Origin of the sequence: Bacteroides sp. MSK.20.12 (assembly GCF_019052435.1) — a bacterium.
Classification (GTDB): Bacteria; Bacteroidota; Bacteroidia; order Bacteroidales; family Bacteroidaceae; genus Bacteroides; species Bacteroides xylanisolvens.
Window position 1 is genome coordinate 1 of sequence record NZ_JAHQVH010000008.1, and the last position, 57,671, is coordinate 57,671.

General features: G+C 40.2%; 37 protein-coding genes, 2 pseudogenes and 1 riboswitch (1 of these 40 running past the window's edge). Of the genes and pseudogenes, 16 read left to right on the forward strand and 23 right to left on the reverse strand.

Annotated features, from left to right (window positions below; all coding sequences use genetic code 11):
* The coding region (locus KTR06_RS06145) for a hypothetical protein (protein WP_254306398.1) at positions 1 to 360 on the forward strand (360 nt) is incomplete at its 5' end.
* A gap of 36 nt (positions 361 to 396) precedes the next feature.
* On the opposite strand, the gene KTR06_RS06150 is transcribed toward KTR06_RS06145, so the two are convergent.
* The 16 genes and pseudogenes from KTR06_RS06150 to KTR06_RS06220 all read right to left on the reverse strand — a co-directional run bounded on the left by KTR06_RS06150 (position 397) and on the right by KTR06_RS06220 (position 30,596).
* Positions 397 to 1,506, reverse strand: a complete 1,110-nt coding sequence (locus tag KTR06_RS06150; RefSeq protein ID WP_008641054.1) for a glycoside hydrolase family 105 protein — start codon at positions 1,504 to 1,506, stop codon at positions 397 to 399.
* 22 nt (positions 1,507 to 1,528) lie between these two features.
* Entirely contained in the window at positions 1,529 to 2,752 is a 1,224-nt protein-coding gene (locus KTR06_RS06155) for a DUF2264 domain-containing protein (protein WP_217290068.1), read from the reverse strand.
* 9 nt (positions 2,753 to 2,761) lie between these two features.
* On the reverse strand, positions 2,762 to 3,940 hold the full coding sequence (locus KTR06_RS24720) for a DUF2264 domain-containing protein (protein ID WP_009038800.1): 1,179 nt from the start codon (positions 3,938 to 3,940) through the stop codon (positions 2,762 to 2,764).
* Positions 3,941 to 3,970: 30 nt separating this feature from the next.
* Positions 3,971 to 5,323 (reverse strand): annotated as a pseudogene (locus tag KTR06_RS24725) (sulfatase); the annotation flags it as partial.
* A 6-nt stretch (positions 5,324 to 5,329) separates the two neighbouring features.
* A complete protein-coding gene (locus KTR06_RS06165) occupies positions 5,330 to 7,132 on the reverse strand; it encodes a family 43 glycosylhydrolase (RefSeq protein ID WP_217290070.1) in 1,803 nt (600 codons plus the stop codon).
* Between the two features lie 19 nt (positions 7,133 to 7,151).
* Entirely contained in the window at positions 7,152 to 9,536 is a 2,385-nt protein-coding gene (locus tag KTR06_RS06170; RefSeq protein ID WP_117809946.1) for a DUF2264 domain-containing protein, read from the reverse strand.
* 44 nt (positions 9,537 to 9,580) lie between these two features.
* Entirely contained in the window at positions 9,581 to 11,128 is a 1,548-nt protein-coding gene (locus KTR06_RS06175; protein ID WP_004313499.1) for a hypothetical protein, read from the reverse strand.
* 21 nt (positions 11,129 to 11,149) lie between these two features.
* Complete coding sequence (locus KTR06_RS06180) at positions 11,150 to 12,976, reverse strand: BACON domain-containing protein (RefSeq protein WP_217290071.1); 1,827 nt, start codon at positions 12,974 to 12,976, stop codon at positions 11,150 to 11,152.
* A gap of 44 nt (positions 12,977 to 13,020) precedes the next feature.
* Entirely contained in the window at positions 13,021 to 14,634 is a 1,614-nt protein-coding gene (locus KTR06_RS06185) for a RagB/SusD family nutrient uptake outer membrane protein (RefSeq protein ID WP_217290072.1), read from the reverse strand.
* Between the two features lie 16 nt (positions 14,635 to 14,650).
* Positions 14,651 to 17,710, reverse strand: a complete 3,060-nt coding sequence (locus tag KTR06_RS06190; RefSeq protein WP_117809952.1) for a TonB-dependent receptor — start codon at positions 17,708 to 17,710, stop codon at positions 14,651 to 14,653.
* 114 nt (positions 17,711 to 17,824) lie between these two features.
* Positions 17,825 to 20,845, reverse strand: coding sequence for a DNRLRE domain-containing protein (locus tag KTR06_RS06195; protein WP_117809954.1), 3,021 nt, complete (start codon positions 20,843 to 20,845; stop codon positions 17,825 to 17,827).
* Between the two features lie 49 nt (positions 20,846 to 20,894).
* Positions 20,895 to 22,466, reverse strand: coding sequence for a sialate O-acetylesterase (locus KTR06_RS06200; protein ID WP_217290073.1), 1,572 nt, complete (start codon positions 22,464 to 22,466; stop codon positions 20,895 to 20,897).
* Between the two features lie 95 nt (positions 22,467 to 22,561).
* The gene (locus KTR06_RS06205; protein WP_217290074.1) at positions 22,562 to 25,429 is read right to left on the reverse strand and encodes a glycoside hydrolase family 2 TIM barrel-domain containing protein; all 2,868 of its coding nucleotides are present in this window, start codon (positions 25,427 to 25,429) and stop codon (positions 22,562 to 22,564) included.
* A gap of 33 nt (positions 25,430 to 25,462) precedes the next feature.
* The gene (locus KTR06_RS06210; protein WP_117809960.1) at positions 25,463 to 29,464 is read right to left on the reverse strand and encodes a two-component regulator propeller domain-containing protein; all 4,002 of its coding nucleotides are present in this window, start codon (positions 29,462 to 29,464) and stop codon (positions 25,463 to 25,465) included.
* Between the two features lie 264 nt (positions 29,465 to 29,728).
* A complete protein-coding gene (locus KTR06_RS06215) occupies positions 29,729 to 29,974 on the reverse strand; it encodes a DUF4248 domain-containing protein (protein ID WP_004313513.1) in 246 nt (81 codons plus the stop codon).
* A 142-nt stretch (positions 29,975 to 30,116) separates the two neighbouring features.
* Complete coding sequence (locus KTR06_RS06220; RefSeq protein ID WP_004313515.1) at positions 30,117 to 30,596, reverse strand: HU family DNA-binding protein; 480 nt, start codon at positions 30,594 to 30,596, stop codon at positions 30,117 to 30,119.
* A gap of 330 nt (positions 30,597 to 30,926) precedes the next feature.
* Between KTR06_RS06220 and KTR06_RS06225 the strand changes: the two genes are divergently transcribed.
* The 3 genes from KTR06_RS06225 to KTR06_RS06235 are packed head-to-tail and all read left to right on the forward strand — an operon-like array spanning position 30,927 to position 31,894.
* The gene (locus tag KTR06_RS06225) at positions 30,927 to 31,193 is read left to right on the forward strand and encodes a DUF3791 domain-containing protein (RefSeq protein ID WP_217290075.1); all 267 of its coding nucleotides are present in this window, start codon (positions 30,927 to 30,929) and stop codon (positions 31,191 to 31,193) included.
* Positions 31,190 to 31,681 (forward strand): DUF3990 domain-containing protein, encoded by a 492-nt coding sequence (locus KTR06_RS06230; protein WP_115484963.1) that lies wholly within the window; start codon positions 31,190 to 31,192, stop codon positions 31,679 to 31,681. The genes KTR06_RS06225 and KTR06_RS06230 overlap by 4 nt, the downstream gene beginning before the upstream one ends.
* A gap of 9 nt (positions 31,682 to 31,690) precedes the next feature.
* Positions 31,691 to 31,894 (forward strand): DUF3791 domain-containing protein, encoded by a 204-nt coding sequence (locus tag KTR06_RS06235; protein ID WP_049702082.1) that lies wholly within the window; start codon positions 31,691 to 31,693, stop codon positions 31,892 to 31,894.
* 37 nt (positions 31,895 to 31,931) lie between these two features.
* Here the strand turns inward: KTR06_RS06235 and KTR06_RS06240 are convergent, their stop codons facing one another.
* On the reverse strand, positions 31,932 to 32,531 hold the full coding sequence (locus KTR06_RS06240; protein ID WP_015531404.1) for a DsbA family protein: 600 nt from the start codon (positions 32,529 to 32,531) through the stop codon (positions 31,932 to 31,934).
* A 595-nt stretch (positions 32,532 to 33,126) separates the two neighbouring features.
* Between KTR06_RS06240 and KTR06_RS24465 the strand changes: the two are divergent.
* Positions 33,127 to 33,918 (forward strand): annotated as a pseudogene (locus tag KTR06_RS24465) (hypothetical protein).
* Positions 33,919 to 34,034: 116 nt separating this feature from the next.
* Here the strand turns inward: KTR06_RS24465 and KTR06_RS06250 are convergent.
* A complete protein-coding gene (locus KTR06_RS06250) occupies positions 34,035 to 34,763 on the reverse strand; it encodes a GntR family transcriptional regulator (RefSeq protein ID WP_008024915.1) in 729 nt (242 codons plus the stop codon).
* 142 nt (positions 34,764 to 34,905) lie between these two features.
* On the opposite strand from KTR06_RS06250, the gene KTR06_RS06255 reads away from it, so the two are divergent.
* The 8 genes from KTR06_RS06255 to KTR06_RS06290 are packed head-to-tail and all read left to right on the forward strand — an operon-like array spanning position 34,906 to position 48,357.
* Positions 34,906 to 36,636 (forward strand): class I mannose-6-phosphate isomerase, encoded by a 1,731-nt coding sequence (locus KTR06_RS06255; protein ID WP_120069519.1) that lies wholly within the window; start codon positions 34,906 to 34,908, stop codon positions 36,634 to 36,636.
* A gap of 30 nt (positions 36,637 to 36,666) precedes the next feature.
* Positions 36,667 to 37,767, forward strand: a complete 1,101-nt coding sequence (locus tag KTR06_RS06260; protein WP_120069489.1) for an ROK family protein — start codon at positions 36,667 to 36,669, stop codon at positions 37,765 to 37,767.
* Between the two features lie 21 nt (positions 37,768 to 37,788).
* Complete coding sequence (locus KTR06_RS06265; RefSeq protein ID WP_120069492.1) at positions 37,789 to 38,661, forward strand: hypothetical protein; 873 nt, start codon at positions 37,789 to 37,791, stop codon at positions 38,659 to 38,661.
* Positions 38,662 to 38,685: 24 nt separating this feature from the next.
* The gene (locus KTR06_RS06270) at positions 38,686 to 41,787 is read left to right on the forward strand and encodes a TonB-dependent receptor (RefSeq protein WP_151921425.1); all 3,102 of its coding nucleotides are present in this window, start codon (positions 38,686 to 38,688) and stop codon (positions 41,785 to 41,787) included.
* A 13-nt stretch (positions 41,788 to 41,800) separates the two neighbouring features.
* On the forward strand, positions 41,801 to 43,294 hold the full coding sequence (locus KTR06_RS06275; protein WP_120069499.1) for a RagB/SusD family nutrient uptake outer membrane protein: 1,494 nt from the start codon (positions 41,801 to 41,803) through the stop codon (positions 43,292 to 43,294).
* A gap of 16 nt (positions 43,295 to 43,310) precedes the next feature.
* On the forward strand, positions 43,311 to 44,414 hold the full coding sequence (locus KTR06_RS06280) for a DUF4185 domain-containing protein (protein ID WP_120069522.1): 1,104 nt from the start codon (positions 43,311 to 43,313) through the stop codon (positions 44,412 to 44,414).
* A gap of 5 nt (positions 44,415 to 44,419) precedes the next feature.
* Positions 44,420 to 45,601 (forward strand): sugar MFS transporter, encoded by a 1,182-nt coding sequence (locus KTR06_RS06285; RefSeq protein ID WP_120069502.1) that lies wholly within the window; start codon positions 44,420 to 44,422, stop codon positions 45,599 to 45,601.
* Between the two features lie 17 nt (positions 45,602 to 45,618).
* Positions 45,619 to 48,357 carry a GH92 family glycosyl hydrolase gene (locus KTR06_RS06290; protein WP_120069525.1) on the forward strand — a complete coding sequence of 913 codons (2,739 nt, stop codon included), beginning with the start codon at positions 45,619 to 45,621 and terminating at the stop codon, positions 48,355 to 48,357.
* A gap of 182 nt (positions 48,358 to 48,539) precedes the next feature.
* Here KTR06_RS06290 and KTR06_RS06295 read toward each other — a convergent pair whose 3' ends face one another.
* The 5 genes from KTR06_RS06295 to KTR06_RS06315 form a co-directional block, all read right to left on the reverse strand.
* On the reverse strand, positions 48,540 to 49,118 hold the full coding sequence (locus KTR06_RS06295; protein ID WP_120069505.1) for a Crp/Fnr family transcriptional regulator: 579 nt from the start codon (positions 49,116 to 49,118) through the stop codon (positions 48,540 to 48,542).
* 19 nt (positions 49,119 to 49,137) lie between these two features.
* Entirely contained in the window at positions 49,138 to 50,487 is a 1,350-nt protein-coding gene (locus KTR06_RS06300; protein ID WP_217290076.1) for an MATE family efflux transporter, read from the reverse strand.
* Positions 50,488 to 50,691: 204 nt separating this feature from the next.
* Positions 50,692 to 51,447: an ABC transporter ATP-binding protein gene (locus KTR06_RS06305; protein ID WP_004313546.1), complete on the reverse strand. Its 756-nt coding sequence runs from the start codon at positions 51,445 to 51,447 to the stop codon at positions 50,692 to 50,694.
* The gene (locus tag KTR06_RS06310; RefSeq protein WP_120069511.1) at positions 51,444 to 52,460 is read right to left on the reverse strand and encodes an iron ABC transporter permease; all 1,017 of its coding nucleotides are present in this window, start codon (positions 52,458 to 52,460) and stop codon (positions 51,444 to 51,446) included. Before KTR06_RS06310 ends, KTR06_RS06305 begins: the two co-directional genes overlap by 4 nt.
* Complete coding sequence (locus KTR06_RS06315; RefSeq protein WP_178287198.1) at positions 52,457 to 53,590, reverse strand: ABC transporter substrate-binding protein; 1,134 nt, start codon at positions 53,588 to 53,590, stop codon at positions 52,457 to 52,459. The genes KTR06_RS06310 and KTR06_RS06315 overlap by 4 nt, the downstream gene beginning before the upstream one ends.
* Positions 53,591 to 53,715: 125 nt before the next feature.
* Positions 53,716 to 53,927: riboswitch (cobalamin riboswitch) on the forward strand.
* Positions 53,928 to 54,137: 210 nt separating this feature from the next.
* On the opposite strand from KTR06_RS06315, the gene KTR06_RS06320 reads away from it, so the two are divergent.
* The 3 genes in view from KTR06_RS06320 to KTR06_RS06330 are tightly spaced (at most 20 nt apart) and all read left to right on the forward strand, a layout consistent with a single transcriptional unit that may run on beyond the window.
* Positions 54,138 to 56,144, forward strand: a complete 2,007-nt coding sequence (locus KTR06_RS06320; protein ID WP_120068987.1) for a TonB-dependent receptor — start codon at positions 54,138 to 54,140, stop codon at positions 56,142 to 56,144.
* Positions 56,141 to 57,301 (forward strand): DUF5074 domain-containing protein, encoded by a 1,161-nt coding sequence (locus KTR06_RS06325; RefSeq protein WP_120068983.1) that lies wholly within the window; start codon positions 56,141 to 56,143, stop codon positions 57,299 to 57,301. The genes KTR06_RS06320 and KTR06_RS06325 overlap by 4 nt, the downstream gene beginning before the upstream one ends.
* Positions 57,302 to 57,321: 20 nt before the next feature.
* Positions 57,322 to 57,671: the start of a PKD-like domain-containing protein gene (locus KTR06_RS06330; RefSeq protein WP_120068980.1), read on the forward strand. Its footprint extends 967 nt past the window's final position; 350 of the gene's 1,317 nt are visible here — the first part of the coding sequence; the start codon lies at positions 57,322 to 57,324; the stop codon falls past the right edge of the window.

Below are 57,671 nucleotides of genomic sequence, written 5' to 3' on the forward strand. Positions count from 1 at the left end.
TTGAAGAAAGATATATTGGCTACTTATCGAAAGCGTGCTATCGATGCTCGTTTTTTATCCTTGGCAGACAATAATAAGAATATAAATGTTGGGCAGGAAGAGTGGATACTTCAATTGCCTGTTTGTAAAGTAGCTGATACTCGGCTGGCTAATGTCTTGTATAATCAAGATGTTCGAACGGTAAAGGACTTATTGGAAATCGTATCGGGAAGAGGTTGGAAAAGTCTGTTGAGAATAGAAGGAGTAGGAAAAACTTCCTACTATCATTTATTATCCAAACTTCAGATGATAGGTGTTGTGGATGAAAGTCTGGACAGGATTCTTGCCGGACATTCTGTTGGTCAGTTTGATAATAAATGACGGTAGGACATAATGATAAAGGGAGATGATATCACATCAATGGTAAGTACATGACAATTTATATAATTCGCTTCCTGCCAATAAGAAAGCGCCTACGCCATATACATCTGTTGCATCGAATCCGGCAGCTTTGGGTGCGGCACCAACAGGTTGTATATATCCCAACTTTCCATCAGAATGAACAGCTTTTACTAATGATTGCCAACCTTTTTCAAGAACCGGCTTGTAAGTTCGTTGAGGCAGGTAACCATTGCGAATTCCCCAAGCAATACCAAAACACATAAAGGCGGAACAACTATTCTCTGGCATTTTGTATGAATCAGGATCTAGTAAGCTGGTACGCCAATCCCCGTCTTTGCATTGAGTCTTGCGAACTGCTTCTGCCATTTCTGTAAATAACCGGATATAGTAGTTACGTGAAGGGCAGTTGAGAGGTAGATTATCGATAATGAGAGGAAGGCCGGCAAATACCCAACCATTGCCTCTTCCCCAGAATTGTTTACTACCATTTTTTTCACGGAGAGGAATTCGTTTATTGTCTCTATAAAAGAGATGATCTTCTTTGTCGTATAGTGAATCTACACATTCTTTATATTCACTGTCCATATAATTTAGATAGATTTTATCTCCGGTTATTGTATATAGAGCCGCATAAACCGGAGGTGCCATAAACAAGGCATCCGACCATGACCAGCGTTCCGTTGTTCCTATAGCATCCGTTTTTTGTAATGTAGCTTTTGAAGGATGGGAAGCTACGTAATAAGCCCGTTCCATTACAGGTTGTAGCATACGTTTGTCATCAAATCTGCGGTACATCTCGATGAATGCTTGCCCCACACAAATATCATCGGCATGATATACACGGTCCCACATATTCCACTTATGCTTTTCGCCGATAGTACGGACAAAGTCATAGCAAGATTGATTTCCCGAGACTTTTCCCCATTCTGTCATTCCACGATACAGAGCGCCGTTTGTCCAGTCCAGTGGATTATGTTTTACTTCGTTGTGATGGGTAATTTGCCACTCGGATACGGCATTACAAACTTTGGTAATATCTTCTTTCTCCATCTTTGATGAAAAAAGTTGTTGAGCATTCAGGCTACAACTTATTGATACTAAAAATAAGGAGAGAATCTTTTTCATATATAATCTGTTTTAGAGGGTTTTATAGTTTTATGGCCTTGTCCAGTTTTACATTGGGATTACCTGACCATATTTTTTTTCCTGTCCATTCCTCATAAGGGGCACTCCAGAATTCATCGGTGACCGGAAGCCCTAATGCTGTGAATACAGTAGAGCATAAATACAGGCTGCCGGTAGAAATGTATCTTTCAGCTATTTGTGGTTGATGTCCTGCAAACCCTAAAGTCAGCCATCCATGTTCGTCGAAATTCCCTTTTATAGCCATGTGCCTTTTTATAACAGCAGTTAGGCCGCATCGGACTTGTGACTTGGTAATGGTAGTTGGTAGCAAATCTTTTAGAGCTGCTGTTGAAAGTACATGGAACGTTCCAAAACGGTATGCTATAGAACGGCCGATTACAGGGTATGCTCCATCCGGAGAAATCATTCTTTCTTGTTGTTCGGCATATCTGGAGAAACGTAGCTGTTCTTTTTTATAAAAGTCGGTTTCGCCTTTGTTATGTTTCTGCATGATTTCCAGAATATCCAGGAGCATTGGATGAATGACAAAACTGTTATAATAATCCATATGTAAGTTTATTCCGTCACCATACCAACTATCGCCTTTATACCACTCTTTGAACCGCATAATGGCATACTCTATGGGATGCATATTACATTTACCAGTCAATTCCAGCAGGGTAGCTTCAACCATAGCAGAAAAGAGTAACCAGTTACTTTCTACCGGCTTAATCTTACTTACTTGTTGTAAAGCGTTCAGGATATTCTTTTGGGTTTCAGCTGATAGTTTACTCCATATTTGTTTCGGGGAACGCAGCAGTCCTTGGCAAAAGAACGCAGTATCTACCAGAGGTTGCCGGGTGACTGTAAAATTCAGATAATCCGGAGATTGGGGATTGAATCCGTGATTGATGGACTCAATCATCAGGCGGATGTATTTCTCACGTATTTGTCCTTCTTGTGTATTGTCCGGGCCGAGTTCCAGCCAAGGAGCTATTCCTACAAACAAGCGTCCTAAAGCTTCCAGATGAGTGGTACGTGCATTGGATGGATTAGGCACACCGGAGATCGTTTCTACAGGCATGTTCTTCTTTAGTTCTCCCTTACTCATGCTATTCAATAATGGGTCGGCAATTTGAGATAATATGTTGACCCAATATATCCTGTCTTCCTGCCCTGAAGTTGTTTGTGAATAACCTGTGAGATTAAACATCAGAAAGGCAACAATTAAAATACTATATCTCATGATTTTATTTTATGGTTTAATAAACTTGTCTATTGGGAAATCTATACCGCCAAATGCTTTTATACTTGTCCATGGTTCAACTGGATTACACCAAAAAGGGTCATTGGCAGGGAGTCCTAAGGGCAGGAAGCCTAATGAGCACAGATAAACGCAAGGAGTAGACAGATAAATATCTCCTAGTTCCGGTTGTTCACCACAAACTCCGATCGTCAGCCAACCTTCTTTATCGAAAGTCCCCGGCTGTTCAAAAAGACGCTTAAGCATGGCTGTCATGGCTCCACGTACTTGTCCGGGCTTCAATGATTCCGGAAGTTTTCCGAATAAGGCGCATGCTCCCAAAACTTGGAATGCTGCTGAACGGTAACTGACAGAACGGCCTAGTACCGGATAGCTGCCATCGGGAGCTATCATGCGCTCTTGAATTTCGGCATAACGAATAAATCGTATCCATTCTTCATTCAGAAATGACTGGAAGGACGGCCTCTGTTTTACTGTCACTTTCAGGATTTGCAGTAACATAGGATGGATAACATAGCTATTATAATAATCTAAATGAAAATCTGCCCCATCTCCATAAACGCCATCTCCTTTATACCATTCTCTATGAGAAGTCAAGGCTCTTTCTACTGTCGGAAAATTCCATTCTCCGGAAAATTCTTTTAATCCGCACTCCACCATGGCAGAAAATAACAACCAATTGTTATTTCCCGGTTTCATCGTACGGGTCGATTTCCACTGTTCAATGAGTCTTTTGCGGGTGGTGTCATCCAGATTTCCCCATAACTGTGTAGGTGCTTGCAATAATCCTTGTATTAAGAATGCACTGTTTACTAATATCTGACGGGTAGCTGTGCTGTTGAAATAATCATTAGATTCCGGGTTTACAGAGTTTGCCAGAGCCTTGCACGTCATTTTAATATATTTTTCACGTAGCTTGCCTTCCGGAGTATTGTCTGGTCCGAGTTCCAACCACGGTGCTATTCCTGCGATGGTTCTGCCTACAGCCTCCATGTGAGTGATAAACTCCCGACTGCTGGCTAAAGCTGATGACGAACGCCCGACAGGAATATTTTTTTTCAGTTGGTCTTTGCTAAGATTGCTTATCACCGGATCAGCTATTTTTACGAGTGTCTGAATCCAATATTGTCTGTCATTATTAAGAGTATCACGTATTTGTGAATATGGCATAGTAGAAGTTGATTGATACTTCTTCATCACTTCCTGCAGCTCTTTTACTTTGTTCGGATATTGTAGATGAAGGTTATTCGATTCTCCGATATCTTGTTTTAGATTAAACAATTCGGGGACATCTCCTTTTTTGAACTTACTATTACCTGTTTTAGGCAAATAGACCCAATCACCTTTGCGTATACCGTGAACTTCACCACCTTTTACATAAACATATTCGTCACGTAACCGTAGAGAAGGATTTTTGAGAAAGGATGAAATATTTATACCGTCAATCTTTTGTTTGAAAGATTGGCAACCTGCATAGTGCATGATTGTAGGGAAAAGGTCGATGCTGGCAACTATTGCGTCACTAGTTACACCGGCAGGTATACTCCCTTTCCAACGGATGATACAAGGAACTCTGACGCCTCCTTCATAATAAGAGAACTTACCGCCTCGTAATGGCTCAGCGGAACCTCCGTCTTCTTTGAAAGACAACCACGGTCCGTTATCCGATGCGAAAATAACTAAAGTGTTTTCTGCTAATTTCTTTTTGTCAAGGTAATCGAGTAAACGGCCTACATTCCAATCAATTTCTTCTACAACATCACCGTAGAGTCCTCGTTTGCTTTTACCTTTAAATTGCTCGGAGGCAAATAACGGTACATGAGGCATTGATGGGGTGATATAGACGAAGAAAGGTTGCTCCGGATTATTTTCTATAAAATCTATGGCATGATCAAAATAACGTCGGGTGGTAGTAGACTGGTCGCAGGGATACTCAATAATTTTATCTCCTTCAAATAGTGGAGAAGCGTTGTTCAACCTTTTTTTTATATCTGCTCTACTGGAAGTTCTCACAAATTCCTGGTCTTCTTTCGCTTTTGACAAATTATATCCTTCTCTGAAGGTTACATTGGAAGCAAATTGCTGGGAAGGGCCGATATACATATCATTACTGTATGGTATCCCATAGTAGTAGTCAAATCCTTGATCTGTGGGTAAATGTCCCTTTAAATCACCTAAATGCCATTTGCCAAAGCAACCGGTTGTGTAACCTTGCTCTTTCAATGCTTCGGCTAAAGTGATTTCTTCCGAAGGCATGCCTTCAGATTCGGGAAAAAATACCCCCTTTACTCCATTCCGTGTATTTAATCTGCCGGTCAGAAGTCCTGCACGTGAAGCGCTTGATACGGAAGATGATACGTAAAAGTCTGTCAACTTTATGCCTTCCTTTGCCATGCGGTCAATAAAGGGTGTCTGTATCAATGGCGAACCATAACAACCAAGATCCTGGTAACCCTGATCGTCTGTGAAGATAATCACAACATTAGGTTTCTGCCGGGCTTGCAATAGCCCGGCAGAAAAGAGTAGGGGATAAATAAGCAGTTTCTTGTCCATATCTTTTTATTCAGAGATAACGATGCCTTCTGTAATTCCACTGTCATTATAGCTGTCAACTCGGTAATGATACTGTACGCCTTTGGTAAGAATGTGGAGCTGTAAATCGGTCGTTTCTTTATCTTTGACCTGGATACATTGATTAAGAAAATCGGGCTGATAACCAAAGCGAACAAGATAACCATCAGCATCGGATACTTTATTCCAGCTAAGCGAAGCATATCTTTCGTCGTCTTTGTTTCTTTTTACTGAAAGTTCTTTAACTATTTCCGGTTTGTCCGAATAGCCGAAACCGAACACACGCAAATCCAATAAAGCAAACTTGCCTTCTTTGGGAGTATGGACATTCTCTATTTTAACAAAGGAAGTTTCTATCGGCTTAGGGAATTCAACATATTCATGTGGTATGGCAACCATGTTCTTTGATTTATCCACTATTAGTTTCCAATCTCTTCCATTGTCGGATACGTACAGCTTATAAGCGTGATAATCTGTTTCTTTGGGAGCATCAGGGTTTATGTCTTGTTCAGCAAAGTTTATCTGAACGGAATTCATACGAATCTTCTTGCCTAAGTCCATTATGAAATATTCACCTGCTTTGCCACTTGTAGCCGACCACCAGGTACGAACATTTTCATCCACTGCCTTTTCCGGTTCGAAACCCGGTAATGAAGAAGACGCCGTACTCTTTTTATGATAGGATTGGAGCATCCAGCCAAAAGCGGAAATATCTTGAGGATTGAATTTCTTTTGAGGTAGTGACATGGGATAATCCCCTAAAACAGTATGGGTTCTCATTCTTCCTTTATCATCAAAAGAAACAGGGAATAAACCTATTCTTCTTTCAAATTCGTCATGATTACCTACCCACATGGAGGTGACTTGCCACCAATTTTCGTATTTGTCTTTAAATACACAACTATGTCCGGCTCCTCCGATAAAACCACCGACTTTTAGAGATACGGGATTATAAGGTTGTTCTACAAAACCACCATTTACACTATCACTTTCCAGAACCACATCACAATACCAATTGCAGATAGTACCTGGAGTGGCATATTGCAGGTAGTATTTATTTTTGTTCTTCACAATCCATGCACCTTCAGGACATGGTACTTTGGAAAATTTTCCCAGCCAGGCAGAGGCGTCAATTTCATCATACAACTCTCTACGTCCAAAATGATAGCCCGATTTGCACTGATTGATATCTGTTACATATTCTCTCAAGACCTTTTTTGAGCCTTCTATCTCTTTGAATGTGGTGGGATCTACTTCGAAGAAAGTAGTAGATTGAGTTCCACCTAAACCATAATAGAAAAAGAAGCGTCCATTGTCAATAAATAAACAAGGATCGGCCATCCGTCTTACTTCACCACATTTTTCCCATTTCCCATTTTCTGGATCGGATGAGCGAATGACATCTACCGTTTTCTTGGTACGGTCTCTGGTGAAATTAACGAAGTATACATAGTTTTCGTCGGCTGCCACGGCTGGTGCTACATAATGATCGACATCAAGAGCGGACGTCTTTACCTCCGGATTAAAGTATATATTCTTCCATGTGATTAAATCGTCAGATACGCGATAGCCACCAATATCCATCGTGGTAAACAAGTAGTATTTGTTTTTAAACAATACGATAACAGGATCGGCTGCGGAACGGGCTTTCTTTTCTCTTGTCTGAAAGTTTCCCCAACCATAATCCAGATTCATCGGATTACAGAAGGTAGTTTGTTTTTTTACTGATTTATTTTCTGAGCAGGAAAACAAAACTACTGCAACAAATAAAATAGATAATATATTTTTCATGAATTTCCTTCTTTTTATCCTATTTTTTCAAGGCTTTGTCTACATTTAAATCAACACCGGCCCAGCCTTTTTTACAGGTCCAATCTGCAGAAGGAGAAGACCAAAACTCGTCAGACTCCGGTAAACCAAGAGCGATAAATACGGCTGTACATAGATACAGACTGCCTGTCGATATGTATGTCTCACCGATATGGGGTTGATATCCGGCAAAACCTACTCGTAGCCAGCCTTCAGGATTAAATGTTCCGGGTGCATTAACCTGACGATTGATGATAGCGGATAAAGCGGATCTTACTTGAGCCGGCTTTACCCTTTCAGGAAGCAGTTTTCTGTAGGCAACATCAGACAATGCATGAAAAGCACCGAATCGATAAGCCAATGAACGACCTACTATTGGAAATGTACCTTCGGGTGATATCAGTCTTTCTTGTTGTTCGGCATAGCGTGCATAACGTTCGAGTTCAAGGTCATAAGGTATAGAGCTTTCTATACCGTTTTTTTTCATTATTTCCAAAACTTCGACCATCATGGGATGTATGACGAAGCTATTGTAATAATCCAGGTGAAAATCAGCGCCATCACCATACCAACCGTCCCCTTTATACCATTGTGCAAAACGATCGCAAGCGTATTTTACACGCTCATATTCCCATTCACCGGTAAATTCTTTCAAGGCAGCCTCCACCATTGCTGAGAAAAATAACCAATTGGTTTCAGAAGGCTTTATCACTCTCGATGATTTAAGTTCCTTAATGACTCGTTCTTGAGTCGTTTTATCAAGTTTGTCCCATAATTGCGTGCGTGCTCTTAGCAAGCCGTGAGCAAGAAATGCAGCATCGACTAATGGTTGGCGTCCGTTATTGAAGTTCAGATAATCAGGAGATTGTGGATTTACTCCATTAGAAATGGATTTCAAGGCTAAATCAATATATTCAGCACGTAGTTTGCCTTCTATTGTATTGTCTGGTCCTAATTCCAGCCATGTTGAGATCCCGGTAATTAATCTTCCTAAAGCCTCCAAATGCGTAACTTCTTTTCTTTTTTGCATATCAGCAGCGATAGATTCCACCGGCATATTCTTCCGAAGTTCCCCTTTTGCCATATTCGTTAACAGCGGGTAAGAAATGCGATGGAGTGAACTTAACCAGAGAGAACGGTCCGAATTCTCCGAAAAAGCTGTTATTGTTTCAACTACCGGACGATTTTCCAGTAGTTTTTTATATCTGATTAATGCCTCTATAAAATAATAGTCTGCATAAGTCAGAGGGGCATCAATTTCATATTGTTTAGCCATGAAGCCCGTACAATGTTTGATAATATAATGGTTATTATCACCTACTTTTTTTGCGCGATAAGCAGGGGAAGCTAACGATTTTATCTGTTGTTCGGCTATTGTGAGGAACTGTTTGCTTAGTTCCCCTTCTACATAAGTGCTCAATTCTACATAGGCTGATGCCATGATGGCACCAGCAGAGGCATCACGGTCTTCTTTGGGAATATTGGGAGCATCGAAATCCCAATAAGGAATCTTATCCTTAGGCAGACGCGGATGATTCATAATGAACTTACCAATCTTAATAGCGTGATCCAAATACTCCTTTTTACCAGTCTGCCGATACATCATTGTAAAGCCATATAATCCCCATGCTTGTCCACGTGACCAAGAAGATTGATCGTTTACTCCTTGGTGTGTCACCTGATTCAGAACTTTTCCCGTAATCGTGTCATAGCTTACCACGTGGTATGAACTTCCATCAGGACGGAAATGATTAATCATTGTCCGGTCTGCATGCGATTTGGCCATATTATAATAGGTGTTGTCTCCGGTTAGGGAAGAAGCTACGTTGAGTAGTTCCAAATTCATCATATTATCAATGATAACAGAGAATTGCCATTTTTTACTATTCCAGGAACGGGTGCATCCTGTTACCGGATGAAAACGGGTCGACAATGATTTTGCAGCAGTCTCTATTACTTTCCTATATGTTTCATTGTGCGTGAGACGATATCCATTTCCAAAGCTGCAATTGATGATAAAACCAACATCATGGTTACTGGTTGTATATTTCTGTTTTTCTACACGTGAAGTCATCTCTTCTGCGGCAGCCCTTATCTGCGGGTCATTACTATATTCGTAACAATACCAAAGGGTACCCGGATAAAAGCCACTTGTCCACCAGGCAGATTCGCATGTAATCATCTTGCCATTTTCCGCTGTTCTCGGAAGTATGCCTTTTTGATCTTTCATCTCATAGAACATGGACATTGATTGTTTGACAGAAAAATCAAGAGCGTCATCAATGACTTTCTTCATGCCCTTTGTCACTGTCTCTGCCGCACAGGTAAAACTGGCTAGCAGAGTCAGACTTATAATTAATATTTTCTTTCTATTTTTCATTACCATCACTTTAAAGGATTTATACTTGTTCCTTTTATTATAAACTTATTCTATTTGTCGAAATACTCAATTAGATTATAGACATTGTAATTCACTTCCTGCATAAACTTGCCCAAGTAAGGATACATCTCATAATGATTGTCATACACTCCTTTATTAGCCGGTTTTCCGCTGTTATCTGTACCGTCGTCATCCTGATACTTAAACCAATGCCATCCCACGCAATTTTTTGCTTCAAGCAATCCCAGCGTAAAATGTTGATAAGCATATGCGCGATCGTTCTGAGTCGGAACCGTGAATCCGGCTCCTGATAGATTATTCAAATCGGAATCTTGTCCTTTTGTATAAAATTCGGTAACTAGGAATGGGGCATCTGTCCATTCTCCCCAATTTTTAACATATGAGTCCAGTTCCGGGCTCCAACGACTGTAGTAATTGATGGATATGATGTCACAGTATTTACCTGCGGCGGCCACTACATCTTTCATATATTTGGGAGTACCGTGCAGGCGTGTACCTAGATACATCATGTCCGGGTCAGCTTCCTTAATGGCATCCTTTACTCCTTTATAGTAAATTTCGGCTAACCGACCTGCAAATTCACTGTTCAGGTTATCAGTCACCCCCGTTGCCCCTTTCTCATCCATAAATTTCTTTGCTGCTAGATAGGCTACGTCAGTTTTATCTGTAAGTGCCAGAAAACGGTCTAAAATTCTGGAATTTTGTGATGAGAAGTTGATCTCATTGTCCGAGAAGAAACCCAATACGTTGGCATCATGCAAGTAAGGAGCTAAAGACGTATTTACATATTTCTTACAAAAATCTGCCCAGTCATCATAAAGCACCAGTCCCAATTCATTATCCGAAGTGTTGCCTGGATAAGTATGACCATTTTGCGATCTGAATTGTCCTAAAAATCCGAATGAAGGAGTCAACGTTAACGGAGAATTAGGAATGGAAGAATTATGAGTTTGAATCTTTCCATATGTATTCGTGCAAAAGGCTCCTGTACCGTGAAAACCGATACTAGCCAATTCGGCTTGTGATGTTGCTATCCATTTGGCGTCAGTGCCAAAACGTTTGTTCCATGCTTCCTTATTGCGTGCCGAAGAACCGTAACGCATGGAAGTGACACTTCTCTCATAATGTGGATAACCTTCAGGGTCGATAATCCACCAACGACCGTTCACCTTTTTTACATAAAAACGCCCTGTGGCCTGTTGTTTGGTTCCTGAAATGAAACTGCCATACTTATTTGTAATGGCTTTGTAGTCACTTTCAGATTTAATGGTAGGTTTGTATTCTCCCATGTATGCGACAATACGGGTATTACTCTCCGTCCATTTAGTCACTGGTGGAAATTCATTGGAATACTTAACTTTTATAGGACGATAAGGTTTGCCTAAGAGTGAAGGACTGTAAGGCTGCATTTCTCCGGGAGTCGGTAATCCTTCAATGATATCATTGTTACCTGTGTCGTCATTAATAACAACATCCGGTGGCATAAAATTAGGATCTTTCACTACATAATCTGTACATGAAGCGAGTATGGCATGGCAAACTAACAATGCTTTGATATAGAATGAATAAACTTTCATAATTGTCTTCTTTAAGGGATTTTACTTGGAAATTTTTCGAATACAACGTACATATCGTGCAGGAGATTTGGCATATTTGGCACCAGTCAAACCGGGATTCCACTGTCCGAAACGTACATAGAATACTTTTGAAGCATCATCCGCTTCCGTACTGGTGAAATAGCTGTCACCAGCGGTATTGTCAGCCTTTACATTCATAACATCACCTCCATTATCAGTGAGGATTTTATCCCAGGCTGCCCGAGCATCTTTTTCTTCCTGTTTGATAGCATCAGGCTTCAGCCCGCTACTTTGTGAAGGCCCGCCGTTATATGCATTAAATACCGCTTCCATTTCATTTCTTGCAGGTAGATACCAACCGTCTTTACAATATTCCAGAATCGGAATATTAGCAGCTATGCCACTCTCTCTCATCTTTTGAGTATTAGCTTCACCATCTTCCTGATCTGTTAAACCTAATGCGTCTGTAAATCCTTCGTTAGCCCAATTTATGGCAGTGGCGCTACGCTTTAAAGACAGAATTTTAGCATTGTTACCCTCTACCCAAAATACGATACCGCCTTCAGCTAGTTCTGTACCACCATCCATTTTTACAAAATCTCCTATTTGAAAAGCAGCAACTTCCGTCTGTTCTTTTTGTTGTCTTATGGTTACTGTCGCTGTAGCTTGAGCATCACCATTGCCGGCTGTTATTGTTACGATGGCTGTACGAGCCTCGTCACTGTTGTTCTTAGACAAAGCTGTAAATTTAATTTTATCTCCATTCTGTTCTGCAGAAAGCCATGTATTGCCGTTACCTTCAATGACGTATGCAAACGACGGTTTGTTTGTACTAACTGTGACATCTGCTGTAGCCCCTTCTTCACTTGTCAGTTCTACCTGCATTGGTGAAACAGATAAGGTCGCTGGTTCTTCGGGGAATTTATAGTCACCGATTATTTTCATGGCACGTACAAAACGGCTTGTACCTGTCTTGGCACCATAATCCATTCCATATTTTCCAAAACGTACATAGCGTGCTTTCTGTCCGTCTTCGTTTTCCGTACTCGACCAGTAACTTTCTCCGTTACCGTTTTCAGCGGCTGCGTTTATTACTGCTCCTCCAAGGTCGGTTAAATTTTTATCGAATGTAGCACGGGAAGCCTTTTCTGCATCACTGATTTGATTTGGGGTAGCATTTGTAAATCCATTGTCGCGTGCTATTCCGTTATAGATATCAAACAAATGTCCTAATTCTTCAGATGCAGGCAGATACCATCCCTCTCCCAGATTTGTGCATAGAGCAGCTGCGTCATTGTTGCCGGCATCAGTATACAGAGCTGTATTTTCGATACCATTTACCATGGAGAAAGCATTGTGCAATTTAATGGATGCTTCAAACGGATTACCGCCCCAACGTTCTAGTGAAATGGCTTTCCCTGCTTCTTGATTATCCGGATCAACCCAGAATATCATTCCAAGGCCATCTTCCGTTAATTGTCCGACTTTTAATGTCTTCACTTCCGACTCGTCTTTCGCTAACTGGTTTACCGTCACCTCCATAGAGAATTCTCCGGTATTTAACTTGACGGTGGTAGAACGCACTTCACCGGTTTCGTTAGTCGTAAGGGCTGTATAGATGATACGTTGTTTATTGGCATCTACCGAGAGCCAGCTGGCATTGTAGTCAGCTGTCACTTCATTTGCTGTAGTGGATATTACTACTGTTTTTGAGGAACCTTCATTTTTGTAGAGTTCAACCTCTGTTCCGCTATTATTAAATTCAGGCATGATTCTTACTTCACCATACTCTTTACAAGAGGTTAATATCATACTCAGAATCAATGAAATCAATGTTAGTCTTTTCATACTACGATTCTTTTACAGATTTATAAATTAAAATCAGTTTCTTTTTATTTCCAAGGATCACTTTGCGGAAAGACATTAGTTCCCATCAAGTCAATCTGCGTTTGTGGAATAGGCCATGTTTCATGCTTGCCTAATACAAAGTTCTGACGACATTCGGCATAGTCTTTATCCAGATATGGGTCTTCCAGCATAAGGTCACCTCCATGTTGACGAACACGTTCGCCCAAAATACCAAGACGTTTTAACAATGACCAGCGTACTCCTTCGAAGTGTAGTTCGCGGGCATATTCATCTAGGAGCATATTGAGGGTTAATGGACCGTTTTCATGAGTATTACCTGCTCTTTCCCAAGTTTTGTTGTAGTATTCTATAGCTTTGGGACTGTCGCCACCATCACGATGGAAATAGGCTTCACTACACATCAAATAAGTTTCGGCTAAGCGATAAACAATCAGGTCTTTGAAACTGCTGGTGCGGTCTGGTTGTGTCGCATTGGTCCATTGGTCAAAGTGTTTCTTTGACATCGGGTGCAGTCTTTCCATATAACCTGCCGCCTTACCATATAAATCTTTAGGGATTTCCTGTCCATAATTAGGTTTACTTTGGTCATTATAGTAAAAAGTATGGATGAAAAGATCTTTATAACGATTGTCTTTTTCTTTATCATACAGACTGAACAAATAGGTGTTTGGATAAACACGTCCCCATCCATATCCTCCTTGGGCAGCTTCAAATGTACAATCCGGATTAGCTTGGGAACGGGTAGTAGTAATAATTGCGGCGCGGTGTCCCATCAATGGGGTACCGGTTCCGCCTCCACCCATATTTTCAGAGAACTGATAAGACCATAAAACTTCGGCGGAACGCATGTCCGCACTGTTGAATACATCCCCTGTTTTGGACATCATAGAGTACATTGTTCCATCTCTGAATATATCCTCGCACTCTTCAATTGCCTTATCATAGTCTTTTTCCCACATGGCCACCTGTGCTCTCACGTGTTTGGCTGTAGCTTTGGTAACACGACCATAGTCATTATTGGGTATTCCCCATTCGAGTGCATTGACAGCATCATCCAAATCTGTCTTGATCTGAGTAAATATCTGTTCTGTGGAAACCGGATGAAAATCACGTTCCAAATTATCTACTGTAGTAGGAATTGTATTCAAATAGAGACGTTCAAAACGTTTCCATAGTTCAAAATATGCACGTCCACGGAAGAATTTAGCTTCACCCCATGCTCGGGTAGTCACAGGATCGTCAAATCCTAGTTGTTCGGCTCCGGTGATAATCTCATTGGCTTTGCCAATGATGAAATAATAGTGTTGCCAGAATGATTCTACATCACTGTTATTGGGCATGAAATTTTGTAGTTTTGCGATCGCGGTACTTGTTCCTGCACGAAAAGCCATAATATCAGTGCTGTAATCACACATCGTTACTATGTAGAGGTTGCTACCACCGCTTCCGTCTCCTTTGGCTAATTCTCTGTCCAAGCTATACAATCCTATCGCTGCGCGATACAGTCCGTCAGGGGAGGTGGTCAGATAATCAGTAGTAATATCTGTTTTTGATTTGAGGTTCAGGAAATCTTCACAAGAAGACAATAGCGTAATGGAAGATACTGCCAAAGCTGCTATATATAATTTATTTTTCATATTCTGCGGGATTTTATTAGAATGAAACATTAATTCCAAATACATACTGTTTTGATTCAGGATATGCACCCGGTGTCAACTCCGGACTATAAGACAAAAAGTCTGTAAATGTCAGAAGATTAGTTGCTGTAGCATATACTCTTAATTTCTGTAGCTGGAGTTTCTTTATCCAGGTTGTCGGGAAAGTATATCCCAGTTGCAAGGTTCGTAAGCGGATATAAGAAGCATCCTGAATTGCCAGGGAACCATGATAAGTGACATTTGTGTTATGACTAGGTCGTGGAAATTCGTTTGAAGGGTTGAATGGAGTCCAGTAATTTACCTTCACGCCGTTTAGTTTTCCCTGTAAAGAACCACCACTATTGGATTCGGAGAGATAGCCATTTCTGATTTTACGACCGGACACACCATACCAATCCATATAGAAATCAAAACCTTTCCATTTGAGAGTTGTATTTAGGGAGAGTGTGAAGTCCGGATCTCTGGAGATAGGTGTACGGTCATCTGCATTTATTTTTCCATCGCCATTTACATCTTTTATCTTTACAGATCCCGGAACAACATTATCTTCGCGTGTCAAGGCTTTATCAGCTATACCATCGCCATCGGTATCAATTGTCGGTTTCAATGTATATTCCAATTTGCCATAAGCATTTCGTTTGATATCGAAATCTTCATACTGATAGATACCGTCCGGTAAATAGTCATAATAAACATGTATAGGTTTACCTACAAACCAACTATTACCCGGTTGGCTCAACGGTTTACCGTTTTCATCGACCTGATTGTCAATCTTTACTATTTCATTAGCATACTGACTGAAATTAGCTCCTAAACTCCATGTGAAATTCTTTGTACGGAAGACGTCGCCGTTGATACTGATATCAATACCATGTGATTTGGTTTCTCCCAAATTATCAAGCATCTGTTCATATCCTAAGACGGAGTTTATTTCACGCTTAACGATCAAGTCTGTCGTTCGGGTATTATAGTATTCAATTGTACCTGACAAACGATTGTTGAAGAAGCCAAAATCAAGACCTATATTGGCTGTGCGTGATTGTTCCCACTTTAAATTAGGGTTTGAAAGCTCTTTTCCGGGAAGATAACCCATGTATGAGTTGTCACCGAATTCATAGCGTTCTTGATCAGTTAACCCAAGTGTTGTATAGTTGCCAATTCCATTTTGGTTACCTACAATACCATAACTCAAACGAAGTTTTAAATTATCGATCCATGACACATTACGCAGGAAACTTTCTTCGTTTGCACGCCATGCCAGGGCGACAGAAGGGAATGTACCCCATTTGTTGTTCTTGCCGAAACGGCTTGATCCATCTCGTCTGATAGCTACATTCATAATGTATCTATCCATAAAGATGTAAGAAGCACGTCCCATGAAAGATACCAAGTTATTTTCAGAGAATGTTCTCGTAGGTGTGCCGGAAAATTGGCCGTTGGATATAAAATCCCAATCCATGTCTACAGGTAAGTCACTGGTGGCATATCCCAGTCCTTTCGTTTGAGAATGGTCTACTGACTGTACGGCAGTAAGCGTCAGTTTATGCTGTTGTTTTTTTATCGGAACCTCATAAGTGAAGATGTTTTCTATCAGATAATTTCTCTGTTCGTTATTGGTTAGTTTGGCAGTTGCTCCTCCACCGGGATAATTGACACCTTTCACTTCTCCATCTTCCTGCTGTCTGTTATAGAAAGAAGTATTTAAACGATAATTAAATCCTTTGAAAGGTTTCAATTCCAGGAAGATATTGACACGGTAGCTGTTATTCGTTATTTCGCGTGCATAATTCTGTGCTCTGTAAAGTGGGTTAACATCGTTGGCAGTGTCGATATATTTAGTATAACTACCATCTGCATTATATACTTTAGCCAGCGGAGTACGGGTAATGAACTCCGTAAAATTTCCATCTTCACGTTCACTTTTGGATAATGCGTAGGAAGTATTCACTCCGAAACTAGCCCATTTGTTCACTTTATAGTCTACATTTAGGCGGAAAGCAGCTTTTTTATATCCCGAGCCGGTCGTTACCATACCGTCTTGATCAAAGTAATTGAGGCCGGCTGAAACACGGAGTTTGTCAGTTCCGCCACGTACGGTTAAATCATGGTTCTGGTAAAGAGCATTCTTCAACATCAGATCTTCCCAGTTGACAAACTCTCCGTTCGCCCAGACTTCACTCATTATTTCGTCGCTCAAAGCCTCTGCAACAGAGATTTCGCGGGCGTCAATTATGCCTTTATCGTTTGCCATTGCTTCTCTTCGAAGCATCATATATTCTTGTGGAGAATAAAAATCGAAGTTCCGCCATAAAGACTGAATACCTACATAACCGTTATAATTCACTTCCATTTTACCTTGCATACCACGTTTGGTTGTTACAAGAATTACACCGTCGCTGGCCCGTGCACCATAAATGGCTTGAGAAGCTGCATCTTTCAGAATTTCGATAGACTCAATGCTTTCCGCACTTAAGGTACTGAATTCTTCACTACTTGATACTGAACCGTCAATAACATACAATGGCGTGTTTTGTGCACTGATAGAACGGTTTCCACGGATGGTGATGGTAGGAGCAGATCCGGGTCTGCCTGATGAACTTGTTACATTAACTCCCGCCACACGTCCACGGAGCATATCTCCCACATTCCCTGCCGGGAAACTTTTCATCTCATCGGTCTTGACGGAAGCAACGGAAGTAGCGATATCGCTTTTCTTTTGATAACCGTAACCCACTACCACGATTTCTTCCAGTAATTTAGAGTCTTCGGACATGGTTACATCGATAACTTTCCGGTTACCTACTTTATGCTCTTGATCTGCATAACCTATATAGGAGAATACAAGTGTGGCATTAGAAGGTACCTCAATAGAATATTTTCCATTCATATCGGTAATCACACCGGTGGTACCTCCTTTCACATGGACATTCACTCCAATCAATGGGCTTTGTGCGTCAGACACAACACCTGTCACTCGTACATTTTGCGCATGTATGCCTACCATAATCATTAGGAAAATAGCCGGCAAGATTAGTTTTAATTGATTGTTTTTCATTTATACATAAGATTTAATTATTGAATAAGCTGAACAAAAGTCTTCAAAAAAAGAAATATAATATAAGAGGATTGTACGAAAAGAGAGTAAAATCATACGGTTACCTGGTTTATGTTACCAAATCGATAATATCGGCTTGTGATTAGATTCTTTCGTATCCAAATAGCAACTTTTACCATTGTCCGAATCATCGCCCAATTGCCGGAGCTCTCTTATCAGTACGAAAGTGATCTCTTTCTGCTTACACTTACGTATCAGTTTAGTAACATCGAGCTGATGATATGAAGCATTTTTATCGACTACGATTTCTCCTGCTACATGTGCGGTGTTCCCTACTTGGGTTATACGCATCTGTTCCCTATCCAGATTAGGAGCGTTATTCCAATTTAAGGACACTTCATTCCAATCGCAGTTGTCTAAGGCATAGACATGGAAACGATATGAATACTTGTCCGACGAATTACCATAAATTTGCAGTAGTGCCGCATTTATATTATCTATTTTGGACAAGTCGAATTTGATGTAGCTGACCTGATTGTGATTAATCTGTGAAGCGTTCATTTCTACACTCATCTTTTTTATTTTGCCAAAGTTCTTTTCGCTATTACTGCCACTTTTTATAGTAGCATCTGCTGTAGCAGTCAAAGTGTAGGGTGTACTTTGGCAAGCGGGGATAGTAAGAAGCATCACACTTTGAGCCGGTAGTTCGAACGATAGTTGTCCGTTTTCAGAAATTTCTTTTGACCACACCACTTCGCCATAGACATCCGCACTTACTTCTTCGGCAAATACCTTTGTACCGGTGGGGAGGTTTAATGATTTTAAATCCAAAGTCAGTGTGTTTGGCGAGAGTTTACGTTGTACAAGCCATATATAATATCGCATTTCTTTCGGGTTGTAAGAGGTTAATGCATCTACCTCATTATCGGGGACTGATTTCACTGTTTCCAATAGTGGTCGTTCGTCCTTAAAACCTTTTGCAAAAAGCCGGACTACCTGGCCCGTCCGCTGAATACCACTTATATCATAAGATTCCGGGATGTTTTTTACTGATTCTTCATCGAACAATTTTATCTCCCTCACCTTGATACTGCCCTTATCGGTAGCAATAAAACGAATTCTTGAACTTGTCACAGGAGTCTTAAATAGAAAGAAAGATTGCGTATAGCGAGCATTGCTTTCAATAGTTTCTTCAATATCTTTCCAACCGGTGCCCTCCCAATATTGCAACCGGAAATTCTTCACGCGGTCCGGACCTGTGTAGACTCCGTATTCCGAGCCGGTATAAACCACGGCCGCACCCAAAGAATAACTCTTTCCCAAGTCTATTTCGAGACATTTCTTTTCGTCTGTATTCACAGATGTCCACATGGAGGCATCAGTCTTGTTGCCGTCGGTGATCACTTTCACTTGTGCAGGATGTGAAGAAGTCAAATCAATGACTTTCTTCCCCAATGCTACGTTGTTGTAAGCATCTTCTACGATTCTCTTGCCTTGCCAAATAAAATGATGTCCCGATTTAATGCCACGCGGATAGGTGTTGCTGGTTGTGTTGGCAAATTTGAAGGCCCACATACCATACCCCTGATTAAGAGTATTGTTGGTGTATTCACCTGCCCATTCGGTAAATAGGGAAGGGGAGTCCATCGTCTCGTATTTGTCAATGAGATAGGCATTCATCCAACGCCCGGTTTCAGTATACACTATCGGAAGAGAGCGTTTTAAAGGATGATTATCTACTATGATCTTCCGTATGTCTGAAACCTTGGATACATATCCTGCTGCCGGAAGATTATAAGAGTGTGTTGAGAATATGTCCAGCAAGTCTCTGTCAGAAGGTAATCCCCGATAATCGATGCGCAGGCTTTTCACAACTTCCGCCCACCAGTTAGCGTTGGAGCCTGCCGTGACAGGACTTACAAAACGTGATTTCAGATGCTTTCCATAGAGTTTGTTTACATCCTGTATTGCACAATATATAGCATCTGACACAATTTTCATGGCATCTACATATTGCGTGATTTTCATCGGACCGGAATGTCGGTGATTAGGTTCGTTTTGCATGGCGAACATTGTCACGTCACCCGTTTTGGCTGCATAAAATGCCAAGGCATAAAAGCGTTGCCATTGTTTCCATTTATTGCTCCATGTATGGTCAAAATCTGTTGAATTCATCTGTAGGACTACATCTATGTTCAAGCGTTTCAATTCAAGTAAAGCATATTCAAATACCATTGAATTGGTAGAGAATTGTTGCTTACGGCATCTTTCTAAAATCAGTTTCCATTTGATGAAATTATTTTTTTCCGGACTACTTCGTAATTCATGTTTGTACGCTTCAAACTCTTCTAGTGTATTCAAGTTCTTCTGATAATTTACTGCCTCTTCGGGTACGTAATCATTCATGGATGTCCATACGCGTAAACTGTTTACATTAGAATATTCAAGCCAGCCTGAGATGTTGCTGCCGGGCATATAATATCCTTGATTGTAAGCTACGTATTTCATGGTATTGCCTATCACATCTTTATTGACCGTTACAAGCATGTCTTTAGGAAATTCTTTATGAACTTTATCTGGCAATTCATTCTGTATAACAGGAACAATCATATTTTTCTTTTCTTTGCCATATACTTCAAACTCATTGATGGTAACAGGTTCCCCATCAGTAGAGATTAGTCGAAGCTGGAAAGTAGTAAGCTGTGGAGTAAATGTAAATTCGATTTTATCTAATCGGTTCTCCGTACATTCCGTATTAGGCAAGTCTGTCCAGTTAGCATCGTCCCAATACTGAATTTTGAAGTTCTTCATCGCCCAGAAGCCGGGAGCTTGTCCTTTCTCTTGTTCCGTCTTTTCCGGTTCAGGAATTCCCGTGTAGATAACTATCCTGTCGATATCATAATATTTTTGCAAATTAAGATCCAGAATATGCGGGGTACGAGCGCCTTTGGCACTTGTCCAGGAAGATTTGCGCGAAATAACTCCGTCAGTTACATTGGATGCAGGAAATTCTTTTTGTTGTGAAGAAGCTATTACTGGTTTGTGCAATGCCACATTCACATTATCAGCAGATATACCCACGAAAGGTATAACCATGGCTCCATAAACTAAAACCAAACATTTTCTTAGGTACATAAATCTTTTGTATTTTATGGTATGTATTTATTCTTCAGAGTAACAAGCCTTATAAGCTGCTTCTGCATATTTTCGGTTCCGGATTAACATATACGCCTTCTGTTACTAACCGATACTTGTCTGTACGGAAAGGAACTGCCGGAAAGCCTTCTTTATTAAATAAGTTCATATCGCCACTATTCACCCAGAGATAACGGACATCTACGGGATTTGTCACCAGATTATTTTTCACCTTTACTTGATTTTTGCCTACGATGATTGCTTCAGCGGGATAGAATTTACCATCTTTACCCGCAACAGCAAAACCTGAAAGTGTTGCTGCATTGTCTTTGCTAACGAGCCCTGTACCGGCATTGGCAAAATCAAGTAACAAAGATCCATCGGCAGTTTTCGTCATCTTCTTGAACTCCGGCCCCTGGCAAACAACTTTTTTACCATAAACTTTTCCTAATGCTAATTGAGACAACCGCCAGCCTACTGTGTCTTTCACTATGGGATGAATGTCTTTCGGATTACCCTGATCGAAAGCGACAACCATTGCTGTATTTTTTACATGGTGTGAGGTGAGGTATTGCGCTTCACGTAGCTCATACCAATAACGTGTTTTCGTTTCGAATCTGGGTAACTGAATAAAGAGAAAAGGAATATCTCCCTGCCCCCAAGCAGTTCTCCATTCATTTATCATGGCAGGAAACAATTTGCGGTATTGCGCTCCGCGGGCTGTGTTCGATTCTCCCTGATAAAAGAGGAAACCTTTCAATGTGTAAGGAATAACAGTGTTTAGCATTGTCTCGGATAATCCTATCGGTCTATGGAAATTCTTTCTTCCCATAGGTTCCACCGGTTTGTCTATATACTTCTTTTGTTCCGCGTTCAACTGGTTATACTCTGCCAGACTTGAAACATAACGGTTGTATAGTTTTTCGTACCCGTCCGACCCGTAAGAATTCACTATACTGTCATAATGCTGTACTATCGGTCGGAAGTCTTTGTCCGACATCAGCAGTGTCCTGCTTGTCCAAGCCTCTACCGTGGTTCCTCCTACCGGAGTTTGGATGATACCGATAGGAATATTCAACTCTTTATGTATGTTTCTGGAAAAATAATAAGCGATAGCAGAAAACTCCGGTGCTGTCTGCGGCGAACATACCCTCCATGATGCTTTGGACACTTCATGTTCCGGGTAGAATTTTCTCGGCACTTTATAATAACGTATTTGTGGATAGTCGGCCGAACTAATCTCTTTTTGAGCATCTTTTACTCTGCGCAAAGCGAATTCCATGTTCGACTGACCACCCGCCAACCATACGTCACCTATTAAAACATCTTGAAAACTAACCTTATTATTACCGTTTATAATATCTAATTTATAGGGCCCTCCGGCTTTTCCAGTCTTCAATGTCACTTGCCATTTTCCCTGAATGGCTTTTACTTTCCGAAGCTGCCCTGCAAACCGGACCTCAACCAGTGAACCGTTTTGGGCTTTTCCCCATATCTTTATTATGGCATTTCGCTGCAATACCATGTGGTCCGTAAAGACATCTGCTACCGTAAATCCGTCAGTTGCAAAGGATAGTATTGTTATCAGTGATAAAAAGGAAGAAAATAATATGCGTTTCATAGTTTGCCTGATTATAAATTCATTGGCAAATATCCTGCTTTTGTATATGATAAGATATAAAAATCGTTCTTTTAAGAAGCAACATTGTACGGAAGTTACTTTTGTTTTTTCTTTATTATAGTCTTTAATAATATGGTACGTCTGTCTCCTTTCAGCGTCACTTTCATCTTGTTTTTCAGATGAGAGATATTCGTTCTGATAATCAACTGTTGTTTGGGGTGGATGATATACTTTTCCCATGTTCCATCCGTGACCGAAAGACTGATGTTAAGAGGCTCGTCTACCGGATTCTCCAATACAGTAACCATCGTCTTTGCCTTTCGGGGAAGTGCCAGATAAAAGTAACCTTCGCCAACGGTTGAAGATGTATCGACAATGGGGCTACCTCCACGTGAGAAAGTAAATGGAGCCATCGGACGTCTGCCGTATGTGACATATTGCACTCCCGGTTTCGAATTCCAGCCTCCATAGGATCCTGCATATTGATATCCATATTCATCAACCTGCACTTTATACTTCGGCAGTTCTTCCTGTCCTTTTGGAATGATAGGAATCGTATTCACCATCAAACCGTTACATGGAGCATTAACTATCCCTTGTTCAGAGGCATAGTCTCCCCAAATAATGGAATCGTTTACGGCTACATACTGTTCATGCTTCTTATTGACAGCCATATACTGAATTATGTTGGAAAGAAGTTTGTCGGCTACAGGATCTACTTCGCAATGGTCTATCAAGTCAAATCCGGATAAAAGGATAGAACCTTTCCCCACAAACAACTCGGATAAAGCCGTGCCAGCCAGGGCACGGCTATAGTTGGCGAGAATTGCCACATCCTCTATTGAGGACGATTGCAGCTCATAACCCGTATTTACAGGATAGATGGCTGGGAAGCCATTCTTCGATTCATCATAAGAAGTATAGTCAGCCCATAGCCTGAACATACGTGGATTCAATCCACTGAAAATCGGATGATAAGGACGTTCCAGATTGATATTCATGCCATCTTTGTATGCCAGAGACGGTGACAGATAAACCGGATCGTTATTACTATGTTCCAGAAATTTTACTTTTACGGGCAACCAGGATGAGTTGAAAGTGGTTTGATTCTGTTCAAGGCAAATAATGTGACCGCCTTTATTAACATACGCTTTCAATTCTTCGGTTTGTCTGTCAAGGTTATCATCCCACGAATCTTTACCAATGACAAATGTGGAGTGCATAGGGAGTTTTGTCAATGAGGATGATGTTTTCACGGAATATCCCTTTCTTTGTAAACAGTTTAATGTTTGTTGTTCCGGGGTAGTGTCATATACAAAAACTGTTGTTTCTGTATCAGCCGGGTTGTTCCAATCCTTTCCGGCAATAAATAATTCGCTTTCGTTATATGACACCTTTTTGTCTTTGGAATAAATCTCTCCTTTTAATAGATAATCTCCCGTGGGTAGATTCTGTGGGATATTGATAGTGAGAGGTAATTTATCGGTTCCATAATAAGGGACAAACGGGAATTCATTTTCTCCCGATATTACTTTCTTGCCTTCATGCTCAATCCACCAATGCAGGCGGGCATTGCTCAATCCATTACCGTAATCATCGTCATTCACTACGTGTGCCACTACCGATAGCTTCTTTCCTGCATATACTTGTGATTGCCAGTTTTCCCAACTCAATAATATAGGCTGATAGCTAAGCTGATACTGCCTGGCGACCGGTTTGGGCTTCATCTCGGCAAAAGAACTTACTCCGTCCCAATGGTGAAATACAATGGTGAAAGGCATGGTGCCAGCCAGACAATCATTCTGGCTTCTCAAGCGGCGGAATAACTCCGTCGCATTTTTCAGAACAAATGCCTGATAGGCCATGGCGGCTTCTGCTTGTTCCGCATCAGGCAAATGTCCTGTCCAGCACTTTTGAGAACCGGGTTGCTTGGTTCTCGAACAAAGGTTAAAGCGTCCGTCTATACCAGTATAGTTACCCACACATTCTGTGAAGGTAATGGGCTGTACTTTTCCCGGATTTTGCCACATAGCCTTGTCGCGCATATTCAGGTAGGTGAGGAAAGAGTTATAGTACCATCCCCAATACCTGTGTACATCATAGATATCTGCTGATTTCCCTAGACCATAGCCGGCATTACAAATATACAAACGGGTACTATCCCATTTTTTAAGTTCTTGATACATTCGAGTAAGAAAATCCCTGTATAAATCACCTACCTTTCCTTCGTAGGGCATTTCATTGGATAAAATATAAATTACGACAGAAGGATGGGAGGTAAACGGACCTAAATCTATTTCCTTATAGGTTTTAAGTGATAATTCAAAATCTGTTGGAGGAGCTGTTTTTGTTGCGTGTTTAGGACGTCCGTACCGACCGGCGAATATCATCATTCCTTCTTCGTCGCATACATCCATCCAGTTTTGGTTGTCGGGGATACGAATGATATTGATATGAAGGCTTTTCATATATCGAACATAGTCACGGGCAAAGTCTTTACTTTGCTCCAGTTGTTCCGGTATGCCACGTTCCGGTGGGTTTATGGCGTTGCCTCGCAGGTAGATTGGTTTGTCGTTTAAATAGAACACACCGTTATGCATCTCAAATTTTCTGAATCCTATTCTCTTCTGAAAAGTCTGCTTTCCTGCTTTTAGTGTAAGGTCATAAAGTACAGGCGAAACCGGACTCCATAACTTCGGAGTTAATTGATCTGTAGCCAGTATAACTGTCGTATCGGTTTTATGATTAAAGAGATATTCTTTTGAAAAGTTGCATAGTTTCTCTTTATTCTGTGAGCCGATAATGGTGGCATCAAGCAATAAATGTTCACCCGCTTCTGCCGATAAAGTCACTTCTATTTTGACACTATTGTCAGAAGTAATAGGAGTTATTCTTTGAATATCGGCAGCAACCGATAATAATGGGAATAACAGACAAAAAGCACCTAATAGTTTTGTTCTCATAGTATTATTATTGTATTAAAATAGATTATAAATTTATTCCGTGATTCCCTTTTGGAACTGTGCCGGTGTTATCCCGAACAGTTCTCTGAATCGTTTAATGAAATAACTTGGAGAGTTGAAACCTACTTCATAAGCTATTTCCGAAATCGTCTTAGTATCTGACTGAATAAGCAGCATTTGTGCTTTTTTCAACCTGACGTTTAAAATAAAATCATTCGGCGTCTGTCCTGTTATTCCTTTTAGTTTCAGGAATAACTTGGTACGTCCGATGTTTAAAGCCTGCGCGAACATGTTCACATCAAAATTAGGATTATCGATGTTCTGTTCAATACAGCTCACACATTGTTCCATAAATTGCTGGTCTGCACCATTGGTTGCCAAAATATCTACATTGTTATCCATTTGTTTAGCATATTTTTTCTGTAACAGCTTTCTGCCGTTCACCAGGTTATTACAACGCATAAACAAATGTTTCACATTAAAAGGTTTAGTGATATAGTCATCCGCACCCATTTTTAACCCTTGTATAGTAAATTCTTCCGCAGTCTGTGCTGTGAGCAGTATGACAGGTATGTGTGAAGTTTCAAAATTACTTTTTATCATCCGGCACATTTCTATTCCGGACATCTTGGGCATCATGATGTCACTAAGCACAATATCAGGTTGCACTTCTTTGGTTTTTTCAAAACCTTCTTCACCGTCTTGGGCTTCATAAACCGAGTATACTTTGGAGAATAAACGTACTAACAGCTCTCGTAATTCTTCGTTATCTTCGACAATCAGTATTTTACTCGAAGGTTCTTCTGTCCTGTCAGAATTTTCATCCTCCGGTATCTCTTCCGTTATTTTTTCATCATCCATCTTCAGTAATGAAATGCAGTATGAATCAATATCAGGAGTCTCCACTTTTTGTGAAACCGAAATATGGCTGTCTCCCAAAGGTAGCTCAACGACAAATGTCGTCCCTTTCCCTTCCCGGCTTCGGGCACCGATTTTTCCTTTATGCGCTTCAATAATACTTTTTGCAAGCGCCAGGCCAATGCCTGTGCCTTTCTGGTTGTCCAGACTGTCTACTTGATAGAAACGGTCGAATATCTTATTCAGATTTTCTTCGGCAATGCCTATTCCCGTATCTGAAATAAGTATCATAACGCTGTTTTCATACTCTTGTACCGATAATGAAACCGTACCTCCCAAAGGTGTATATTTAAAAGCGTTCGACAACAAGTTATAAATAACCTTTTCCAGTTGCACTACATCAAACCATACATCCAGCGAACGATCTTTATTAAAGTATTCGAAAATAATCTGTTTGCCTCTGGCGTATTCTTTGAAGGACAAATAGATTTCATCCAGAAACGAATAAATATCCTGCTTGCTGTATTTAAACTTCTCGAATCCCTGTTCTTGTTTTCTAAAATCAAGAAGTTCGGTAATTAAACGTTTCATACGTAGTGTATTTCTATGTATGCCTACTAATTTGCCGTATACTAACGGTTGAATATCATTCCGTTCCATTAGCATTTCCAACTGACTTACAATCAGAGTAAGCGGAGTACGGAATTCATGTGATATATTGGTAAAAAAGCGGAGCTTTGACTGGTTCAGTTCTTCTATCTGCTTTTTTTCTTTCTTCTCATATTCGAGCGAGGCCCTCAATTTTAGTTTGGAAGAATAGAAACTTACTATTATGTATATAGAAATAATTATTATAATGCCATAAAGGCAGTACGCCCATGTCGATTTATAGAAAGGTGGTTTTATCACAATATCTATCTCCTTACAAATACTTTCCCTTCCGGAGTATTCTTCAGAGCTTTTTATTATTAGCTTGTATTTACCCGGATTCAGGTTTGTGTAAGTGATTCCTTTGCGATAACCGGCACTCATCCATTCTTTATCAAACCCTTCCAGTTTATAGTAAATCCGATTTCTTAATACTGATACATAGTTTGATAACGAAAAATTAACTGTGATGATGGAGTGATTATGGTTCAGGGTGATTTGCGGTTGATATAAGATTGACTCGGAAAGGATGCCGGAGCCGTCATTGGGTAGTATGAGTTTATTGTTAACTTCCAATGAAGTAAAGTTCAGCTGATAAGGTTTAACATAAGAATTCAGTTCTTTTTCGAAGAAAGAGATCATCATCTTAGGTCCGGATAGGAATATTTCATTATCATGGGCGACAAACAATCCGTAAGGATTCAATGCTGTCATCGGAAAACCATTTTGTTTGTTATAGTTATAAAACCGTTCGTTTTCCATGTCAAACCGTGAAAAGCCCTGATTGCTTGCTATCAAAAGATAACCGGAAAGAGATTCGTTTATATCCAGAATATAATCGTTAATCAAATCTGAGTTTTGTGAGTTGAACGATTTGAATGTATTCGTTTCAGGTTGGTATAGAAATATCCCGTCTCCGGAAGAACCAGCCCATATATTCCCTTTTTTATCCTCGAAAAGTACGTTTATAAGGTTGCTTCCTATAACTTTTTCGGAAGTGTTGGGAACAAAATATTCATCCCGTTTATGAGTTGCTATATTATACTTTACCAGTCCCAAATAATAGGAAAACCACAAATTGTTATGCTTGTCGAGATGCATATCAATGATTTGCCTGTTGTTGAGTTTGCTATCCGTTAATAGTTTGGTACATTCTCCGGTTTCCGGATTAAATAAACCGATGCCGTTGTGGGTAGCCAGCAGCAAGTTCCCTTTATATGGAATAATTTTCCGGATTATATCATTAATCAATGTATTCTTTTGGCCGGGAACATGTCTGTAGTTGGTAAACTTTTGTGTTTTCAAGTTTAACTTATCCAATCCTCCTTTTAACGTTCCTATCCATAGTATCTGATTCTTTTCGTCCAGATATAAAGCTTGAATTGTATTGGATGCAAGTGAATTACTTTGATTACTGTGTTTATATTCGATAAAGCTCTTGGTCTTTCTATCGAGATAATTCACTCCTCCGCCTTCTGTTGCAATCCAAATACCACCTTTGGAGTCCTCTTTCATTCTTCCGGCAAAAGGGGATGTCAATTTACCTTTTTGTGATTCATCGGGATAATAGTAGGTATAGATTTCATAATCGGGATTGAATAGATTGATTCCACCGTAGTAGGTACCTATCCAGAAAGTGCCCTGTTGATCTTTCATCATACAAATGATGGAAGAATTGCTTAGGCTATAAGGCTTGTTGTCTTCGCTGTAATGAGTAATATTGTTGGTGGTATCCAGTTTGTCCAAACCTTTAAAAGTGCCTATCCAATAATTGCCCTGGTTGTCTTCAACAATACAACGGATATAATTGCTGGAAAGTCTGTTTTTATAAGGTCCGTCCTTATAGTTGATTTGTACGCCATTTCTGTCCAGGCGGAAAAGTCCGTCATCCTTAGTTCCTACCCAAATATTCTTTTTGGAATCTTCATAAATACAGGTTATATCTTTCTCGGGAAGATAATTAAGCCATTTCTTATTACTATCTATTATGTACAAGCCTTTATTCATCGTTCCTACATACAGGTTGCCTTCATGATCTTCAGTGATGCATGATATGCGTACACTGTCCAGGTGGTAATAATACTCTAGTTTATCTTCTTTTCGGTTGTATGTAAACAATGAATCTCTCGTACAAACCCATAGCCGGGAGTTGCCGTAGTCAATGGCCTGGATATTGTTGTTACGGATAGTATGGAAAATGTTTTTCCTGATATCATATTCTACTACAGCATACTTGCAACGGATATAAATATGACCGTTTTTATCGCCACAGATAGTGCCTATGTTATTATTGTACAAGCTGTTTTTATCATTCTCAATCGGGCGGAATATATGGAAATCAGTACCGTTGTATCGATTCAGACCATCTTTGGTTCCTATCCAGATAATACCGAATTCATCTTGATAAATAGACGTGACTGTGGGTTGTGAAATACCATTTTCTACTCCGATCGCTTGGAAGTGTATATTTTGTCCAAACGAAAGAGTAGAAATTAATAATAAAAGAAATGGAATATACTTCTTATACATACAATGGACTCCTTTAATACAAAACAAACTTATGAATTATTTTCGGAGTATACCAAGTAAAACAGCTTGTTTAACTAATGCAATCTTCCTGAAATAATCGGTTGGTAACAAAGGTAGTGTTGGGTAGTCGTTTTTAATATAAGAATAGGACGATTATATATCAATATTGTACGCAATCGGCGAATAATCCTTTTCTATTGATTATGTGGCTTATTTAAAAGCGGCAGGACAGCTGTAATGATAAAACCAGTATTCTGGACATCCTTATGGAATGTCCAGAATACTGGTGATGATTTGTACCTGCCGGGGAGTAAACGTTCGTGTACGCGGATGATAACCTGTGGCAGTTAATAACTGAAGCAGTTCTTTATTTATTTTAATCCATTTGGTGAATATGCGTATGGCGCAACGGGGTGTAATGTTCGGATTGTACATACAAGCCAATTCCTTTTTCTTATAAGTTTTAATGCGAAACGGAATTTCTTCCTCTTCTGATGGCAATTCTTTCATGTTGATATTTTAATGTTTTAAGATGTGGTAAAGATACAAAATAAAAAAGGCGTTGTCAAGTCTTTTGCAGGAATACTTTGGGAAACAGTATCCGCCCGTGGGCGGGTACTGTTTCCCTGCTTTTAAAGGCTGATGATTAATCTTATGCTGCCGGGTCCGGTGCTTCTCCTTTGCCGTCATCCGGGTTTGGATTCGGGTTGGGGTCCGGTTGTTCTGGGCTGATGGAACCATCATCGGAAGCTACCGCTTTTTGAACACTGACTTTACTTAGCATCTCTTTGAATTTGTAGCCCGGAGTGAAAATGATTTTCACTCTGCGTATCGTATCGCTATCTACCTCTTTTTCAGTATCCTGACTTTCGCAATTCATACCAGGACGGAAGCATCCGAAATCTCCTAATTGAACAGAGATGCCTTTTCTAAGGTTGAGATTTAATGTATCGATCAAAGCATCGAGTACAAATTTTACCGCTCCACTGGGGACCATTCCGACTTTGGTGATTTCCTCGCACAAATCTCTGAAATCCACCGTATTGGTGATTACATTTTGTGCTACATACTTTTCAGCTTTAGTTTTATCAAAGCCGAATGTTCTTTTTTTAATGACGTATCTAAGTGCCATAGTTTTTTGTTTTTTAAATTAGTTACTTTATTTATCAATTCTCTTTGTGATCACGATGCAAAGATACTATGGGCACTTTCCGGGGAGGTGCTTTAACGGTCCTAGATGTACGTACTTTGATTCACTTTTATTTATTTTGTTTGTATGCCTCTGATTTATAGATTCTTATGTCTTCTACTTTAATAGCCATTTCCAAATAGGGAGTATTTCAATCAGTTTCACGATACTCAAATGTTCTTGATAATCATAAAATATGCCGAAAAACGATGAACGTTGCAAGAATAAACACTATATTTGTACATATTACACTAAGATAATAGAGGTATAGCTATGCTACATTCAAGCCAATCAGCCCCCGTTGTTGATGGCAAAGTCATGGAGTTTGTGATTTTTGCCATTGAGAGTGCCGCCCAGAAGTTGGGTATTCCGGCTCCTACTCTCTATAACCGTTTGGAAAAACTGAATCTTATCCGTCAATACCTGATAAGTGGATATGACATGCTTCACACCCAGAGTCGTGAGTACATAGCCGATACGTTGATAGAAGCTCTTGAAAACTGGGAAGCCTACTATAAAGAAAAAGGAGAATTTGTATGAAAGTCTATCATGGTAGTACGCAGGCCGTAGAATATCCTTTGGTCGGTGTCGGACGCGAAAACCTCGACTTTGGTAAAGGATTCTATGTAACAGATATCTATGCCCAGGCTGAACGTTGGGGAGCTGTCATGGCATTACGCCATCCTGGTAGCACATCTGTAGTAAACATATACGAGCTTGATGTTGAAAAGATAAATTCATCCGGATACAAATGGCTTCACTTTGACGGGTATAACAATGATTGGTTGGAATTTATTGTCAGTAGCCGTTTAGGAAAACAGCCATGGTTGGAGTACGACATTGTGGAAGGCGGTATTGCTAATGATCGGGTTTTCGACACAATAGAAAATTTTATGGAAAACCAGATTACTAAAGAAGTAGCTTTAGGACGTTTGCGTTTTGAGCAGCCCAACAATCAGTTATGCATTCTCAATCAACGTCTTATTGACGAGTGTCTCTCTTTCAAAGAATATATAACAATAAAATAAACTACGTTTATGATAGATGTATTAGTATGGAATAAATACACTCGTGTGGTGATGCAATTAGCGGAGCGTTTGAATATTTCTCCCGAAAAAGCATTGTACTTGTTCTATAACAGTAAGGTATACGCATTGCTTCTTAATAAACAATACCCGCTTATAACATTGAGTGATGCCTACATCACTGATGAAATCATACTTGAGTTACAACAGCAATAATCCTGTTGTAACTCTTAATTCTACTTGTTCCAAGAGTTTATACCTTTATATATACAGTCAACTTTCCAACCCCTTCTTTCCGTATTATTCCGTCAGTGATAAAGGAATTTAATTCTTCAATAGCCACTTTTTTATTTCGTCCTGTCAGATGGCTATAATCTGTCCGGCTGATGAATAGGTGATTTTCCAAGTATGTGTTGAGGCGGTCGCGACACGTCTCACGGGAGATACTATTTTTCTTAGGGCGTGTGATAGATTCTCCTCGTTGCAGCCTCATTTTGTCGCCTACTTCTTTCTTGAATGGACGACTTGCGCGGAAATTAATATTTTTCATTTGGACAGACGCTGCCCGAATTTCTTTTTTATCTTTAACCGGCGGACATTGCAACGATGTAGAGAAGAATCCGAAGTTTCCCATTTCTACATTCCAACCGTCGGCTAGTAAATCCCGTGCTTCATTGGCAAAGGCTTCCATGGCTCCTGCCAATAAACTTCTGCTGATACCGGTAAATTTGTGGACACGATCCAGAAACTCTTCTTTATCTACGGTTCCTTTGGAGACAATACGGGCATGTAGCGGTTGTTTCTCTTCTTTGTTTGGACTAGGAGTCTCAAATAAGTCATATATTGCACTCATATACTAATGTTTAGTGGTTTTATAGTTACTGTTAAATCGTTCTACAGCTGTTGACTTTTAGTTCCACAGTTGTTTCCCTTTAGTTCCACATCTGTTATTGTTTCGTTCCATATTTGTGGAACGAATTGATGTGTGCTACAAAAGTAGCTAGTTTATACAAGAGAGAGGTGCTTTAATTGTAGAGTGGTTTCTTATTTGAATAAGATAACTAATTGAAGCCTGTCTATTTATATACATACGCTTTAATTATACAATCATCATTCTAAACATTTATGCCTCTCTCTTGTTATTTTCCGAAAAGTATTTGTACCTTTGTCATTGGAACGTAGCATGCCTTTGTGGTATGCGATTGTGCGTTTCCTCGGTGAACAGGAAATCGTAGCGGATTTTTTTTCAGACACCGGGAGACGCCTGTACTTCTATGACTTCTCATAGGGTACGGGCTGTCTGCCCGTGTCTGAAAGGTAGCCGCTACTACCTCCTGTTTGCGGGATTGTGGCAGCTCCGTACTCTTTTATAATAAAAGGTACGGAACTAGTTGATATTATTAATCTAGTTCCGTTTTTTTATGTCAAATTGGCTCACAACAAAACAGATGTCTGAAAGACGCGACATTCAAGAAGCTATTCTAAAGAATTGGGCAAATCTTGGATACATTACGAGTTCCCGAATCAACGATCAGTTGTTTTTGGATGATGAGAGTTTGGATGCTTATCTGGAAGCTCATAAAAGACTTGGTTTAGAAGCAGGTTACCTTTCTAAAATCGTAGAAGAAAAGAAACTGGAACGGGACTTTATCATTTCAAAATACGATGATCTACTATATGTATTGAGAACACAGAAGACTTGTAAACCTCTATATGAAATAATCATTCGTGAACTGGCAGCATTGATTCTTCACCCTGTTACCCGCGATATCTTCTATTCAATTTCTACAGGAGAATCAGTAGCGAAAGTGGCTGATCGGCATCGAATTACCTATGGGAAGACATTGCAAATGTATAACTCTATACTTAAAGGGTTGAATTTGAAGAAAGATATATTGGCTACTTATCGAAAGCGTGCTATCGATGCTCGTTTTTTATCTTTGGCAGACAATAATAAGAATATAAATGTTGGGCAGGAGGAGTGGATACTTCAATTGCCTGTTTGTAAAGTAGCTGATACCCGGTTGGCTAATATCTTGTATAATCAAGATGTTCGAACGGTAAAGGACTTATTGGAAATCGTATCGGGAAGAGGTTGAAAAAGTCTGTTGAGAATAGAAGGAGTAGGAAAAACTTCCTACTATCATTTATTATCCAAACTTCAGATGATAGGTGTTGTGGATGAAAGTCTGGATCGGATTCTTGCCGGATGCTCTAATGGTAAGTTCGATAATAAATGACGGGTAGGACATAATTATGGAAAGAGAGATGATATAAAGAGGTTATTTTAAAGGAAAGATAGAGATTTCAACTTCTAAAATAGCCTCCTTATATTGTATATGTATGAACATAAGGTTTATCTTTCTGCCTCTATTGTATAAGTAAAGCTGTCCGCCCGGTAATATCCGACGTTGTATTCAATAGGTACTCCGTTCACATCATAAACAAATCTTTTCCTTATTAATATAGGGTCATTGGATTTTATCTCCAGTTTCTCTGCAATAAATTCTCCTGCAAGTCTGGCTGAAATCTCCTCCTTGCTGGTTTTTACTACTATATTATATTGGGTTTCCAGCATTTCGTATAAGGGGCGTGTATAATCTTCCTCTCCGGTCAGTGGAATATTGGGGTTGAAATAAGAGATGAAGTAAACAAACGGATATTCTTTTTTTCCTCTGACGCGCTCCATCACTACACAGCGAGTGTCGGGACTGGAACCTAAATCAAAGAACGTACCGATTTCTTCGGTTGGACGCTTTAAACTGATATGCAGCTCGAAATTGCGAATCTCTATACCTAACATCTTCATTTCCTGTGAGAAACTAAGCCAGTTTTTTACTCCGCCTACGATACCTTTCTTTACTACCTTCGTTCCGTAGCCTTTCTTGCGTACCAAAAGCCCCTCAAACACGAGCTTGTTGATAGCTTGTCTCAATGTGTTCCTTGAAATATGCAATTGTTCAGACAATTCGACCTCGTTGGGAAATAGCTTCCCGTTTTTGTACTCTTCAGATTCTATGAGTCTTCTTAGTATCTCTTCTGCCTGAATATGAAGCGGTTTATCACTATTATGATCTAATTTCATATCTATCCTGATTGGTTTATTTTCAGCAAATATAAGATTTATCAAAAAATAATCCAAGTTTTGTTTGGAATAAAAATAAAATCTATATATTTGCACAATTGAAAGTATGTATGAACATATAAAATTTAAAAACGCTATAAACATGAGAAAAGCTAATTATGATAAATTTCCTTCTACGAAGCTGACGGGGATGCTTGTTCAGGGTTGGGATATTATCATTTCTATGTTAAAAGAGAAAATGGATGCAAGAAAAGTGCTGGCTGTGGATTTATATACAGGAGTATATGAAGAAGAAGTGCTGGATGCTTTTTCAAAAGAATTCTCCGGAAGAGTGATGAATGTACGTGATTTGATGAAGCCGGAAAAAGAAATTCAAACGTTGACAGAACGCTTCATGACTGAAGATGTATTATTCGGCTATGTCACCAATTTGAAGCTGGAAGATTATTTGGATGCGGATAAGGTGGCTGCTGCACGGAAACAAATCAGTGAAGCAAAAGACGCCATTGTAATCATAGGTACGGGTGCTTCTGTTGTTGCTCCGCAGGATGCGATGGTGGTTTATGCGGATATGGCACGTTGGGAAATCCAACAACGTTTCCGTCGGCATGAGGTAAAAGCTTTAGGTATAGACAATCGGAACGATGCCGTTTCTTTGCAATACAAGAGAGGGTATTTCAACGATTGGAGAGTATGTGATAGGTATAAGGAAAGATTGTTTGGCAGGGTAGAATTCTGGATTGACACCCATGTGGCCGGGACACCGAAGATGATTGATAAGGATACTTTCTTTAAAGGGGTAGAGGCAACGGTGAACACACCGTTCCGGGTAGTTCCTTTCTTCGATCCGGCTCCCTGGGGTGGTCAATGGATGAAAGAGGTTTGCGACCTGGATCGTGAACGCGAAAATTTCGGCTGGTGCTTTGACTGTGTACCTGAAGAGAACAGCCTTTATTTTGAAGTGAATGGAGTGCGCTTTGAACTGCCTTCGGTTGATTTGGTTTTACTGAAAAGTAAAGAGTTGCTTGGTGAACCGGTGGAGGCACGCTTTGGAAAAGACTTCCCTATTCGTTTCGACTTTTTGGATACGATGGGCGGAGGTAATTTGAGTTTGCAGGTGCATCCTACTACTCAATTTATCCGTGACAGCTTCGGTATGTACTACACGCAGGATGAAAGTTACTACATGGTAGACGCGGAAGAAGATGCCGTAGTTTATCTGGGAGTGAAGACAGGAGTGGACAAAGAAGCGATGATCGGCGATTTGCGTAAAGCACAAAAAGGTGAACTGGTGTTTGACGCAGAAAAGTACGTAAATAAGATTCCGACAAAGAAACACGATCACTTCCTGATTCCGGGAGGAACTGTTCATTGTTCCGGTGCCAACAGTATGGTGCTTGAAATCAGCTCGACTCCGAACCTCTTTACTTTCAAACTATGGGACTGGCAACGCTTGGGACTGGATGGAAAACCGCGTCCGATCAATGTGGAACGTGGTAAATGCGTTATCAACTGGAATCGCGATACGGAATATGTGAATGAACACCTTCGCAATCAGTTTAAGGAAGTTGCTTCCGGAGAAGGTTGGGTGGAAGAACGTACCGGACTGCATCCGAATGAATTTATCGAAACTCGTCGCCACCGTTTCTCATCACCGGTGTTGCATCACACAAACGATAGTGTAAATGTACTGAATCTGTTGGAGGGAGAAGAGGCCGTAGTTGAGAGTCCTACTCATGCTTTTGAACCTTTCGTGGTGCATTATGCTGAAACATTTATCATTCCTGCTTCTGTGGGTGAATATACAATAAAACCTTATGGAAAGTCCTGTAATAAGGAATGTGTCACTATCAAGGCGTATGTCAGATTTTAGTAGTTGAACTTTTTAAGCCTAAAATAGTATATGTATGAATATGATAAACGGGTCGTTTTGACCCTGGATGCAGGAGGAACAAATTTTGTGTTTTCTGCCATTCAAGGAAATAATGAAATGATAAGCCCAATAAGTCTTCCGGCGGTTTCTGATAATTTAGACGAATGTTTGGAAGTATTGGTAAAGGGGTTTGATAGAGTAATAGCTGCTATATCAGTTCCTCCGGTAGCAATAAGTTTTGCTTTTCCGGGTCCTGCTGATTATAAGAATGGAATTATTGGCGATTTGCCCAATTTTCCTTCATTCAGAGGAGGTGTTGCATTAGGTCCTTTTTTAAAGCATAAATACAGAATTCCGGTTTTTATAGAAAATGACGGAAATCTGTTTGCTTACGGTGAAGCCTTATCGGGTGCATTACCTATGATAAACAGAGAGTTATCTTTAGCTGGTTGCAGCAGGGAATATAAAAATTTGATTGGTATAACATTGGGAACGGGATTCGGCGCAGGAGTTGTTATAGATAAAGTCTTATTGACCGGAGATAATGGTTGTGGAGGGGATATCTGGCTTATGAGAAATAAGAAATATCCAGATATGCTTGCCGAAGAAAGTGTTAGTATACGCGCTGTGAAAAGAGTGTATGGCGACTTGTCCGGACAAAACTCTGCCTCATTGAGTCCAAAGGATATTTATGACATTGCTGAAGGTATAAAGGAAGGCAACCGTCATGCAGCAATCACAAGTTTTAATGAACTTGGCATGATGGCAGGTGCTGCTGTCGCTTCGATGCTGAATGTTGTGGATGGCCTGGTGGTTATAGGTGGTGGGGTTGCAGGCGCATCAAAGTATATATTGCCTGCTCTGATAACAGAACTTAGAACACAACTGACTACTTTTTCGGGAAATAAGTTTCCATGTGTTTCCATGGAGGTATATAATGGAGAAGATGAATCGGAAAGAGCTCGCTTTTTGAGTTTATCTGATAGTCAGGTTGTCATTCCAGGTACTCGTTTGACTACTACCTATCATCAATTAAAACAGACCTTGGTACTGTGTAGTAAAGAAGGTGCCAGCCGCTCTATTATGCGAGGTGCTTATGCCTATGCGCTACAAAAAATAGACTTAACGTAATATTCGTAAACTAAATATCATATGAAAACACTTAAAAAAATCATTTTCATTTCTATTGTGTTAGGAATGATATCATCATTAATTATTTCGTGTAAAAATGATGATAAGGGACAGACAGGGTTACTGACCTTAAGTACTTTGGAGGGGAAAATTAAGATTGGGGATTATGTTTCTGTAGAACTGTCACTGCCTCATCCTGATTTGATTTCGAAAATTGTGGTTAAAAAAAGTATCGAAGGAAAAGAAGTCAGTTCCTATTTAAAGGAATTGAATGTGAGGGAATTGAGCTTTCCATATACATTTACTGAGGAGATTATTGCCGGTGATGAAAATGGAATATTAGTGTACTCTTTTTATGGAATGGATGAGAATAACAGTGTGGTGGATGCCGCAGATCTGGTTTTAACAGTGGAGCTGGCGCAGATTCCGTTATTGCTAAAATATGACTGGGTATTGGCATCACAAACTATTAAAGGAGAAGATACAGCTACTCCTGACTTGAAAGATGATATACACCGGTTTAATTCAGACTTGACTTGGCAGGTTGATTGGGGATTCATATTCTCAAGTGCCGCTTTGGAAACGTTAAATTCCTATTGTGCATGGAAGGTTACTATGGACGGAGCTACTGTCAAGACTTTATCTACCATTCACTATAATGTGTTTTCACCGTCCCAAGCTTTGATGACTCATTATAATGTATTGCAGTTGTCAGATCGTAAAATGATATTGGAAAGTTATCAAGACCTTTCAGGACTGGGGGGTGACTATTCTTCAAATGAAAGAGTGCTGGAAGTCTATACGCCAGTATCCAAAACCGAAGATTTTACTCCTTATCGGGGACAGAATCCAGATAATTATATTGTAGCGTCTTGTAATCCGGGATCTTATTAATAAACAATCTAATCATAAGAACACATGAATAATTTATTAAGGAGCATAACTTTATTGTTGTTGATGTTTATTCTGGGAAGTGTTAGTGCACAGAATACAAGTTTGAACATCAAAGGTATTGTTCGTGATGCAATGGGTGACCCCATTGTCGGAGCTACTATTTTGCAGCAAGGTTCAACGCATGGAACCATTTCTAATAAGGATGGAGAGTTTTCATTATCTGTTCCGGACAAATCAATGCTTGAGATTTCTTTCATAGGGTATCAAACAAAGATAGTTAAAGTTACCGCGCAAAAGAGAGAATTTAACATCGTGCTGGAAGATGATACACAAGTATTGGCTGATGTGGTAGTGGTAGGATATGGTGTGCAGAAAAAAAGTGATCTGACTTCGTCAATTTCCACTATCAAGTCAGAACAATTATCTTCTACTTCGATAACCTCTTTAGACCAGGGTATTCAGGGAAGAGCAGCCGGTGTAGCTGTTTTGAACACTTCGGGGCAGCCTGGTGCCGGAACTTCTATTCGCATCAGAGGTACCAGTTCTATTAATGGAAATAATGAACCTTTGTATGTGATTGATGGTGTCCCTGTGATTAGTGACGCAAGCACATTCAGTACCGGGACTTTAAAGAATCCTGCTCTTAATCCTTTGACTAATATCAATCCCAATGATATTGAATCCATTGAAATATTGAAAGATGCTTCTGCAACTTCCATATATGGTGCTCGTGGGGCGAATGGTGTTGTACTGGTCACTACCAAACAAGGTAAAAATGGAAAGCCTAAAGTCTCTATCGGAGCTAAATACACATTGCAGCAGGTAACTAAAAAAATGGATATGTTGAATGCAGTTCAATTGGCCGAACTGGGAAATGAAGCAACGGACAATGCAGGTGAAGAAAGAAATCCCGTTTTTGCAGGGTTGAATAATCTGTCTAAACTGAATACGAATTGGCAAGATGAGATATTCCGCACAGCACCTATGCAGAACTATGATATTTCAATATCAGGTGGTAATGATAAAACGACTTATTTTGTTTCCGGTAATTTACTGTTGCAGGATGGTATAATTATTGGTTCAGATTTCGGAAAAGGAAGTTTCCGCATTAATTTGGGGCAGCAAATAAATAAATGGCTAAAGACTGGCGTTTCTGTGAACCTGAGTTATAGCCGTTCAAATGGTGTAGTAACGAACTCGGAAGGAGGATTTGCTTCTTCGATCACTTCTTGGGCATTGGAAATGAATCCGGCTCTTCCCGTGAGAAATGAATCCGGTGATTACATTTATGAAAACAATCTCACTACAACTAACAATGTGGGTAATCCTGTACAAGATGCCTATGAAGCGAAAAATAGAAATACTTCATTTCGGACATTGGCTAATGCTTATTTAGAATGGGTTCCAGTTAAAAATCTAACTTTTAAAACGAGTATCGGTGTCGACTATTTCTATATAAAGGATCAGGCTTTCGCTCCTGGGGAGATAAAACGTGCAGAATCGAATGGTGGTTATGCCAGCGTAGGAAATCGTGACGGTTACAACTGGGTGTGGGAGAATACCGTCAACTATACAAACACTTTTGAGAAGCATACGATTAGCGCTTTGGCTGGTATGACGGCGCAAGCTTTTGTTTCGGAAAATTCGGCGGTTGCAACAGCTGATTTTACAGACGGATTTTTAGGATTCAACTCCATACAGTCAGGAGCATTGCGTCAAGCCGCAAGTTCGGGCATCTCCGAATGGCAGATGTTATCTTATTTGGCTCGCGTGAATTATAATTATGGCGGTCGTTATTTAATGAGCCTGACGGGGCGTATTGATGGATCTTCAAAATTTGGAAAGGGGAATAAATATGGCTTTTTCCCTTCAGTTTCGGGTGCTTGGAGAATTTCAGAAGAGAATTTCATGAAGCAGTTGCAAGCCATTTCGAATATGAAGTTGAGAGTAAGTTACGGTATTGTGGGTAATGAAGGAATTCCTCCTTATAGTTCGCAAGGGTTAATGTACAACACAGAAGCTTATTTTGGCAATAGTGAAGTGGCAACCGGGGTGGTGCCTTATACACTGAGTAATCAGGACCTGAAGTGGGAAACGACTTCTCAGGTAAATCTTGGTTTTGATTTGGGCTTATTCAATAATCGTCTTACCTTAACTGCGGACTATTATCGCAAAAATACGCGCGATTTGCTGCTTGCTATGCCTGTGTCATTTAATACCGGTTATGATACAGCCGTAAAGAATGTTGGCAGTCTGCGTAATGAGGGTTTTGAATTTGCTTTGGGAGTAGTGCCTTTTGCCGGTAAATTCGGCTGGGATATGAATTTTACTCTCGGTTACAATAAGAATGAAATTACAGATTTAGCTGGAAGCCAGGAGAATCTTTCGGGGGCATCTATTTTGGGAGTAACCTATTGGACTAAAATAAATGAGGGTAAACCTATCGGTACAATTTATGGATATAAAACTGATGGTATAGCACAACTGAGCGAAGACTTGTCTAAAATTCCATATTTCTCTGGAAAAACCTTGAAGCATGGCGATCGTAAATATGTCAATAAGAATGGTGATAATGTGATTAATGAGGACGATTTATTTGAATTGGGAAATGCCAATCCGGATTTTACTTTCGGATTCAATAATACCTTTACTTATAACCTGCGCGATCATTCATCCATTGGGCTGACAGTCTATTTGCAAGGTGCGGTAGGTAATGAGATTGTGAACTTCAATAAGTTTTCATTGGAAAGCTTTGACGGACATAAAAACAACTCTGTGGCAGCATTGGAAAGATGGACTCCAGAGAATCCTACTAATAAATATCCTCGTGCCACGACCAAATCATCAGGTACTATTTTATCCGATCATTATGTGGAAGACGGTTCATATCTCAGAGTGAAAGATATCACGTTAAGTTATACTTTCCCCAAAAGCATCCTTCAGAAATTTTATTGTGAGGGACTTACAATCTTTGCCGGATTAAAGAATATTTATACGTTCACCAATTATTCCGGATATGATCCCGAGGTAAGTCGTTTTTCTAACGATAATCTTTCAATGGGAGCTGATTATGGTTCTTATCCGATGTCTAAATCGTATGAGTTTGGTTTAAGAATGAATTTTTAAAAAAGAATAGATTATGAAAAAATACATATTAAGCGTTTTATTGGGTGGAGCATTTATGTTCACTGCTTGTTCGGATTTCCTGGACGAAGAGCCTAAAGGGGATATTACAAGTGAAGGATATTATAAAACTGCTCAACATGCTATATCCGCTACCAATGCTATTTATGATTATTTGATTATCGGATATGCTCCCAATGGATTATGGGATAAAAACTATGGTGGCACTTTCTACAATGATTATTGGGTTCTTCAGGATATGTTTGCTGATAATTCGGAAACAAATCAAACCAGCATTGACTATCAGTCGGTAGAAAATATGCAGATAGACCAATATAATCAGCCTGTAGAATTGTTGTGGAGAGATTTTTATCAAACGATAAAATGTTGTAATGTTGTGATTGATAAAGTTCCATCCATTGATATGGATGTGACTTTAAGAAATCAGTTGGTGGCCGAAGCAAAATTCTTTAGAGCAATGATGTATTTTGATTTGATCCGTATGTTTGGCGATGTTCCTTTACGCGAACATAATGTTGAGAGTGCTGCGGAAGATGTAACTAGCCGAACCTCCAAAGAGACAATTTATGAACTGATCTTTTCGGATCTTAAGACTGCTGAAACCGATTTGAAGTACGCTGAACGTTTTGGCGGGGGAAGACCTTACCCTGCATCTGCATCAGCTTTGTTAGCCAGGGTTTATGTTACTTATGCAGCAGAACATCAGAGTAAGGAGCATTACCAACTTGCTGTAGACAAGGCTAAATCTGTCATCAAGAGTTTCCCTATGCTTAAAAACTACGGTGATTTATTTAAGGTGACCAATCGTTTTAATACGGAAATAATCTGGGGAGTAAACTTTAGTGCGGCGTTGAGTGAAGGTTGGAAAGGTGGACAGTTTTTGGTACGTTTATTGCCTGCCCTTGACGGAGTCAGCAATGCTCAGGGATGGGAAAATGCAACCGAAGATTTGTGGAACAGCTTTGATCAGCAGAATGACCAACGCTTGGATGTTACTTTGAAAAGAAGTTTTACTTATAGTGATGGTAGCGTCGAGGATTTTGATAAGCCTTATGTTTTTAAGTATTGGGATAGCCAGGCTGAACCTAAAGGGAATAATACCGAGGCCATATTTCCGGCAATTCGTACTGCTGAGATGTATTTGATTATAGCCGAAGCTTTGAATGAAATAAATCAAGGAGCTAATGAGGAGGCGGTGATTGCAATTAATGCTGTAAGGAACCGTGCCGGGCTGACCACAGCTGTACCTACCGACTATAAGGGATTTAAAAATGCTGTATTGAACGAGTACCGCCATGAATTTGTGATGGAAGGACATCGTTGGTTTGATTTGACCAGAATGTGTACGCCGCAAGAATTTGTGTCTATCATAAAGGCTGCCAAACCGGAATCTACTCCTAAAGAATACCATGTGAAATTTCCTATTCCTCAAAGAGAAATAGACTTGTCACAAAACACGATTACTCAGAATGAAGGCTATGGACAATAACCAAAATGATAGGATTATGAATAAGTTTATCTATTTGTTGGCCTGTACATTATTTGTATCTTGCCAAAACAATAATAAGTCATCTGTGACAAAGATGGAGGTCGAACTCGATTCGATGTGGTGTACACGGCTAATGCCCGGGCTTGGCGGTGGAGTGACAGGAGGTGACGGTGCTATATCTATAGATTTGAAGGATGGAAGAAGTCTTTTTATGTGGGGAGACTCATTTTTTGGAGATGTTGTTGATGATAAAAGGAGCAAAGACTCTAAATTTGTGATGGGTAACACTTTTACGATTATTAATGAGAAAGGAGAACTGGAGACTTTGTATAGTGGTGATTTGAAGAATCCTTCCGCATATATACCGGCAGAGCAGGACGGAGATTCGCCCCGTTGGTATTGGCCTGGAGATGGATTTGTGAAAGATGGTATTCTTCATTTGTTTATGTCCAAGTTCAGGAAAGTGGGTGAGGGATCTTTTGGTTTTGAATATATGTGTTGTGACTATTTCCGTCTGGATGTGAAAACCATGAAGATCATTGATAAGGTGAATATTCCTGCTGCCAATCAGAATGGTGTACACTATGGACATGCAGTGATGCCTTATCAAAATGCAATCTACGTCTATGGAACAAAGTCGGATTCAACAGGAGCAAAGGCAGTTGTTCATGTGGCGAAAGCTGAATTGGTTGATAATAAGTTGACGAACTTTGTGTATTGGGATGGCGCTGGCTGGCAGTCGGACGCTACTAAAACGGCGAAACTTGAAGGACTTCAGAAAAATATCTCTGAACAATTTAATGTATTTAGTCTAAAAGAAAAGATAGTGTTGGTTTCCCAAAATCGTTCGGGAAATGCCAAAGAGATTTATTCTTATATTGCCGACAGTCCTGAAGGTGCATTTAGTCATGAGAAATTGCTCTATACGGTGGATGAACCTAATTTTGAAAAAGACAATATGATGACATATAATACGATGGTACATCCTCAATACATGAAAAATGATAAAATATTGATGTGTTATAATGTTAATACTTATGATTTGAAGAAGGTATTTGAGAAGGCATCGTTGTATCAGCCTCGTTTCTTTTGGGTACCCGTAGATCATATATTAAAGTGATAGTTATGGTAAAGAATAACTCTTATTTGAAAGCCATTCCCGTGCTAGCCGCTTTTTTTGTTATGGGATTCTGTGATATAGTCGGTATTTCATCCGACTATATGCAGAAGAACTTTAATTGGTCTCCAACCATGACGGGGTTTGTTCCTTCAATGGTATTCATCTGGTTTTTATTTTTAGGGATTCCTGTTGGTAACAGAATGAGTAAATACGGGCGGAAAAATACAGTACTCGCCAGTATGGCGGTGACAGTGGTTGGGATGTTTTTGCCATTGTTGGTCTACAGTAGTGTAACCTGTATTATTGCGTACGTTTTGTTAGGCGTAGGAAATGCTATATTACAGATCTCTTTAAATCCGTTATTGAATAATGTTATTTCTAGCCCTCGGTTATTGACCAGTAGTCTGACGGCCGGACAGGTTATCAAGGCTGTTTCTTCTTTGGTCGGTCCTGAAATTGTATTGTTTGCCACCCTGCATTTTGGTGATGATAAATGGTATTATTGCTTCCCCATTTTAGGCACTATTACATTATTTTTTGCTTTATGGCTGACGTTTACTCCCATTTGGAGAGAGCAGGTGGAAGAGAGTAAAGTATCTTTCTCTGATTCTTTCAACCTACTGAAGAATAGAACTATACTCATTCTTTTTTGGGGAATATTCTTTATTGTAGGTGTGGATGTCGCTACAAACTATGTCAGTTCAAAACTGATGAGTATCCGGTATGACTGGACTGCAGAACAAGTGAAGTTTGCTCCACAAGTATATTTCTTTAGTAGGACGGTTGGCGCTCTTCTCGGTGCTTTCTTACTGACCCGCATTGCAGGTGTACGTTATTTCAAAGTCAATATTCTGGCGTGTATCCTGATGCTTGTATTATTGATCGGTATTCAGAATCCCGCTGTTAGTCTATTGTGTATTGGCGGAGTCGGCTTTTTTGCTTCGTCTGTATTTTCTATCATTTATTCGATGGCATTTCAAGAGTGTCCTACAAAAATGAATCAGATTTCTGGATTAATGCTGACGGCTGTAGCCGGAGGAGGAGTGGTAACCCCTGTTATTGGGTTTGCAATAGACAATGCCGGAATTACAGCTGGGGTTATTGTCATTTTGCTTTGTGTATTGTATCTCACCTACTGTGCTTTTGCGGTAAGAGAACGCAAGAGTGGGGAGCAGACAGCTTTATAATAAATTAAAATATAATGATGAATCAGAACTTAATAAAAGGATTAGCAGTAGCTGCTATATGGTGTAGCAGTACTCTTGTACTTCAGGCAGCACAAGATAATATAGCTCCACGGGCGCACGTCACGGTATCTAATGTGTTGAATGAAAATTATGCTGCCAACAACTTGGTTGACGGTAAAATAATGTATGGTGATAAGGGCGAATGGGCTTGCAAGGGGAGCGTTACATCGTGGGGAGTCATGTATACTCCGTGGGCACAGTTGGAATGGGATGAAGAAGTGTGTGTGGATCGAGTGGTATTATATGACCGTGTGTCTCTTGCTGAACATCTTGCCGGTGGAACTCTTCAGTTTAGTGATGGATCTCAGCTTAGTGTAACAGCTATTCCCAATGATGGAAGTCCGAAAAGTATCTCTTTTCCTAAGAAAAAGGTGAAATGGATTCGTTTTGAAGCAACAGACGGTAATGGAAAGAATTTGGGGTTGTCTGAAATCGAAGTTTTTGCCGCACATGGTGATCAAACTGACTATGTGGAGTGGGTTGACCCTTATATTGAAACTACCCGGGGACGATGGTTCTTCTGTACTCCGGGAGGACGTCCCTTTGGTATGGTGGCTGCTCATGCTTTTACCCGCAATAAAAATCAGGGAGGTGGCGGATACAATTATAATTTTCCGGATATCTTGGGATTCTCTCAAATAAATGAGTGGATGATTTCCGGTCCGAACATAATGCCGGTTGTAGGGGAAATAAATCCTACTGAAGGTATGGCAGGATGGAAATCGCCTTTTAAACATGAAAGTGAAATAATTCAGCCAGGCTATCATCGTCTGTATTTGGACCGATATAAGACTTGGGTGGAATATACGGCAACAGAGCGGGCTACATTCTATCGTTTGAATTATACCGAAAATGTAAATGCCAAATTATTGGTGGATGTAGGTAGTGTTTTGGGTAATTGCTCTATGGATAAAGCTACCTTACTGCGTGTCAGCGATACACGTGTTGTTGGAGAATTTTTCACAACAGAACGCTTCTGGGGCGGTCCGGACAGCATAAAAATAAGTTTTGTACTAGATTGTAACCGCCCTATAAAAAGTATTGACGGATGGAATGAGAAGGGCGTCTTGCCCGATGTTGAGGCCATTGCGGGGAATGCTGCAGGTATGGTCTTGAACTTTGGACAGCTAAATGCTGAAGAGTTGCTTTTTAAGATGGCACTCTCCTATACCAGTGTAGACAATGCAATAGCCAATATGGATGCGGAACTGAACCATTGGGATTTTGACAAGGTTTGTAAAGAAACCCGTTCAATCTGGAATGAGGCTTTAGGACGTATAGCTGTTGAAGGTGGTACGGATGCTCAACGTATCAAGTTCTATACTGACCTTTGGCATGTATTGTTAGGACGGCATAAAATAAATGATGTGAATGGCTATTATCCGGATTATGCCGGAAATAAATACGTCAATAAACGTACGTCTGAACCTATGAAGGTACGTCGTCTTCCGCTTACAGCCGATGGAAAACCGAAGTTTAATATGTATGGCTTTGACGGGCTTTGGTTGACACATTGGAATTTGAACGTTTTATGGGGGCTGGCATGGCCCGAAGTCATGGATGATTTATCTGCTTGTCTGGTTCAGTATGCTGATAATGGAAAACTGTTGCCTCGTGGGGCATGTTCGGGTGGATATTCATTTATTATGATCGGTTGTCCGGCTACTAGTTTACTGGTAAGCACATATATGAAAGGAATTATGAAAAAAGCCGATCCTTTGCATACACTTGATGTCATAAAACGTAATCATATGCCTGGCGGAATGATGAGCTATGAGAGTGCTGATGATTTAAAGTTTTATATCAGTCATGGTTATTGTCCGGACAATGCAAGCAAAACTCTGGAATGGGCATTTCAAGATTGGGGAGCAAGCCGGATGGCTGCAAGGTTGGGAAAACGCTCGGAAGCGCGTATGTTTGAAAAACGTTCACGAGCATGGACTCCTTTATTCAATGCGGAACAGGGGTTGGTATTTCCGAAAAAGAGAAATGGTGAATGGTTGCATCAGGATGGATTGAGTGGAAGCGGTTGGGTGGAAGCTAATTCCTGGCAGGCCACCTGGTCTTTGTCTCATGAACTACCTAAGTTGGTAAAGATGATGGGAGGTGCTGATAAGTTTTGTGAGAAGTTAAATTTTGCATTTGAGCAGGCAAAGGATTTAGATTTTGTTTATGCTTACAGTGGAGGATACGTAAGTTATGCTAATCAGCCCGGATGTTCTAATGCACACGTCTTTACCTATGGTGGAAAACCCTGGTTGACACAATATTGGGTGCGTCAGGTAAAAGAACGTGCGTATGGGGGAATTACTCCAGATAAAGGGTACGGTGGTCATGATGAAGATGAAGGTCAAATGGGAGGTGTCAGTGCTTTGATGGCACTTGGACTATTTAGTGTAACAGGGACGGAATCTGATACTCCATACTATGATATTACTTCACCTATTTTTGATAAGATTACAATCAAATTGAATAAAAATTATTATGAAGGAAGTACATTTACTATAACTACCCACAATAATTCTGCTGAAAATTGTTATATCCAACGTGCGCAATTGAACAATGTGGAATGGAATTATGCACAATTTGATCATGCAGACTTTGCCAAAGGAGGAAAGCTTGAGTTATGGCTAGGTAATCAGCCCAATAAATCGTGGGGAAAGCTTAAATATTTGGCTCCGGACTCAGATTTATAATTGAAATAGAAAGTTGCTATTTCTCTATTAAATAACTGGAACAATGTCGATTCTGGCATTAATACTGGGTGTGGTTTTGTCATAACTAATAATGTTGACAGAACCACTTTTTTAAGAGGCTGGAGATGCGTTGGAAGGATAAAATTTGATTTGTTTGGATATGGAAAAGGAAACGGCGTCTATTAAAGAGAAGAAGACGCTATCTTTGCCCGAATCCTGCTCAATGATTGCGGAGTGATCCATAGATAGGAGGCTATATGCTTTAAAGGTACATATTGCAATAGTTCCGGTGTCTCTTTGATAAGAGTAAGATAACGCTCTCTTGCCCGCGGACTTCCGGAGCTGATAAGCCAGTTTTCTTGTAAAAGTAGTTGACGGTCCATCAGGTGAAGTCCCAGATTGGCGAGTCCGATAGAGGAGGAGAATAGTTGATTCAGAGCAGTCCGGGAAATACAGTAAGCTACACTATCACACATTGCTTCGATATTGATGAGCGAATATGCATTATCTACATATCCCCAGACGGAGAAGGCAGCTTCTCCGTCTGAAGCAAACCAAATGGTGGTATCTACTCCGTCTTTATGATAATATGCCCGCCAGATCCCTGTTCTTATGAAATAAAGATTGTTATTCCTGGTTCCTTCGCGTACAATTAATTCTTTCTTTTTGAAATACACTTCTTCCATACAGCCCAGTAAAGTCTGTATATCAGTTTTCGATACCTTATATTTATTGCAAAGTTTTTCAATGAATGTATCCATGCTGCAAAGATACTCATCGTCAGCGGACCATGAAGCGATCTTTGAAATAAATTCCGATAATATAAAGCATTGTTAATAACTCGGCTAATGGTACGGCCAGCCAAATACCTGCTACACCCAAAAGCGGAGGAAGGGTAAAGAAACCTATCAACATAAATACAATTCCCCAGAGAAGAGTGATGATCGTAGCTCGTTGTCCCCGTTCAACGCTTTGATAGTAACCTATTCCTATCATGTTAACCGCAAAGAAAATAAATCCGATTCCAAAAAATGGAATTCCTTTTACCGCTATGTCAAATGCGGGATAGCTGCGGTCGATAAATAATGAAACGATATTCTGACTGCATAGCACAGTGATGATGAAAAAACAGATTCCACAGATTAAAGCTGTCCGGAAGGCAAGATGCAACGCTTTTCTGACACGATCGGGTTGTCCGGCTCCGAAGTTGTAGCTGATAATCGGTTGTGCGGATTGTGCAATAGCATTGTAGACCATAAAGATGATGGGGAAGAAATAACAGGCAATGCTGAATGCTGCTACTCCGTCTTCTCCGAGATGGCGGATGAAAACATAGTTTCCTAAAAACATCATACAGGCGATAGACGCCTCACTGATGAAACCGGAGGTTCCCAGTTTTATCATGTAACCGACATTGCGGAAGGTGAGCATCAGACTTTTTATACTCAATTTAATGCGGTATAAACGGATGCTATGAGAGAATCGTAGAAGGTAGATTAGAGTCATTAATCCCCCTGCAATGGTTCCTAGACTGGTTGCGAAGGCGGCTCCCATCATTCCCCAGCCAAACTCGAAAATGAAAATATAGTCTAAGATAATGTTGAGTATGGCAGCAACGGCATTACACATCATGGCATAGTTGGGCGAACCGTCCAGCCGGATAAAGAACATACCTGTGCTTAATAGTTCGTAGAATACCAGGAATGGTAGATACCATAACATATATTCTATCACAAGCGGCAACAGCTTTTCCGAACTGCCGAGCAATTGTGCCAATGGTTCTACAAATAGGCAGCACAACACAGACATCACTAATATAATGAGTGAAGAGAAAATAAGAGCTTGTGTTATATTGATGCTTGCCGCCTTATTTTTCCCTTGCGATAAATGAATGGAGGCAACTACCGATCCTCCGATTCCGAACATCAGTCCGATTCCGGTGGCAATCATAAAGAATGGTGCCGCGATATTGACGGCTGCCAATGCATCGCTGCCAATTCCTTTCCCTACGAATATCCCGTCTGTGATGACGAATATAGCCGAGAAAACCATTCCGAGTACTGTAGGAACCAATAATTTGCGGAATAACATGGAAACGTCCATACTGCCGAAATCAATACTATCTTTCATAACTTTCTATCTTTTGTTTGTTAAATCGGGTGCAAAGGTAGGGGTCTGAAAGAAGATAAAAATTACCATTTGGTAATTTTATCCCATTTGTTGGATTTTTACAAAGTTATGATATTCGTCTCGACGAGGGGGCGATGAAAACCTATATCCATTGGTTTGCGAATCTGAAGGAGGGTATGTTACGGAATAAAGTCTCTTTGGACTTTATTTGATGATTATCTTCATTGCTTGTGCATCAAATGTCACAGATTCGTTTCGGAATAGTCTTTCTATATGTCCGCTCGTAATCATCTCATTTGTGGGGAGACTATACAATTGTGGGTTGTCAATCAGCATGATCGTGTCGCAGAGAGACAGGGCAATGTCCAGGTCGTGTGTGGAAAACAGGATACATTTTCCTTCCGTTTGCGCTAGCTTTTTCAGTAGCAGACAGAGTTCGTAGCGATTAGGTAAATCCAGAAAAGCAGTAGGCTCATCAAGAAGAATGATAGGTGTGTCTTGTGCAAGTGCGCGTGCTATCATGATTCGTTGGCATTCTCCGTCGGACATCTTATCCATTGTCTTTTCTGCATAATCGGACATTCCTACCAGGTGCATGGCAGTAACCACTCTTTTCTCATCTTCCGCCTGTAATTGTCCGATCCAGTTGGTATAAGGAGCACGTCCCAATGCGACTACATCTTTACAACGCAGGTTGGCGATGCGTACTTTGTCGGTAGTTACAAAACTAATCTTTCGGGCTAATTTCTCCGGTTTCAGTGAAGCAATGTTTTTCCCATGCAGGATGATTTCTCCGTTTTTAGGTGTTTCCAACCCCATGATGGCACGGAGAAGCGTGCTTTTTCCTGTACCATTCCGTCCGAGCAGTGCGACAAGTTGCCCGCCCGTGATATGGGTGGAAACTTTCTCCAGCAATATACGTTGTTCGTATCCTAATGTCAGATCTTTTAGTTGAATCATTTGAATATACGCAAGTTTTTACCTATTACCCATAAAATAACCGGAACACCCAATAGCGCAGTGATGCAATTCAACGGCAACAGAAACTTCTTGGCTATGATGTCACAAATCAGCATCCCGATCAACCCTGTCAGCATCGTACCCGGCATCAATATCCGGTGATCGGCGTTGTCAAACAGGATCCGTGTGATATGTGGGATAGCCAGCCCGATGAATCCTACCGGACCGCAAAAGGCTGTAACCGTTCCTGTCAGTAACGCTGTAGATATAAAAATAAGCGTTCTTGAGCGCTTGATATTCATTCCCATGGTGCGTGCATAATTTTCACCAAGCAACAACAGATTCAGTGATTTGATACAGGCGATGGATAGCAGCAACCCTATGCATATTACTGGTATCATAATTGTTAATTGCCCTGTCGTGATGTGGCTAAGTGAGCCCAAAGCCCAAAGTGTGAACATTTTCAGTTGTTCTGCAGAACTTAGGTATTGTAATATCTGGATGATAGCTCCCGCCACGTAACCTATCATGACTCCCATAATCAGTACACCTAATATATTTTTTACTTTTCGACTGATGATGGCTACTCCCAGCAGTATGACGGAAGTCCCTATCCACCCCGAACCTACAATACCGACTGATTGCAGAAAGGGAAAATCTGTCCAACCGAGAAGCGGGGCACCTAGTATAAACAATGCCACTCCAAGACCCGCCCCGGAGCTCACTCCCAGCAGGTAAGGATCTGCCAGCGGATTCTGGAAAACTGTCTGCATTTGCAGACCGCTAACCGAAAGCGCTATACCTATCAATGCAGCCACTATGACGCGGATAAAGCGGATGGAGAGAATTATATTGCGGGTGGTTTCGTCACATTCACCCCCGGTGAGTATTGCTCCTATCTTTGATATAGGGATGAAAGTATCTCCTGTTGCCATATCTACTAATAGTAACAGAATGGCAACTATTCCTAATGCGGTGAATAATAGAGCGGTACGTCTGCGGGATTGTTTCATTCCAGGTGTCTGTAATAATAAGGTGAATCGGAAACGAGTTCCGGATGGAAAATATGAATTAGATCACGCAACACCACATCAGGACGAACAACTGCTGATTCCCAATAATCATTGCCTCCTGTCGATGTCAGTCGCAGGTTATTGTTGTAGACTGTCTTTTCCCGGACGGCTTTAGCATCTGCAAATTTAGGATTGACAGCTTTTAATTCATCTAATGTGGTGACCGAACCTACATTGATCCAATAATCTGCCTTTTGTATCAGTTCGTAGGCTGTTTCCAAACCGATAGGAGTTGAACTGTTGGAATTGTTCTCTTTGTAAATGTAGTCTGCACCCGCGTCTGCGATTAACTGTGCCATGTAACTTTGGGTGGAAGGCATTACCCAACTGTCGTTCCATGGAGTGTTGAACATGACGGTAGGGTGTTGGCTGATGGAGTCGGTGAGAGCTTTTAAAGCATGGTAGCGTTTCGGGATTTCCCGGAACACTTCAATCCCTTTCTCCCGGTTGTCAATCAATTCGGAAAGAACAACCATCCACTCGGCTTTTCCCAGTGGAGATTCTTCCAGATATTCTCCCATATATATATAAGGTATGGCTAATTCTTTCAATTTATCTGTAACAGCTGTTTGAGCATCACCAATACCATATAATAGTACGACGTCCGGCTTTAATCCCAGCAACAACTCGTAATTCATTTCCGCTCCCATATCTTTGATTGAATCTTTGTGGGCGAGAATGTAAGGATTAGACACGTAATTGATGCCGGATACTCCGACAATACGTTTGAGTTCTCCCAATGCATCGAGCATGGCGATGTAGGAAGAAGACATACATACGATATTTCTGGCTCCGGCAGGAATGACAGGACTATTAAAACCTGCAGGAGCTTGCTCTCCGTTGCGCGAAATGAAATAGGACATTTTCACGTCCTGTGCTCCTTGCCATGGATTGGAAACTTGAATGAGGGTACTGGCCGCATTGTCTGCCCCCAGGATTTTAAATCCGGAAGCGTATTCGGGAGTATATATATCCTGATTGAATCTCTCCAGAGATGTTTTATTACGTGATATACAGCTTGCCAAAAAGAAGAGGCATAGTAGCGCGATGGTTAAGATTGGAGATTTCACTTTTATACAGATTTTAATTAGAAAAAAGATTAGTGGATGCTCTCGAGTGGCAAAGATAGGACTAATTATTAGTTTGTTTTTATTTTCATTAGAATTTTCTTCTGATTTGTTTCTATTTGATGTATCTTTGCCGCAGAAATTTTGGTGTCATTCGTCCGATGCTACGGAAGAATGGTGAAAAGGGAATCAGGTGTAAATCCTGAACAGACCCGCTGCTGTAAGCTCCGCCAGAAGTTTTCCTACAATACTCAAATCCACTGTCTCGCTTTGGAGAGATGGGAAGGGCGTTAGGAAAATGGAGTAAGTCAGAAGACCTGCCAAAATTGAATTCTTGAAACTTTCCGGGATTAGAGTTTGAAGAGTGCAGTTTTTAATTCAAAATACATCTTTAATTGCTGATGTGAAGTTTCAGAAAGGAGAAATATGCCTTTTTGAATGTTCCATTATACGGGGGAGAAGTACGTATATTGGTTTGAGTATGTAGAAAATTGCATCCTTGCTGTAACCCTATGAAAGTTTATTATTTAAATTAATAAACAGGAGGATTATGTTCAGGCAGATTCATTTTAGAGTATTTTGGATAGGATGCTTTTTGAGCATGTTTTTATTACTATCAGCACAAAGTAAACTGGATAGCTTACACCATCTTCATGAAGTAGTAATTACTGCTAAAATTAATAAGGAAGTGATTCCGGTGCAGTCTTTATCTGGTGATAAGTTAGAAAAATTAGCCGTACATTCGGTTGCAGATGCCATACGCTATTTTTCGGGAGTACAAATAAAGGATTACGGTGGAATAGGAGGATTGAAGACCGTAAATATCCGAAGTATGGGGACGAATCATGTCGGAGTGTTCTATGATGGCATTGAATTGGGGAATGCACAGAATGGAGTGATTGATTTGGGACGCTTTTCTTTGGATAATATGGAGGCCGTTACTTTATATAATGGGCAGAAAAGTGCTATTTTCCAGCCGGCGAAAGATTTCGGTTCTGCCGGTTCTATTTATCTTCAGTCGAGAACGCCTGTTTTTCAGGCGAATAAGGCTTATCATGTAAAAGCTGCTTTTAAAACAGGTTCCTTTGGCGTTGTCAATCCATCTCTACTTTGGGAACAGAAACTAAGTGAGAATGTAAGTGCGTCACTTAGTACTGAATATATGTATACCACCGGAAAGTATAAATTTACTTATGCAGTAGCTGGGGGATACGATACTACGGCAGTCCGCCGTAATGGCGATGTGAATGCTTTACGCACGGAAGGTGGTTTATATGGTAAAATAAAAGGCGGTTACTGGCGCACAAAAGCTTATTTTTATAATTCAGAACGTGGGTATCCCGGTGCTGTTGTGCGGAATCGTTTTTCACATGAAGATCGCCAATGGGATACCAATTTCTTTCTTCAGTCTTCTTTCAAGAAAGATTTTGGTGAAGCATATAGTCTGTTGTTGAATACCAAATATGCATATGATTATTTACACTATTTGGCAGATCCCAGAAAAGAGGAGGCTACTATGTATGTAAATAATACATATCGTCAACAGGAGGTTTACTTGTCAATGGCTAATAGAGTCACTGTTCTTCCTTTTTGGAATATAAATCTTTCAGTGGACTACCAGTGGAATAAGTTGAATGCCAATCTGACTGATTTCCCTTATCCACGGCGAAATACGACGTTGGTGGCAGCGGCTACCTCTTTGCATTTTGATCGTTTTAAGTTTCAGGCTAGTGTCTTGGGAACTTTCGTGCATGAGAACGTTGCTTCGGATACTACTTCAGCTGGGAATAAAATGGAATTTACTCCTACTGCCATCGCTTCCTATAAACCTTTCAAGAATATTGATTTTAATTTGCGTGCCTTTTATAAGCGGATATTTCGTATGCCGACTTTAAATGATTTGTATTATACATTCATAGGAAATATCAAATTAAAACCAGAATATACAAATCAGTATAATATTGGATTCACTTATCAGAAGTTATTTACCGGAACATGGTTGCAAGCCTTGAATGTTCAGTTGGATGCATATTATAATGAAGTGGAAAATAAAATAATAGCTACTCCTACCAATAATTTCTTTCGTTGGACAATGATTAATTTGGGGCTTGTTGAAATAAAAGGAGTGGATGTTGTTTTACAAGGAGGCTGGAAATTAGGTGATAATTGGACCTTTGACAGCCGCTTATCATATACTTATCAGAAAGCACAGGATTTTACTGATAAGTTGGATGAGGATACATATGGAGGACAAATATCGTATATACCTTGGCATAGTGGCTCGGCTATACTAAATGCTGAATATAAATCATGGGAACTAAACTATAGTTTTATATATATAGGTGAGCGCTATGGTATTTCGGCCAATACTCCGCATAATTATTATCTTCCCTGGTATACAAGTGACGTGTCTCTGGCAAAGAAATTCAATTGGAAAAAGAAGGATTTCAAGTTGGCTTTGGAAGTCAATAATATTTTAAATCAACAATATGAAGTGGTGAGGGCTTATCCGATGCCAGGAACTAACTTTAAATTCATTTTAAACTTAACTATATGATTGTGAATAATATTTTTTCACGCATCTTGTTTGGAATATTAGCAAGTTGCTGTTTGCTGGCTTGCCGGGGAGAGCTTCCGGTTTTACCGTCTGATGAGATAGAAGTCGGTAAGGATCCTTTAGGGGGTGTTCATATTAAAGGAATGTATCTTCTCAATGAAGGAAATATGGGTAGTAATAAGTGTACACTTGATTTTTATGACAGTACTACCGGTAAGTATCATCGTAATATTTATGCTGAACGGAATCCATCTGTAGTGAAGGAGCTGGGAGATGTTGGAAATGATTTGCAGATTTATGGAGACAAGTTGTATGCTGTAATCAATTGTTCCAATTTTATAGAGGTGATGGATGTGGAAACTGCACAACATTTGGGGCAAATAGATGTGGTTAATTGCCGTTATATCACTTTTAGTAATGGAAAGGCGTATGTCAGTTCGTACGCGGGGCCTGTTGGGATAGATCCCAATGCGCGTCCGGGAAAAGTGGTTGAAGTGGATACGACAAATTTAGCTATCACCCGTGAAGTGGTAGTCGGTTATCAACCGGAAGAGATGGTGATAAAGGATGGAAAACTTTATGTTGCCAATTCTGGCGGATATCGTTTCCCTGATTATGACCGGACTGTATCGGTTATTGATTTGAAGACTTTTCAGGTTATTAAAACAATTGATGTAGCTATTAATCTTCACCATATGAAGTTGGATCGTTATGGACGTATATATGTTAGCTCGCGAGGGGATTATTATGGAACCGGATCAAATGTCTTTGTTATAGATACTCAAACGGATCGTGTGACAGGAAGCTTGGGTATTGCCGCGAGTGAAATGTGTTTAAGTGGGGACTCTATTTACATGACTAGTGTAGAATGGAGTTACGTTACAGAAAGTAATACAATTACTTATGCTCTCTATGACGTGAAACAAAATAAAATGGTCTCTCGCAATTTTATAACCGATGGAACAGAGGCGGAAATAGCAATTCCGTATGGGGTGACTGTGAACCCGGAGACGAAAGAAATATTTGTAACAGATGCAAAAAGTTATGTCGTGCCTGGTTATCTCTATTGTTTTAGTCCTGAAGGAAAGAAAAGATGGAAAGTCAGGGCAGGCGATATACCGGCTCATTTTGCTTTTACAACGAAAACATTTCAATAACTAACTGATATTTAATAAAAATGGACAAAAAGATTTTAAGACTAACATTAGTCGTTGCAGTTTCTTTATTTTGGGGAACTGCATTTACAGGGTGTAGTGATGAAGAAAATACTCCGGCGGCTTATCAACTAAAGAAGGAGGATATTCGTGTATCACAACCGGAGGGTGGTTTTGCGGTTGTGATAGATCAACTACTAAAAGTGCAGGTTGAAAGTGAATCAGACGAAGGAATCTCTTATGTGTGGTTGTTGGATGGTACTGAAATTGCTCAGACGAAAGGCTTGGAGTATATGTTTGAAGAGGTGGGAGAATACGAATTGACATTACGTGTGTCACAGGGAGAGAGTCGTTTTGATTATCCCTTTACGGT

Excerpts from the sequence above, each read along its gene's own strand:
- KTR06_RS06150 (WP_008641054.1), bottom strand. The coding sequence starts at position 1,506 with ATGAAAAAGATTCTCTCCTTATTTTTAGTATCAATAAGTTGTAGCCTG.
- KTR06_RS06275 (WP_120069499.1), top strand. The coding sequence starts at position 41,801 with ATGAAAAAATACATATTAAGCGTTTTATTGGGTGGAGCATTTATGTTC.
- KTR06_RS06320 (WP_120068987.1), top strand. The coding sequence starts at position 54,138 with ATGTTCAGGCAGATTCATTTTAGAGTATTTTGGATAGGATGCTTTTTG.
- KTR06_RS06200 (WP_217290073.1), bottom strand. The coding sequence starts at position 22,466 with ATGAAACGCATATTATTTTCTTCCTTTTTATCACTGATAACAATACTA.
- KTR06_RS06185 (WP_217290072.1), bottom strand. The coding sequence starts at position 14,634 with ATGAAAAATAAATTATATATAGCAGCTTTGGCAGTATCTTCCATTACG.
- KTR06_RS06295 (WP_120069505.1), bottom strand. The coding sequence starts at position 49,118 with ATGGATACATTCATTGAAAAACTTTGCAATAAATATAAGGTATCGAAA.
- KTR06_RS06215 (WP_004313513.1), bottom strand. The coding sequence starts at position 29,974 with ATGAAAGAATTGCCATCAGAAGAGGAAGAAATTCCGTTTCGCATTAAA.
- KTR06_RS06325 (WP_120068983.1), top strand. The coding sequence starts at position 56,141 with ATGATTGTGAATAATATTTTTTCACGCATCTTGTTTGGAATATTAGCA.
- KTR06_RS06220 (WP_004313515.1), bottom strand. The coding sequence starts at position 30,596 with ATGGCACTTAGATACGTCATTAAAAAAAGAACATTCGGCTTTGATAAA.
- KTR06_RS06175 (WP_004313499.1), bottom strand. The coding sequence starts at position 11,128 with ATGAAAGTTTATTCATTCTATATCAAAGCATTGTTAGTTTGCCATGCC.
- KTR06_RS06240 (WP_015531404.1), bottom strand. The coding sequence starts at position 32,531 with ATGAGTGCAATATATGACTTATTTGAGACTCCTAGTCCAAACAAAGAA.
- KTR06_RS06310 (WP_120069511.1), bottom strand. The coding sequence starts at position 52,460 with ATGAAACAATCCCGCAGACGTACCGCTCTATTATTCACCGCATTAGGA.
- KTR06_RS24720 (WP_009038800.1), bottom strand. The coding sequence starts at position 3,940 with ATGCCATATTCACAAATACGTGATACTCTTAATAATGACAGACAATAT.
- KTR06_RS06300 (WP_217290076.1), bottom strand. The coding sequence starts at position 50,487 with ATGAAAGATAGTATTGATTTCGGCAGTATGGACGTTTCCATGTTATTC.
- KTR06_RS06170 (WP_117809946.1), bottom strand. The coding sequence starts at position 9,536 with ATGGTAATGAAAAATAGAAAGAAAATATTAATTATAAGTCTGACTCTG.
- KTR06_RS06235 (WP_049702082.1), top strand. The coding sequence starts at position 31,691 with ATGATAGATGTATTAGTATGGAATAAATACACTCGTGTGGTGATGCAA.
- KTR06_RS06155 (WP_217290068.1), bottom strand. The coding sequence starts at position 2,752 with ATGAGATATAGTATTTTAATTGTTGCCTTTCTGATGTTTAATCTCACA.
- KTR06_RS06205 (WP_217290074.1), bottom strand. The coding sequence starts at position 25,429 with ATGAGAACAAAACTATTAGGTGCTTTTTGTCTGTTATTCCCATTATTA.
- KTR06_RS06305 (WP_004313546.1), bottom strand. The coding sequence starts at position 51,447 with ATGATTCAACTAAAAGATCTGACATTAGGATACGAACAACGTATATTG.
- KTR06_RS06210 (WP_117809960.1), bottom strand. The coding sequence starts at position 29,464 with ATGTATAAGAAGTATATTCCATTTCTTTTATTATTAATTTCTACTCTT.
- KTR06_RS06265 (WP_120069492.1), top strand. The coding sequence starts at position 37,789 with ATGAAAACACTTAAAAAAATCATTTTCATTTCTATTGTGTTAGGAATG.
- KTR06_RS06230 (WP_115484963.1), top strand. The coding sequence starts at position 31,190 with ATGAAAGTCTATCATGGTAGTACGCAGGCCGTAGAATATCCTTTGGTC.
- KTR06_RS06165 (WP_217290070.1), bottom strand. The coding sequence starts at position 7,132 with ATGAAAAATATATTATCTATTTTATTTGTTGCAGTAGTTTTGTTTTCC.
- KTR06_RS06260 (WP_120069489.1), top strand. The coding sequence starts at position 36,667 with ATGTATGAATATGATAAACGGGTCGTTTTGACCCTGGATGCAGGAGGA.
- KTR06_RS06280 (WP_120069522.1), top strand. The coding sequence starts at position 43,311 with ATGAATAAGTTTATCTATTTGTTGGCCTGTACATTATTTGTATCTTGC.
- KTR06_RS06255 (WP_120069519.1), top strand. The coding sequence starts at position 34,906 with ATGAGAAAAGCTAATTATGATAAATTTCCTTCTACGAAGCTGACGGGG.
- KTR06_RS06225 (WP_217290075.1), top strand. The coding sequence starts at position 30,927 with ATGCTACATTCAAGCCAATCAGCCCCCGTTGTTGATGGCAAAGTCATG.
- KTR06_RS06270 (WP_151921425.1), top strand. The coding sequence starts at position 38,686 with ATGAATAATTTATTAAGGAGCATAACTTTATTGTTGTTGATGTTTATT.
- KTR06_RS06285 (WP_120069502.1), top strand. The coding sequence starts at position 44,420 with ATGGTAAAGAATAACTCTTATTTGAAAGCCATTCCCGTGCTAGCCGCT.
- KTR06_RS06190 (WP_117809952.1), bottom strand. The coding sequence starts at position 17,710 with ATGAAAAACAATCAATTAAAACTAATCTTGCCGGCTATTTTCCTAATG.
- KTR06_RS06290 (WP_120069525.1), top strand. The coding sequence starts at position 45,619 with ATGAATCAGAACTTAATAAAAGGATTAGCAGTAGCTGCTATATGGTGT.
- KTR06_RS06195 (WP_117809954.1), bottom strand. The coding sequence starts at position 20,845 with ATGTACCTAAGAAAATGTTTGGTTTTAGTTTATGGAGCCATGGTTATA.
- KTR06_RS06180 (WP_217290071.1), bottom strand. The coding sequence starts at position 12,976 with ATGAAAAGACTAACATTGATTTCATTGATTCTGAGTATGATATTAACC.
- KTR06_RS06250 (WP_008024915.1), bottom strand. The coding sequence starts at position 34,763 with ATGAAATTAGATCATAATAGTGATAAACCGCTTCATATTCAGGCAGAA.